General features: G+C 73.2%; 39 protein-coding genes, 1 tRNA gene and 1 pseudogene. 27 read left to right on the top strand and 14 right to left on the bottom strand.

Annotated features, from left to right (window positions below):
- Window positions 1-141 precede the first annotated feature (141 nt).
- The 9 genes and pseudogenes from cimA to ABD347_RS18705 all read left to right on the top strand — a co-directional run.
- Window positions 142-1764: a citramalate synthase gene (gene cimA / locus ABD347_RS18745; protein ID WP_344362701.1), complete on the top strand. Its 1623-nt coding sequence runs from the start codon at window positions 142-144 to the stop codon at window positions 1762-1764.
- 22 nt (window positions 1765-1786) lie between these two features.
- Entirely contained in the window at window positions 1787-2833 is a 1047-nt protein-coding gene (locus ABD347_RS18740) for a ketoacyl-ACP synthase III family protein (protein ID WP_344362700.1), read from the top strand.
- Between the two features lie 85 nt (window positions 2834-2918).
- Window positions 2919-3905 (top strand): aromatase/cyclase, encoded by a 987-nt coding sequence (locus ABD347_RS18735; protein ID WP_344362699.1) that lies wholly within the window; start codon window positions 2919-2921, stop codon window positions 3903-3905.
- Window positions 3892-4521, top strand: coding sequence for an antibiotic biosynthesis monooxygenase family protein (locus ABD347_RS18730; protein WP_344362697.1), 630 nt, complete (start codon window positions 3892-3894; stop codon window positions 4519-4521). The genes ABD347_RS18735 and ABD347_RS18730 overlap by 14 nt, the downstream gene beginning before the upstream one ends.
- Before the next feature lie 110 nt (window positions 4522-4631).
- A complete protein-coding gene (locus ABD347_RS18725) occupies window positions 4632-4823 on the top strand; it encodes an acyl-CoA carboxylase subunit epsilon (RefSeq protein ID WP_344362694.1) in 192 nt (63 codons plus the stop codon).
- 79 nt (window positions 4824-4902) lie between these two features.
- Window positions 4903-6600: a fatty acyl-AMP ligase gene (locus tag ABD347_RS18720; RefSeq protein WP_344362692.1), complete on the top strand. Its 1698-nt coding sequence runs from the start codon at window positions 4903-4905 to the stop codon at window positions 6598-6600.
- Between the two features lie 191 nt (window positions 6601-6791).
- On the top strand, window positions 6792-8642 hold the full coding sequence (locus ABD347_RS18715) for an acyl-CoA dehydrogenase family protein (protein ID WP_344362689.1): 1851 nt from the start codon (window positions 6792-6794) through the stop codon (window positions 8640-8642).
- A 20-nt stretch (window positions 8643-8662) separates the two neighbouring features.
- On the top strand, window positions 8663-9901 hold the full coding sequence (locus ABD347_RS18710; protein ID WP_344362686.1) for an acyltransferase domain-containing protein: 1239 nt from the start codon (window positions 8663-8665) through the stop codon (window positions 9899-9901).
- Between the two features lie 109 nt (window positions 9902-10010).
- Window positions 10011-10604, top strand: a pseudogene (locus ABD347_RS18705) (4'-phosphopantetheinyl transferase family protein); the annotation flags it as partial.
- A 114-nt stretch (window positions 10605-10718) separates the two neighbouring features.
- Here the strand turns inward: ABD347_RS18705 and ABD347_RS18700 are convergent.
- The 4 genes from ABD347_RS18700 to ABD347_RS18685 all read right to left on the bottom strand — a co-directional run bounded on the left by ABD347_RS18700 (window position 10719) and on the right by ABD347_RS18685 (window position 15345).
- On the bottom strand, window positions 10719-11333 hold the full coding sequence (locus ABD347_RS18700) for a response regulator transcription factor (protein WP_344362684.1): 615 nt from the start codon (window positions 11331-11333) through the stop codon (window positions 10719-10721).
- A gap of 27 nt (window positions 11334-11360) precedes the next feature.
- A complete protein-coding gene (locus tag ABD347_RS18695) occupies window positions 11361-12647 on the bottom strand; it encodes a sensor histidine kinase (protein ID WP_344362682.1) in 1287 nt (428 codons plus the stop codon).
- An 89-nt stretch (window positions 12648-12736) separates the two neighbouring features.
- Entirely contained in the window at window positions 12737-15013 is a 2277-nt protein-coding gene (locus ABD347_RS18690) for a TOMM precursor leader peptide-binding protein (protein ID WP_344362680.1), read from the bottom strand.
- Window positions 15010-15345, bottom strand: a complete 336-nt coding sequence (locus ABD347_RS18685; RefSeq protein WP_344362678.1) for a hypothetical protein — start codon at window positions 15343-15345, stop codon at window positions 15010-15012. Before ABD347_RS18685 ends, ABD347_RS18690 begins: the two co-directional genes overlap by 4 nt.
- A 254-nt stretch (window positions 15346-15599) precedes the next feature.
- Here ABD347_RS18685 and ABD347_RS18680 point away from each other — a divergent pair, with 254 nt between their 5' ends.
- From ABD347_RS18680 to ABD347_RS18640, 9 genes are all read left to right on the top strand, one after another.
- Window positions 15600-16394, top strand: a complete 795-nt coding sequence (locus ABD347_RS18680; protein WP_344362676.1) for an AfsR/SARP family transcriptional regulator — start codon at window positions 15600-15602, stop codon at window positions 16392-16394.
- Between the two features lie 45 nt (window positions 16395-16439).
- Window positions 16440-18029, top strand: coding sequence for an acyl-CoA carboxylase subunit beta (locus tag ABD347_RS18675; protein WP_344362673.1), 1590 nt, complete (start codon window positions 16440-16442; stop codon window positions 18027-18029).
- 297 nt (window positions 18030-18326) lie between these two features.
- The gene (locus ABD347_RS18670) at window positions 18327-19592 is read left to right on the top strand and encodes a beta-ketoacyl-[acyl-carrier-protein] synthase family protein (protein ID WP_344362670.1); all 1266 of its coding nucleotides are present in this window, start codon (window positions 18327-18329) and stop codon (window positions 19590-19592) included.
- Complete coding sequence (locus ABD347_RS18665) at window positions 19589-20809, top strand: ketosynthase chain-length factor (RefSeq protein WP_344362668.1); 1221 nt, start codon at window positions 19589-19591, stop codon at window positions 20807-20809. The genes ABD347_RS18670 and ABD347_RS18665 overlap by 4 nt, the downstream gene beginning before the upstream one ends.
- A 284-nt stretch (window positions 20810-21093) precedes the next feature.
- Window positions 21094-21363, top strand: a complete 270-nt coding sequence (locus ABD347_RS18660; protein WP_344362666.1) for an acyl carrier protein — start codon at window positions 21094-21096, stop codon at window positions 21361-21363.
- 107 nt (window positions 21364-21470) lie between these two features.
- A complete protein-coding gene (locus tag ABD347_RS18655) occupies window positions 21471-23264 on the top strand; it encodes an acyltransferase domain-containing protein (RefSeq protein ID WP_344362663.1) in 1794 nt (597 codons plus the stop codon).
- Window positions 23261-23479, top strand: a complete 219-nt coding sequence (locus ABD347_RS18650) for a DUF6059 family protein (RefSeq protein ID WP_344362661.1) — start codon at window positions 23261-23263, stop codon at window positions 23477-23479. The genes ABD347_RS18655 and ABD347_RS18650 overlap by 4 nt, the downstream gene beginning before the upstream one ends.
- 153 nt (window positions 23480-23632) lie before the next feature.
- Window positions 23633-24991, top strand: a complete 1359-nt coding sequence (locus tag ABD347_RS18645; RefSeq protein WP_344362659.1) for a trypsin-like serine protease — start codon at window positions 23633-23635, stop codon at window positions 24989-24991.
- A gap of 124 nt (window positions 24992-25115) precedes the next feature.
- Entirely contained in the window at window positions 25116-25484 is a 369-nt protein-coding gene (locus ABD347_RS18640; RefSeq protein WP_344362657.1) for a DUF488 domain-containing protein, read from the top strand.
- Here ABD347_RS18640 and ABD347_RS18635 read toward each other — a convergent pair.
- Window positions 25474-26349: a DMT family transporter gene (locus ABD347_RS18635; protein ID WP_344362655.1), complete on the bottom strand. Its 876-nt coding sequence runs from the start codon at window positions 26347-26349 to the stop codon at window positions 25474-25476. The two genes, ABD347_RS18640 and ABD347_RS18635, sit on opposite strands and share 11 nt — an antisense overlap.
- A complete protein-coding gene (locus tag ABD347_RS18630; RefSeq protein ID WP_344362653.1) occupies window positions 26346-27122 on the bottom strand; it encodes a phosphatase PAP2 family protein in 777 nt (258 codons plus the stop codon). Before ABD347_RS18630 ends, ABD347_RS18635 begins: the two co-directional genes overlap by 4 nt.
- 156 nt (window positions 27123-27278) lie before the next feature.
- On the opposite strand from ABD347_RS18630, the gene ABD347_RS18625 reads away from it, so the two are divergent.
- Window positions 27279-27899 (top strand): TetR/AcrR family transcriptional regulator, encoded by a 621-nt coding sequence (locus ABD347_RS18625; RefSeq protein WP_344362933.1) that lies wholly within the window; start codon window positions 27279-27281, stop codon window positions 27897-27899.
- Between the two features lie 396 nt (window positions 27900-28295).
- Here the strand turns inward: ABD347_RS18625 and ABD347_RS18620 are convergent, their stop codons facing one another.
- Window positions 28296-28775: a DUF309 domain-containing protein gene (locus ABD347_RS18620; protein WP_344362650.1), complete on the bottom strand. Its 480-nt coding sequence runs from the start codon at window positions 28773-28775 to the stop codon at window positions 28296-28298.
- Between the two features lie 124 nt (window positions 28776-28899).
- Between ABD347_RS18620 and ABD347_RS18615 the strand changes: the two genes are divergently transcribed.
- The 4 genes from ABD347_RS18615 to ABD347_RS18600 all read left to right on the top strand — a co-directional run bounded on the left by ABD347_RS18615 (window position 28900) and on the right by ABD347_RS18600 (window position 33868).
- On the top strand, window positions 28900-31566 hold the full coding sequence (locus tag ABD347_RS18615; RefSeq protein ID WP_344362648.1) for an ATP-binding protein: 2667 nt from the start codon (window positions 28900-28902) through the stop codon (window positions 31564-31566).
- 53 nt (window positions 31567-31619) lie between these two features.
- Window positions 31620-31693: transfer RNA gene (locus tag ABD347_RS18610), tRNA-Pro, on the top strand.
- A 505-nt stretch (window positions 31694-32198) separates the two neighbouring features.
- Window positions 32199-33731, top strand: coding sequence for a sodium-dependent transporter (locus ABD347_RS18605; protein WP_344362646.1), 1533 nt, complete (start codon window positions 32199-32201; stop codon window positions 33729-33731).
- Window positions 33731-33868 carry a methionine/alanine import family NSS transporter small subunit gene (locus ABD347_RS18600; protein ID WP_344362644.1) on the top strand — a complete coding sequence of 46 codons (138 nt, stop codon included), beginning with the start codon at window positions 33731-33733 and terminating at the stop codon, window positions 33866-33868. Before ABD347_RS18605 ends, ABD347_RS18600 begins: the two co-directional genes overlap by 1 nt.
- Window positions 33869-34073: 205 nt before the next feature.
- On the opposite strand, the gene ABD347_RS18595 is transcribed toward ABD347_RS18600, so the two are convergent.
- The 3 genes from ABD347_RS18595 to ABD347_RS18585 form a co-directional block, all read right to left on the bottom strand.
- A complete protein-coding gene (locus ABD347_RS18595) occupies window positions 34074-34463 on the bottom strand; it encodes a DUF1330 domain-containing protein (protein ID WP_344362641.1) in 390 nt (129 codons plus the stop codon).
- Window positions 34464-34723: 260 nt separating this feature from the next.
- The gene (locus tag ABD347_RS18590; protein ID WP_344362640.1) at window positions 34724-36103 is read right to left on the bottom strand and encodes a glycoside hydrolase family 10 protein; all 1380 of its coding nucleotides are present in this window, start codon (window positions 36101-36103) and stop codon (window positions 34724-34726) included.
- Between the two features lie 239 nt (window positions 36104-36342).
- Window positions 36343-37368 carry a LacI family DNA-binding transcriptional regulator gene (locus tag ABD347_RS18585; RefSeq protein WP_344362638.1) on the bottom strand — a complete coding sequence of 342 codons (1026 nt, stop codon included), beginning with the start codon at window positions 37366-37368 and terminating at the stop codon, window positions 36343-36345.
- 142 nt (window positions 37369-37510) lie between these two features.
- On the opposite strand from ABD347_RS18585, the gene ABD347_RS18580 reads away from it, so the two are divergent.
- The 4 genes from ABD347_RS18580 to ABD347_RS18565 are packed head-to-tail and all read left to right on the top strand — an operon-like array spanning window position 37511 to window position 43058.
- Window positions 37511-38824 (top strand): ABC transporter substrate-binding protein, encoded by a 1314-nt coding sequence (locus tag ABD347_RS18580; protein WP_344362636.1) that lies wholly within the window; start codon window positions 37511-37513, stop codon window positions 38822-38824.
- Window positions 38825-38842: 18 nt separating this feature from the next.
- Window positions 38843-39838, top strand: coding sequence for a carbohydrate ABC transporter permease (locus ABD347_RS18575; RefSeq protein ID WP_425575697.1), 996 nt, complete (start codon window positions 38843-38845; stop codon window positions 39836-39838).
- Window positions 39835-40653, top strand: coding sequence for a carbohydrate ABC transporter permease (locus tag ABD347_RS18570; RefSeq protein ID WP_344362632.1), 819 nt, complete (start codon window positions 39835-39837; stop codon window positions 40651-40653). The genes ABD347_RS18575 and ABD347_RS18570 overlap by 4 nt, the downstream gene beginning before the upstream one ends.
- An 8-nt stretch (window positions 40654-40661) precedes the next feature.
- The gene (locus ABD347_RS18565) at window positions 40662-43058 is read left to right on the top strand and encodes a beta-xylosidase/alpha-l-arabinosidase (RefSeq protein ID WP_344362629.1); all 2397 of its coding nucleotides are present in this window, start codon (window positions 40662-40664) and stop codon (window positions 43056-43058) included.
- 339 nt (window positions 43059-43397) lie between these two features.
- Here ABD347_RS18565 and ABD347_RS18560 read toward each other — a convergent pair whose 3' ends face one another.
- The 4 genes from ABD347_RS18560 to ABD347_RS18545 are packed head-to-tail and all read right to left on the bottom strand — an operon-like array spanning window position 43398 to window position 51925.
- Window positions 43398-45617 carry an NADP-dependent isocitrate dehydrogenase gene (locus tag ABD347_RS18560; RefSeq protein ID WP_344362627.1) on the bottom strand — a complete coding sequence of 740 codons (2220 nt, stop codon included), beginning with the start codon at window positions 45615-45617 and terminating at the stop codon, window positions 43398-43400.
- A 37-nt stretch (window positions 45618-45654) separates the two neighbouring features.
- Complete coding sequence (locus ABD347_RS18555) at window positions 45655-50043, bottom strand: non-ribosomal peptide synthetase (RefSeq protein ID WP_344362625.1); 4389 nt, start codon at window positions 50041-50043, stop codon at window positions 45655-45657.
- A complete protein-coding gene (locus ABD347_RS18550; RefSeq protein WP_344362622.1) occupies window positions 50040-51668 on the bottom strand; it encodes an amino acid adenylation domain-containing protein in 1629 nt (542 codons plus the stop codon). Before ABD347_RS18550 ends, ABD347_RS18555 begins: the two co-directional genes overlap by 4 nt.
- Complete coding sequence (locus ABD347_RS18545; RefSeq protein ID WP_344362620.1) at window positions 51665-51925, bottom strand: acyl carrier protein; 261 nt, start codon at window positions 51923-51925, stop codon at window positions 51665-51667. The genes ABD347_RS18550 and ABD347_RS18545 overlap by 4 nt, the downstream gene beginning before the upstream one ends.
- Window positions 51926-52417 lie beyond the last annotated feature (492 nt).

Below are 52417 nucleotides of genomic sequence, written 5' to 3'. Positions count from 1 at the left end.
CGCCGTCCGGTCCCGCCGCGCCGTCGCGCGTTCCCCCGGTCCAGCACCGCTCGAGCCGTTCTCCGGCCCGTCGCCCGACCGTGGGGAATCCAACCGGCGTGCCCAGACCGCCGGAACACACACCGGACAAGGGAGGGGCCGATGGCCGAGGAGAGCTTCCAGCTCTACGACACGACCCTGCGCGACGGCACCCAGCAGGAGGGCCTGGTGCTGACGGTGGAGGACAAGCTCGCCGTCGCGCGTCGGCTCGACGCCCTCGGCGTGGGCTTCATCGAGGGAGGCTGGCCCGGAGCGGTACCCAAGGACACGGAGTTCTTCCGCCGCGCCCGCGGCGAACTCGACCTGAAGAACGCCGTCCTGGCCGCCTTCGGCGCCACCCGCCGGCCCGGCATCCCGGTGTCCGTCGACGCGCAGGTGCGGGCCCTGCTGGCCGCCGAGACGCCCGTGGTGACCCTCGTGGCCAAGAGCCACACGGGCCATGTGCAGCACGCCCTGCGCACCACCCTCGCCGAGAACCTCGCCATGATCGGCAGCACGGTGCGGCACCTGGTACACGCCGGGCGGCGCGTCTTCCTCGACGCCGAGCACTACTTCGACGGCTACCACGTCAACCGCGAGTACGCCCTGGCGGTCGTCCGCACGGCCGCCGAGGCCGGCGCCGAGACCGTCGTCCTGTGCGACACCAACGGCGGCTCGCTCCCCGACGAGGTACGGGCCGTGGTGGCCGACACCATCGCCATGACGGGGGCCCCCATCGGCATCCACTGCCACGACGACACGGGCTGCGCGGTCGCCAACACCATGGCCGCGGTCGACGCCGGTGCCGTCCACGCCCAGGGCACCGCCCACGGCTACGGGGAACGGTGCGGCAACGCGAACCTCTTCACCGTCATGGCCAACCTCGTGCTCAAGCGCGGCCGGGAGGTCGTTCCGCTGGAGAAGTTGCGGGACCTGTCCCGGGCGGGCCGGGCGATCACCGAACTCACCGGCGTACGGAGCAATCCGGCGGCCCCGTACACGGGCCTGTCCGCCTTCACCCACAAGGCCGGCCTCCACGCCTCCGCCCTGCGCGTCGACCCCGACCTGTACCAGCACACCGACCCCGCCCGGGTCGGCAACCGGATGCGCACCCTCGTCTCCGACATGGGCGGGCGCTCCTCCATCGAGCTGAAGGCGCGCGAGCTGGGCTACGACGTCGCGGCCGGTTCCGAGGAGGTCGCCCGCGCCGCGGCCCGCGTCAAGGAACTGGAGAACCGCGGCTACAGCTTCGAGTCGGCCGACGCCTCCTTCGTCCTGCTGCTGCGGGAGGAACTCGCCGGCGGCCCGGCCACCCCGCCGTTCGAGGTCGACTCGTGGGCCGTGGGCGTCTCACGGCGCAGGGACGGCGAGGTCCGTACGGAGGCGTCCGTGCGGTTGCGCGTCGACGGCGAGAGCGTCACCGCCACCGGACACGGCAACGGACCGGTCAACGCCCTGGACACCGCCCTCCACTCGGCGCTCGACCCGTACTTCCCGGCACTGACGGGCCTCGAACTGGTGGACTACCAGGTGCGTGTCCTGACCGGCCAGGTCGGCAGCGGAGCGGCCGCCCGGGTACTGATCTCCTACCGGGACGGCGAGCGCCGGTGGGGCACCGTGGGCGTGGACGAGAACACGGTGGCGGCCAGCTGGGCCGCGCTGCTCGACGCGGTCCACTACGTCCTGCTCGACGGGCCCGCCGAGGCCCACGGCTCACCCACCCTGGCCGTGGCGGCCACGGGCTGAGCCTCGATCTCCGGGAGCCACTGTGCGTGTGGAAGACATCTATATACGGGGGACCTCCGTGCGGCTCCCCTCCGTCGTCACGGTCGCCGACGCCGTCGCCTCCGGGGCCTGCCCGCCCCGGGTGGCCTCGTCGACCGGCCTGGTGTCCGTGGCGTACTCACCCGACCAGTCGGCCGCCGAGATGGGCGCGGCGGCCGCCCGCACGGCCCTGCGCCGGGCCGGTGCCCAGGGCGGCGACGTCGACCTGCTGCTCCATGCCGACACCTACCACCAGGGCCAGGACCTGTGGCCGGTCGCCTCGTACATCCAGCGCGAGGCGCTCGGCAACACCTGCCAGGCCATCGAGATCCGGCAGATGTCCAACGGCGGTCTCGCCGCCCTCGACCTCGCCACCGCCTACCTCTCGGCCGGCCACGGGCGCGGCGACGCCCTGCTGACCACCGCCGACCGGTTCTGCGAACCCGGCATCGACCGCTGGCGGACCGACCCGGGCACCCCGTACGCCGACGGGGCGAGCGCGCTGGTGCTCTCCCGCCGCGGCGGCTTCGCCCGGCTCGTGTCCCTGGCGATGTACGCCGACCCCGAACTCGAGCCGCTGCACCGGGGGGACGAGCCGTTCGGCCCCGCCCCGTTCAGCCAGCGCATCCCGGTCGACTTCGAGGAGGCCAAACGCGCCTTCGTCGGCCGGGTCGGCATGTCGTACGCCATCACCCGCGCCCACAACGGCCAGCAGACGGTGCTGAAACAGGCCCTCGCCGACGCGGGGCTGGAACTGGCCGAGGCCGAATGGGTCGTCCTGCCCCACTTCGGGCGGCGCAGGCTCCAGTCCATCTACTTCCAGCCCTTCGGCATCGACCCCGAACGGACCACCTGGGACTTCAGCCGCACCGTCGGCCACCTCGGCGCCGGCGACCAGTTCGCCGGCCTCGACCACCTGCTCGTCTCGGGGAAGGCCCGCCCCGGCGACCGCTGCGTGCTCGTCAGCGTGGGCGCCGGCTACAGCTGGGGCTGCGCCGTCCTGGAGATCCTGCACCGCCCCGCCTGGGCCACCGAGCACCCGGCACCCTGACTCCACCCCGGCTCCACCCGCTCTTGAGCACCTCCATGCCAATCTGTACACCGCCGTTCCTCGCGGCTGTCGAAGGGAAGTTGCCGTGGCACCGACCGCTACGTCCGAGACCAGAGCTCCCCACGTCACGGAGCACTCCATCACCGTGGCGGCCTCGCCCGCCGCCATCTACGACCTCGTGGCGGACGTCTCCGCGTGGCCCCAGGTGTTCGGCCCGACGGTCCACGTCGAAGTCCTCGAAGAGGCGCCGGAGGCCGGCGGCGAGCAACTGCTGCGCATCTGGGCGGTCGCCAACGAGAAGGTCCGCACCTGGACCTCCCGGCGCACCCTCGACCCGGTGTCGCGCACCATCACCTTTCGCCAGGTGGTCTCCGCCGCGCCCGTCGCCTCGATGGGCGGCGAGTGGCGCGTCGAACCGCTGGAGGACGGCCGCACCCGCGTCGTGCTGCTGCACGACTACCGAGCCACCGACGACGACCCGGCCGCCGAGGAACTGATCGAGCAGGCCGTCGACCGCAACAGCCGCGCCGAGCTGGCGGCCCTCAAGAACGCCGCCGAACTGGGCGACGCCCGCGACGAACTCCACTTCACCTTCCACGATTCCGAGGTCGTCACCGGCGCGGCGGGCGACGTGTACGCCTTCCTCGACCGCGCCGACCTGTGGCCGCAACGGCTGCCCCACGTGGCGCGGCTGGACCTCACCGAGGACGAACCCGGCATCCAGCACATGGACATGGACACCCGCAGCCCCGACGGCTCCACCCACAACACCACCTCGGTACGGGTGTGCTTCGAGGACCGCAACATGATCGTCTACAAGCAGCTGCGCGTGCCGGTCGCCATGAGCGGGCACACCGGCAGATGGGTGATCGAGTCGCTGGGTGACGGTACAGTCAGAGCCACCTCGTGGCACACCGTCACGCTCGACCCCGAAGGGGTCCGCGCGGCACTCGGCCCCGAGGCGACCCTCGCCGAGGCCCGCGCACTGGTCCGCAAGGCGCTCGGCACCAACAGCTCCACCACCCTGCGCCATGCCAAGCAGTTCGCGGAGGAAGCGCGTGCCGGATCGTAGTCTGCACAAGCCCGTCGCGGTGATCAACCGCTTCGAGGTCAAGGGCGACGTAGCCACGTTCGAAAGGCTCTTCAGGGAACACTCCCAGTTCCTGCGCCGCCGCGACGACTTCGACTTCCTCGTCACCGTGCGACTCGTCGAACGGCCGGACGTGTACGCGCACATCGGCCACTGGCGCACTCTGCGGGGCTTCCTGGACACCGTCCACGACGAGACGTTCCAGCTTCACGTCAAGAAGCTCGGACCCCTCGTGGACACCGAGGCCGACCAGGCCGTCAGCGTCGCACGGTTGCTCAGGGAGAACGCCGTCGTCGGAGCGGAGAACGTGGTGCTCACCCGGGTCACGGTGCGCGAGGACCCGCACGCCTTCGAGCGGGGCTACGCCGAGATGAACGAGCACTTCGGCACCCTCGGCGGCTTCGGGGGCAGCGACCTGCTGCGCTCGACCCTCGTCCCCGGCAGGTACACCGGTCTGCAGTGGTGGCGGGAGACGGCGGACTGCGACCGCGCCCTGGGCAGCGCCGAGTACCGCGCCCTGCGGCACGCCCTCGGCCGGCGCGCGGACATCGCGGTGGACCGCACCCGGCACGTGGCGTACGAGCGCGTCATCGGCTGAGCGCGCAACCGGACGCCTCCACCGGCACAAGAGCCGAGGACCACAGGTCCTCGGCTCTTCCGCGTTTCGCGCACGAGCCCGCTTCGAGCGGACGGGCGCAGGCTGTCCCCATGGTGAAACCAACGCGCATCACCGTGCTCCGCGGCCGGCCGGACGAGGTCGAACTCGCGGCCGTGACCGCCGTGTTGCTGGCCCTGGCCCGCCGCGCGGGCGAGCCGGACGAAGCGGAGAAGGCCGCGTACGCGAAATGGACCGTCAAGGCGGGCGACTACCGGCCGCCGATGGCCCGGCCCGGTGCGTGAGCGCACCCACCACACGATCGCCAGGGACAGCCGCGGCCGCGCCGGGAGGTACGGCCGCACGACAAGCAAGGGGGAGGGCGTGACCGGTCACCGGACCTTCACCGAACTCATCCAGGCCCAGGCCGCGGAGTCGCCCGAACGGGAGGCCCTCATCATCCTGACCGAGAGGTCCGGAAGCCTGGAGCCCCGGACGATCTCCTACGGGGAGCTCGACCACGCGGCCCGCGCGCTCGCCGGCCGCCTGCGGCAGCACATCGCCCCCGGCGACCGGGTGCTGCTCACCCACAGCTCCCGGGCGCAGTTCGCCACCGGCTTCCTCGCCTGCCTGTACGCCGGCGCCGTCGCCGTTCCGGTGGCGCCGCCCGGGGGCCGCCCGCACCACGACGAACGCATCGCCGGGATCGTCAAGGACGCCTCGGCCTCCTGTGCGCTCACCTGCTCCGGCGAGGCCGCCGACGTGTCGCAGCTGCTGGCCCGCACCGGCTACGGCCATGTCACCTGCGTCCTCTCCGACGCCCCGCACGCCGCGGCCGGCACCGCGGCGCTGGAGCTCGCGCGGGCCCCCTCCGACCCGGACGCGGTCGCCTTCCTCCAGTACACCTCCGGCTCCACCCGGGACCCGCGCGGTGTGGTGGTCACCCACCGCAGCCTCCTCGCCAACCAGGAGGCCATCGCCAAGGCGCTGGGAACCCGGCGCGGAGCCAGGGTGGGCGGCTGGCTGCCGCTCCACCACGACATGGGCCTCGTCGGCCAGCTGCTGCACGCGCTGTGGCTGGGCGGCACCGCCGTGCTGCTGTCCCCGACCGCCTTCGTCAAGCGGCCCGCGCACTGGCTGGAGACCATCTCGCGGTACGGGCTGACCGCCAGCGGCGCGCCGGACTTCGCGTACGACCTGTGCGTGCGCCGGGTCAACGACGCGCAGATCGCCGGACTCGACCTGTCCGGCTGGGACGTCGCCGTCACCGGCGGCGAACCGATCGACCCGGCGACGCTGCGCGCCTTCGCGGAGCGGTTCGCCCCGGCCGGCCTGCGTCCCGAGGCGCTGGTCCCGTGCTACGGGCTGGCCGAGGCGACGCTGCTGGTGTCCGGCGCCGCCACCGCCCCGGCGGACCTCACCGGCGGCGGGGGGATCGCCCACTGCGGCCCGCCCGCCTCCGCCGACGTACGTGTCGTCGACCCGGAGACCCACGAGGAACTGCCGGACGGCCGGACGGGTGAGATCTGGGTCCGGGCGGCCGGGGTCGGCCCCGGCTACTGGGCACGCCCCGCGGAGACCGCGGCGGTCTTCGACGGCCGGATCGGCGACGGCACCGCGTCCTACCTGCGCACCGGGGACCTCGGCGTCCTCGTCGACGGCCTCCTGCACGTGAACGGGCGCCTCAAGGACACGATCGTGGTCGCCGGGCGGAACCTGTACCCGCAGGACCTCGAGCGCACCGCGCAGCGCGTGAGCGCGCTGTTCGGCCCGGCCACCGCGTTCGCCGTCCCCGGCGCGCGGGAACGCGTCGTGATCCTCCAGGAGCTGCGGGCGGGCAGCCGGTACGACACCGACCTCGCCGGGCTCGTCACCGCCGTCCAGCAGCAGTTGCGGGAGGAGTACGAGGTGACGACCGGGGGAGTGCTGCTCGTCCGCCCGGGAACGGTGCGCAGGACCACCAGCGGGAAGGTCGAGCGGGCGGCCATGCGCCGGCTCTTCCTCCGCGGCGAGGTGACCGCGCTGCACCAGCGCGTCGACCCCGAGGTCCAGCGGCTCGTGGCATCGGGGAGGCAGCGGTGAGCGGCGCGCGGAACCCCACCGGGGCGCTCGACAGCAGCGCGGCGCCTGGCGGCACGGGCGCGCTTGGCGGCGCCGGGGTATCTGGCGGCACGGGCGCGGTTGACGGCGGGGTGGCGCCTGACAGCGTCGCGGCGTCCGACGGCACCGGACTGCTTGACGGCAGGGCGGCGCTTGACGGCACGGGGGCGTTTGTGGGCAGTGCGGCGCCTGGCGGCACCGAGGTGTCCGACGGCACCGGACCACTTGACGGCAGCGCGGCGTCCGACGGCACCCGCGCGCGGAAGGGCGCCGGGGCGCGGGAACGCATCGACGCCCTGGAGCGCGCCTTCGGCCCGCTCGACGACCCCGCCAACCCGCTCGGCGGTGCCGCGCTGCTCGCCGCCGACGCGGCGGGCGAGGTCCTGCCCGAGGCCGAGCGGGTCCTCGACGCGTACGGGCTGAACGCCGAGTTCGTTCCCGCCCCCCTCGGGGGCAGGCTCGAGCGGATGGACGTCCTCGGCCGGCTGCTGCGGCCCGTCTTCCGCCGCGACGCCTCGCTCGGGTTCGGCTACGGGCTCAACTGCTTCTTCGCCGCCACCCCGGTGTGGACGGCCGGAGACTCCGATCAGCGGCGACTCGCGGCCAGGATCCTCCTGGAGGGCAGGCGGATGGCCGTCGCACGCCACGAGGTGGCCCACGGCAACGACTTCGTCAGCGACGAGTTCACCGTACGGCCCGGTGACGGCGGGCTGGTGCTCGACGGCAGCAAGTCGGCGATCGCCAACGCGTCCCGCGCCGACGGGCTGGTGATCTTCGCCCGGGCCGTGGGTGTCAGCGGCAGCCGGAGCCGCACCGTCCTGCTGCTGGACCGCGGGGAACTGCCCCCAGACCGGGTGGAGAACCTGGCACGGCGGACCACCACCGGAATGCGCAGCGCCGAGTTCGGCGGGCTGCGCGTCACGCAGTGCCCGGTCCCGGCGAGCGCCGTGCTCGGCGAACCGGGCGACGGGTACGAGCTGTCCCTGCGCTCCTCGCTCGTCATCCGCGGGCTCATCCCGTCCATCGTGCTGGCCGGCGCCGACACGGCGCTGCGCACCACCGCCCGCTTCGCCGCCCGGCGGCGCGACGACGGCCGCTCGTCGCTCGACGTGCAGCACGTGCGGGACGTCCTCACCGGGGCCTTCCTCGACCTGCTGCTGATCGACTGCCTCGCCCTCGTCTCCACCCGGGGGCTGCACCTGCTGCCCAAGCAGATGAGCGCCTACGCCGCCGCGGCGGCGTACCTGGCGCCCAAGCTCATCGCGGAGAGCATGGACGAGATGTCGGCGGTCCTCGGCGAGGCGACGTTCGCCGAGGACGGCATGTACGGCATGTTCCAGAAGCAGCTGCGCGACCTGCCGGTCACCTCGCTCGGCCACGCGGGCAGCGCCGGGCGGCAGGTCAGCCTCCTGCCGCAGCTGCCGTACTTCGCCCAGCACGCCTGGTTCGCGGACCCCGAGGCCCCGGCCGCGCTGTTCGCGCTGGAGGACGACCTGCCGCCGCTGGACCTGACCCGGCCCGCTCTGCTGGGCGACGGCGATCCGCTGGCCGCGACCCTGGTCGCCACCACCGACCTCCTCGAGGGCGCCGGGCCGCCGGACGGCCTGGCCCAGGAGAGCCGGGCCGTCCTGCGCTTCCTCGCCCGCTCGCTCACCACCGAGCTGGACGACCTGCGCAAGGCCTTCGCGGAAGTACCGCAGGGTGACCGCGCCGCACTGGCCAGTCCGCACAGCTTCGGTCTCGCCGACCGGTACACGCTGGTGCTGGCGGCGGCCGCGTGCCTCGGCGTGTGGCGCGGCCGCCGCACCGCCGACCGCACCGCCGACCGCACCGCCGACCGCGCTCCCGGTGCCTTCCTCGCCGACGCCGCCTGGCCCACGGCGGCCCTGTACCGGCTGTGCCGGCGGCTGGGCCTGCCGCTGCCGGACCGCCCCGGCGACTGTGAGCGGCGGGTGCTCGCCGAGGTCCTGTCCCGGCTGCACGGCCGCCGCAGCTACGACCTGTACGACTCACCTCTTGCCTGACCGCCGAGAAGGAGCACATCATGCGAGAACAGCAGCGGGACGACGACTTCGAAACGGCCTACCGTGAATGGCTGTTGGACCGGCTCGCCCACTATCTGGGCCGGCCGGTGCGGGAGACCGACTCCGTGCATGAGTACCTCGACTCGGTGGCGGGGCTGAGCCTGTACGGCGACATCGAAGAGGAGTTCGGGCCGCTGGTCGAGCCCGCCGACATCTGGGCGTACCCCACCGTGCGGGAGCTCGCCCGCCACATGGCCGAGCGGGGCGCGGGATCGGGCGGCAGCCGGATCCGGGCGGCCTTCGTCTTCACCGGTCAGGGCTCCCAGCATCCCGGCATGACGGCCGGGCTCTACCGGAACTCCACCGTCTACCGCCGCTTCCTCGACGAGGCCGGGGCGGTGCTCCAGCCCTACACCGGACTGTCGGTGGTGGAGATGATCCTGAACAAGGACCCGAGGATCCACCAGACGGCGTTCACCCAGCCCGCCCTGTTCGCGGTCGAGTACGCCCTGGCCAAGACCCTGGAGGAGGCCGGTGTCCGGCCGGTGTCCGTCCTGGGCCACGGGATCGGTGAGTTCGCGGCCGCCGCCGTCGCGGGAGCCCTCACCCTGCCCGACGCCGCCAAGCTGGTCGCCCTGCGCGGCGCCTTCATGCAGTACCTGCCCTCCGGGGGCGGGATGATGGCCGCCTGCATCACCCCCTACGAGGCGACGGAACTGATCGCCTGCGAGCCGGGCGTCGGGATCAGCGCCATCAACGCCGCCAAGTCGACCGTCCTGTCGGGTGACCGCGGCGGCCTCGAACGCATCGAGAGCAAGCTCGCCGAGCGGGGCGTGCGGTGCCGGCACCTGACGGTCACGCACGCCTTCCACTCCCCGCTGATGGCGCCCGTCGTCCCCAAGTTCGAGGCCGTGGTCCGCCGGGTTCCCGGTGGTGCCGCCTCGGTGCCGTTCTACTCCACGGTGTACGGCCGGCTGACCACCGAGCCGCTCTACGCCTCGTACTGGACCGAACAGCTGACCGCGCCCGTCAGATTCGCCGACGCCGCGCGCGCCCTGCTGGCCCAGCAGGCGCCGACCCATGTCGTGGAGATCGGCCCCCGGGCGGTGCTGACCCCGTACCTGCGACGGCTGGGCGGCGCCCGGGGCCCCGTCTGCCTGCCGGTGTGCCAGGGTCCGGAGAGCGACGCCGTGGACCTGGCCGGCGTCATCTCCGTACTCGACGCCGGACCGCTGGCCGCCGCACTGGCCGGGGCGTGAGGTGACGGTACGGATCGGGCGGCCCCTGCCCGTTCGGGGGCCAGAGGGCCCCTGGGGGCCGGTACGCGACGAACTCACCCACACGGGCACGGTCCTGGTGTACGGAACGATGACCGCGTGGCTGCCACCCGAAGGCTCCCTGGCCGAGCTGCCGCGCCTGCTCGGCCGCGACTGGCACCGCTACCAGACCTTCACGCAGCCCAGGCTGCGTGAGCGGTTCACCGCCTCCCGCCTGCTGCTGCGGCACGCCGCGGCGGCGATCCTGCGGACCGCGCCGCACCTGGTGGACCTGTCGTACCAGCCGGGTGGCCGCCCGTACGTGCGCGGCTGCGACCAGATCGACGTCAGCCTCAGCCACACCGAGGAGATGATGGTCGTCGGGATCACCCGCATGGGACGCGTAGGGGTCGACGTGGAGCGCGCCGACCGCCGGCTCGCGCACACCGGGTCCGAGACCCAGGCGTGCACCCCCTACGAGAAGCGTCAGCTCGACGCGGGCGGCGAGGAGACGCGCAACGACACGATGGTGCGGCTGTGGACCCTCAAGGAGGCCTACAGCAAGGCCCTCGGCCAGGGACTGCGGTTCCGGTTCACCGAGTTCGGCTTCGCCCTGGGCGAGGCGGGCGCCTGGCTGGTGCGGCCCGACGGCACACCGGCGGGTGACTCGTGGACGTTCGGTACCTTCCCGGCGGGAGGACGTTACGTGGTGAGCGCCGCGGTGTTCGACGCCGGGTTCGGCGAGCCGGTGGACGTCGCCGTGGACACCACCCTCGACGAGGGGCTGTTCGACGCGCTGCTGGCGGCGCCCCGCCCGGGGTCAGGGGATCCAGCCGGCCTCCTCGGCCAGCCGGATGGCGTCGATCCGGTTGCGGGCGCCCAGCTTGCTGACGATGGCGGTCAGGTAGTTGCGGACCGTTCCCTTGGAGAGGTAGAGGCACCCGGCGATCTCGGCGGCGTCGGCACCCCGGGCGGCGAGACGTAGCACCTCCAGCTCCCTCGGCGACAGCGGGTTCTCCGGCGAGTCCCAGGCGGCCAGGGCCAGTTGCGGGTCGACGACCCGCCGGCCGGCCGCCACGGACCGGACGGCGAGCGCGAGCTGCTCCGACGGGGAGTCCTTGAGGAGGAACCCGGAGACGTGCGCCGACAGGGCGCGCCGCAGGGTCCCCGGGCGGCCCAGGCTGGTGAGGATCAGGGTGCGGCAGCTGGGCAGTTGCTCGTGCAGTTCGGCTGCCGCCGTCAGTCCGTCGATCCCCGGGAGGTCGACGTCGATCACGGCCACGTCGGGCCGCGATCGCAGAGCGGCCTGCACGATGGTGTCGCCGCGGTCGACGGCCGCGACCACCTCCAGGTCCGGTTCGAGCTCCAGCAGCGCGATCAGCGCTCCCCGGACCATGTGTACGTCCTCGGCCAGGAGGATTTTCACGGACAGCATCAACAACCCCCGTCATCAGCGTCCGTTTCAGGCCGCGGCTCTCTCGCGGGCCGGGTCCGGCACTCCCGCTCCGGTGTTCCGCGGGCGGAGGGGTGCCCAGGCTTCGAGGTGGAACCGCCCGTCCTCCCGCACTCCGGCGCTCAGACCGCCTCCCACGGAGGCGAAGCGCGTACGGAGGTTCTCCAGGCCGCTCCCGCCGCGCCGGACGATCGACGAGACATGGTCGGGCTCCCCGTGCGGACGGTCGTTCACCAGGGTCAGCCGGACCGTTTCCTCTTCGACGCGTGCCCTGATGGTACATACCTGTACGTGACTGTGGCGGAGAACGTTCGTCACCCCCTCACGGAGCGCGGTCGCCAGCACCGTGTCGACGGCCGGGTGGAGGCGCCCGCACTCGACCTGGACCTCCGCGCGGACGTCGGCGGCCGCCAGCACCGCCACCGCCGATTCCGCCTCGTCGCACAGGGACATGTCGCGGTATCCGCTGGACACCAGCCGTACGTCGGCCAAGGCCTGGCGGGCCACCCGGAGCAGGTCGGCGGTCTCCTCGACGGCCTGTTCCGGCCGGACGGGCACCAGTCGCTGGATGAGCTCTCCCTTCAGGGCGATGGCCGAAAGGCTGTAGCCGAGCAGGTCGTGCAGGTCCCGTGCGAAGCGCAGACGTTCCTGGGTGACGGCCATCCTGGCCATCTGTTCCCGGGTGGCGTGCACCTCGTGGACGAGGTCGGCGAGCCGCGTCAGGCCGTAGATGACAAGACCGGACAGGATGCCGGCGAGGGTGAAGTACAGGATCAGGTCGACCGACGCGCCGACCAGCAGGTTGTAGACGGGGATGTAGGCGATGAGCAGTCCGTAGCAGGCCCAGCCGAACCTGGGCGGCAACAACAGGAGCAGCGAGGCGGCGAGCGGGCCCTCCATGCTGCCCCAGTTGTTGCCGAACCAGACGAGCGGCAGGAACGTCAGCAGGGCCTGAAGGGACAGGACGGTCATCTTCCTGCGCATCGGCCAACGCCGCGCTCCCGGAGAGGAGATGGCGAACTGGACCGAGAACACCGTGACCACCAGGCCCAGGCACAGCACGAGTTGGCTTGTTCCGGGCCTCATCCTGATGACATTGAGCACAGTGATCGTGCTGTAGCAGAGAAGAGCCGCGATGATGATCGCCCGTGCCAGCCGTGGTGCGGGAACGTGCGGTCCCAGGGCGGGCGGGGGCTGTTCCGTGCGGATCTCCTCCGGATGCCGGCCGTGCCCACTGGTGCGCCTTACGGCGCGCCATGACCAGGGCCGTTCCACGCCCTCGCTCCACTCCGGCATCGCCCCTCCTCGCCCCGGACTGTGATGGCGAGCCGCATGCTATGACTTTCGGTCGTCCCCCGGCCACTGCTAGCGACCCTCATCCGAAATCAGACGAACAGCGGGATGGGGTTGAGATCGGCGTACCGCGTGGGGCTGTTGAGCCGTCCGAGACTGACCGGTACGTCGAACAGCCGGCCGGGGGCGAATCTCGCCCAGAAGTGCCGCATCCCCGGAATGACTACTTTCACTACGGGAAGCCCCACGTCAGGACGGGTCTGATCCAGTACCAGCAACTCCATTCCCCGGCTGCGGACAAGCGCCTCGGCGGCCTCGACATCGTCCCGCAGATCGCTTCGCCGGAGATAGGTGTAATGTCCCGGCACTCGGGGCGTCTCGGCGTGATCCGGAGTCAGGTATGGCTGATTCTCGACGGTCGCCCTGAGCAGCCACGAGCGGGTGTCGCCGTCGAGCGCGTGGAAATTCCGCGTGTCCGGGGCGGGTGGAAGGAGCTGGGTCATCTCGGTGACCGCGCGGCGCAGGGCCAGCCGCGGGTCGAAGTGCGCGCCGAAACCGAGGGCGATGTGCTCGTCCGCCATGTCCTTACGGCGGGACACAGCGGCCATCACGGGGATCCCGAAGTCGGCGGTCAGATCGAGCACCCACATCTCCCGGTGCAGACGCCCGTACGCCGCCCGTGTCCCGGCGAGCCACGGTTCGTCGAAGGCGTCGAGGTCGACCTCCGGGTGCCGCGTCCGGTTGTACCACCACAGGGCCACGGCATCGCGCTCGACCAGCTCCAGGAAGCCCTGCACGACGGCGTCCTCGATGCTGCTGCCCGCCGCGTTGCCGTTGGAATCGGCGAACGGTCCGCCGGAGACGGCGTCCGTGCCCGCCCCGAAGTAGAGCATCGACGTCGGAAGGAACCGGTGCGTGCCCGCGCTGAGGGACCACACCGGGGTCCACTCGGTGGGCGCGAGCGGATCGAAGCGCGGCGGTACGTACTGGAAGGGCGAGTGGACCGCGTTCCACCGCTCCCGGTGCGTGAACTGCCGCTCGTCGAACAGCTGGCAGGCGTTGGGATGGAGGGCGCCGTCCCCCAGGCCGTCGAGCGTGTCCCACACCGTGGGCTCATCGCCCTGACGGGTCCCGCAGTAACGTTCCACCGCCTCGCACAGCGCACCCACCTCCGCCTCGAGCGGAGTCGTGCCCTTGCCCCCGCTCTGCCCGCGCAGCCCCCCGCGGAGCCCGGCCAGGGACCGTCCGCCGGTGAAGGCCAGGTTCCGTCCGGCCACATACCGGTTGAGCCCCTCCGGCGCGTCGGGCGCCGGCCGCACCTCGGCGACGACGCCGGTGACCGGATCGGCCAGGTGCCGGTAACGCGCCAGGACCGTCCGGGCGTCGTGCGCCCGGTCGTTGCCGCCCTCGGCCTCCGCCTTCGGCCGGGACACCGGAACGAGGGGGCGTCGCACCCGAGCGGCCACCAGACCGGGGTCGCCACAGGTGGGACACTGCGGTCGCCGGGCCACCGGGTGCCGGTGGGTGCGCAGCGTGCGCGTGTCCAGGGTGCAGACGGCGTTCTGTCCCTCGTACCGCATCCCCGCCGCCCACTTGGACGCCTCCAGCACGGCGGTGTGCAGGCCCAGCGCCCGCACGGTGGCCAGCGACGCCTCCGGCACCGGGACCGTGCCGGCGAGCCCGAGGGCGTGCAGGACCGGGGTGCGCGAGGCGCGGTGCCCGCGCAGCCGGTGGGCCAGGCACTCCCAGCAGGGCCCGTCGGCCGCCCCGCCGAACACCGGCCCCACCCAGGTCTCCGCGCCGCGGGGCTTGGCCAGCAGCCACGGCCGGCCGGTGTCCCGGTGGTGCGCGCCCACCCGGGCCAGCCGTGGGTCGAGGTAGTCGTCGCACAGGACGAGGGTGAGCGCCGCCGGCCCGCCGCGGCCGGGGTCGGCGACCCGCAGCCCGGCCGCGAGGCACTCGGCCCGAGCGGCGTCGGCGTCAACCCGCCCGAGGGCCAGCAGCTCGACGGGTGTGCGCTGGAGCGACGCCGAGGCATCGGGCCCGCTGAGGCCGGCGAACTCCCAGTAGGCGTCCGTCGACGCGTCCGCCGCGGGGTCGCGGTAGCCGATGAGGTCCGCCTTCACCAGTTCCGCGATCATGCGTGCCGCCTTGGCGGGGGCCAGCGCGGCCGACGCCTCGCGCATCACGTCCGGCAGGGTCCGGGTCCCGTCGAGCAGTTCCACCAGCGTCTGCACGCCCTGGCCCTGCAGGGCGGTCGTGCCGTGTTCGGACAGCAGGTAGACGGCGTCCCCGGCGATCGCCTCGACTCGCAGGTGCCTCTTGAATCCGACCGGCAACTCCGTGCCGGCAAGGCCCGGAGTCGTCATGCAGGCACCATCCCGGTCTCCCGCGCCAGCGGAACGTAGCAGCGGCAGCCGGCGAGGCCGTCCGACGCCCCCGGCCGGTCCAGGTCCTCGATCACCAGCTCCCGGACGAAGTCCCCGCCTCCGTACACGGGTTCCGCCGCGGGGCCGAACTCCGCGAGTACCGACGCCGGGTCCGTCGAGTACCGCTGAGCGGACTTCGGCTCCAGCCCCGCCAGGGCCGTGAGCAGCGCGAACCGGTGATCGGCCGGAAGCGCGCCGGTGGAGCCGGCCGGGACGGCCGCCGCGCCGGGTCTGTCCGCCTCCGTACGGGCGGTGGTCATGGTGGTGTTCACGAGAATCCCCCTCATGAGTCGGTCGAACGAACGTGGTGTGTTCGATGTGCCGAGGTCACGGATTCTGCTGCCCGGCGCGTCCGGCGGCACAGTGCGGGAGTCATCGAAGGGGCATGACATTTTCACGCCCGCCCACGTGACCCGCTCACTGGGACTCCAACACCGCTGATGCGAGGCTCGCTCCAGGCTCCAGAGCCGGCGGCCGACCCGCACGGGGCACGGCCGCGGAAACCCGGGAAGAGGAGGGCATACACATGGAGATCAAGGTCCTCGGACCGCTGGCAGCCCGTGAGAACGGGGTGTCCATCGTGCCGACCGCCGCCAAGCCGCGACAGATACTGTCCCTGCTCGCCCTGCAGGCCGACCGCGTCGTGACCGTGCCGACGCTGATGGCGGAGATCTGGGGCGAGGACATCCCCCGCAGCGCGGCCACCACCCTGCAGACGTACATCCTCCAGCTGCGCCGCAAACTCACCGCCGCGCTGGACGGCGACCCCACCCGCCAGGCCAAGGACGTCCTGGTCACCCAGCACGGCGGCTACCTCCTCCAGGTCCAGCCCGGTCAGGTCGACGTGCAGGAGTTCGGCCGGCTCGCCGCGTCGGGCCGCGCCGCGCACGAGGCGGGCGACCACTACGCCGCCTCGGAACTGCTCGGCGGCGCCCTGCGGATGTGGCAGGGACCGGCCCTCGTGGACGTCCGCGTCGGTACGGTCCTGGAGCTGGAGGTGCTGCGGCTGGAGGAGGACCGCATGGCCGCCCTCGAACGGCGGATCGACGCCGACCTGTGGCTCGGCCGGCACACCGAGATCGTGCCCGAGCTGCGTGTGCTCGTCGCCAAGCACCCCATGCACGAGAACTTCTGCGCCCAGCTGATGACCGCGCTGCACCGCGCCGGAGCGGCCTGGCGGGCCCTGGAGGCCTACCAGCGGCTGCGTGGCACGCTCATCGACGAGCTCGGACTGGAGCCCTCGCCCCGGCTGCAGCGGCTGCACCACTCGGTGCTCTCCGCCGACCCCGCCCTGGAGCTCCCCCTGTCGACCGCCGGCTGACAACTGCTCCAGTACGTCTCGAGCCGAGCTGCCTACGTTCGGCCGATGACGATCCTCGACGACCTCACGGTCACCCAGGCTGCCCCTGACCTGCGACGAGCCGCCGACGAGCTGCGCCGTCTCAAGGAGGAGGTGAGCCGCGGGCCCGACCCCGAGGCCACCAGGCGGCAGCACGCCAAGAACAAGCTCACCGCCCACGAACGCCTCGAGCTGCTCTTCGACCCGGACACGTTCACCGAGATCGAACCGCTCCGGCGGCACCGGGCCACCGGTTTCGGCCTGGAGGACAGGAAGCCGCACGGCGACGGTGTCGTGATCGGCTGGGGACTGGTCCACGGCCGCACCGTCTTCGCCTACGCGCACGACTTCCGCGTCTTCGCGGGAGCGCTCGGAGAGGCCCACGCCGCCAAGGTGCACAAGGTCATGGACCTGGCCGAGGCCGCCGGGGCACCGCTGGTCAGCCTCAACGACGGGGCCGGCGCCCGCATTCAGGAGGGCGTCACGGCGCTGGCCGGCTACGGCGGCATCTTCCGGCGCAACGTGGCGGCGTCCGGGGTCATCCCGCAGATCAGTGTGATGCTCGGGCCCTGCGCCGGTGGCGCCGCGTACTCCCCGGCCCTCACCGACTTCGTGTTCATGGTGCGGGAGACGGCCCAGATGTTCATCACCGGTCCCGACGTGGTGCAGGCGGTGACCGGCGAGAGGATCACCCACAACGGCCTGGGCGGCGCCGACGTCCACGCCACCGCGTCCGGCGTCTGCCACTTCGCCCACGACGACGAGGCCGAGTGCCTGGAGGACGTACGTTTCCTCCTGTCGCTGCTGCCCTCGAACAACCGCGAGATGCCGCCGTCCGTCCGGAGCGACGACTCACCGGACCGCCGGACCGACGCCCTCGCCGACCTGGTGCCGGCCGACCCCGGACGGAGCTACGACATCCGGGGCGTGATCGAGGAGGTCGTCGACGACGGCGAGTTCTTCGAGGTCCACGAGGGCTGGGCGCGCAACGTGGTGTGCGCGCTGGCCCGCCTCGACGGGCACCCGGTCGGCATCGTCGCCAACCAGCCGGCCTCCCTCGCGGGCGTCCTCGACATCCACGCCAGCGAGAAGGCGGCCCGCTTCGTGTCCACCTGCGACGCCTTCAACATCCCGCTGGTGACCCTCGTCGACGTCCCCGGCTTCCTGCCGGGCGTCGACCAGGAACACAACGGCATCATCCGGCACGGGGCCAAGCTGCTGTACGCCTACTGCAACGCCACCGTGCCCCGTATCTCCCTCGTGCTGCGCAAGGCCTACGGCGGCGCGTACATCGTCATGGACTCCCGCTCCATCGGCGCGGACCTGTCGTTCGCCTGGCCGACCAACGAGATCGCCGTGATGGGTGCCGAGGGCGCGGCGAACGTCATCTTCCGCCGGGAGATCGCCGCATCGGACGACCCCGAGGCACTGCGGGCCGAGCGCATCCAGGAGTACAGGTCCGAGCTGATGCACCCCTACTACGCCGCCGAACGCGGGCTCGTCGACGACGTCATCGAGCCGGGGGAGACCCGTCGCGTACTGATCCGCTCGCTCGCCATGCTGCGCGCGAAGAAGGCCGAAGTGCCTGCTCGCAAGCACGGCAACCTCCCCACGTGACCATCCGGCGGTGCTGGTCCATGGGGGCGCGAGTGCCGGTCGAGGGCACGGACGTTCCATGGCGTCACCGGAAACGGCGCACGCCACGAGCGGGCGCCGGTCCGGTCCGGCCGGCCGGGGCGTTCCCACCCCGAACAGCCCCGGCCGCCGCAGTGGCCGGCCTCACCGCCGGCACCGCTCCCGCACGAAGAACGGCTTCAGCAGTGACACGGACGAAGGGATCGACAGTGGCCCGCACAGTTCCATCCGGCAGGTGCCCGTGGGGGCATTCGGCCCCGTCGAAGGCGAGGTAGCGGCATGCGTAGAGTCGCCATCACCGGACTGGGCGTCGTGGCCCCCGGCGGGGTCGGCGTGAAGGAGTACTGGGACCTCCTCACGGCGGGGCGCACCGCCACCCGCCGGATCTCCTTCTACGACCCCTCCCCGTTCCGCTCGCAGGTCGCCGCCGAGTGCGACTTCGACCCGGCGGCCGCGGGGCTCACCCCCCAGGAGATCCGCAGGCTCGACCGGGCCGCGCAGTTCGCGGTCGTCTCCACCCGCGAGGCCCTCGCCGACAGCGGCCTCGACGTCGCCGCCCTCGACCCGGGGCGTGTCGGTACCTCGCTGGGCAGCGCGGTCGGCTGCACCACCAGCCTGGAGCGCGAGTACGTGGTGGTCAGCGACGGCGGCCGCAAGTGGAACGTCGACCACGAGTACGCCGTCCCCGAGCTGTACCGGCACTTCGTGCCCAGCTCGATGGCCGCTGAAGTGGGCCGCGCCGCGGGCGCCGAGGGTCCGGCCGCCGTGGTCTCGACCGGCTGCACCTCGGGCCTGGACTCGCTCGGTCACGCCGTGGACCTGATCCGGGAGGGCACCGCCGACGTGATGATCGCCGGCGCCACCGAGGCCCCGATCTCGCCGATCACCTCGGCCTGCTTCGACGCCATCCACGCCACCACCCCCCGCAACGACACCCCCGAGAGCGCCTGCCGGCCCTTCGACCGGACCCGCAGCGGCCTCGTCCTCGGCGAAGGCGCGGCGATCCTCGTCCTGGAGGAGCTGGAGAGCGCCCGCCGGCGCGGCGCCCACATCTACGCGGAGATCGCGGGATTCGCCTCCCGTTGCAACGCGTACCACATGACCGGCCTCAAGCCCGACGGCCGCGAGATGGCCGAGGCCATCGACGTCGCCCTCGGCGAGGCGGCCCTCGCCCCGGACTCGGTGGACTACATCAACGCCCACGGCTCCGGCACCAAGATGAACGACCGCCACGAGACCGGCGCCTTCAAGCGCAGCCTCGGCGCGCACGCGTACGAGACCCCGGTCAGCTCCATCAAGTCGATGATCGGGCACTCCCTCGGCGCGATCGGCTCGCTGGAGATCGCCGCCTGCGCCCTGGCCATGGAGCACGGTGTGCTGCCGCCCACCGCCAACCTCCACGAGCCCGACCCCGAGCTGGACCTCGACTACATCCCCCTGACCGCCCGCGAGAAGAAGACCGACGTGGTGCTCAGCGTGGGCAGCGGCTTCGGCGGTTTCCAGAGCGCCATGGTGCTGGCCCGCCCGGAGAGGAGAACCGCATGACCACGGCAACCGTGGTGACAGGCCTCGGCATCACCGCCCCCAACGGGCTGGGGACCGAGGACTTCTGGAAGGCCACCCTCGCCGGCGAGTCCGGCCTGGGCCCGGTCACCCGCTTCGACGCCGGCCAGTACCCCTCGCGCGTCGCGGGCGAGGTGTCCGACTACGTGGCCGAGGAGCACATCCCCAGCCGGCTGATGCCCCAGACCGACCACATGACCCGCCTCGCCCTGACGGCGGCGGACTGGGCCCTGGCCGACGCCGGCATCAACCCGGAGGAGATGCCCGAGTTCGGCATCGGCGTGGTGACCTCGGCGTCCGGAGGGGCCGTCGAGTTCGGCCAGCGGGAGCTGGAGAACCTGTGGAGCAAGGGCAAGGAGTACGTCAGCGCGTACCAGTCCTTCGCCTGGTTCTACGCCGTCAACACCGGGCAGATCTCCATCCGCCACAAGCTGCGCGGCCCGAGCGGCGTGCTGCTCACCGAGCAGGCCGGCGGCATCGACGCGATCGGGCAGGCGCGCCGCCACGTCCGCAAGGGGTTCCCGGCCGTCATCTCCGGCGGTGTCGACGCGGCCATCTGCCCCTGGGGCTGGGTCCCGCAGATCGCCTCCGGGCTGATGAGCACGGTGAACGACCCCGAGCGGGCCTACCTGCCCTTCGCGGCCGACGCCAGTGGATACGTGCCGGGCGAGGGCGGCGCGATCCTCATCGTCGAGGACGAGCGGTCCGCACGCGACCGGGGCGCCACCCAGGTGTACGGGGAGATCGTGGGGTACGCGGCGACCCTCGACCCGGCACCCGGCTCCGGCCGCCCGCCGGGGCTGCGCCGGGCCGCCGGGAACGCCCTGGCGGACGCGGGGCTCACCCCCGCCGACGTGGACGTCGTCTTCGCCGACGCCGCCGGTACGCCCGCGGCCGACCGGGCCGAGGCCGAGGCCCTCGCGGGGCTCTTCGGGCCGCACGGCGTACCCGTGACGGCGCCCAAGACGATGACGGGGCGGCTGCTCGCCGGAGGCGCCGCGCTGGACGTGGCGACGGCCCTGCTCGCGCTGCGGGACGGCGTGATCCCGCCGACCGCGCACGTGACGGAGGCCGCACCGGAGCACCGTATCGACCTCGTCACCGGCCAGGCCCGTGAGGCGAGGCTGCGCACCGCGCTCGTACTGGCCCGCGGGCACGGCGGCTTCAACGCGGCGCTCGTCGTACGGCACGCCTCCTGACGGCAGGACCACGCGCACGACGCCGGACGGTCCCGCCCGGCGCGTGCGCCCCGCCCGACGACCGGTGGAACACCGTCCCGGCAGGCCCCGCCGGGCGAGGGGCCCGGCGGCGGCCCGTCCCGGGACCGCACCGGACCCCTCCGCGAGACCCCACGAGACACCCCCACGAGACACCCCCACGAGGACCCCCCCACGGCTCAGCTCCCGCCGGAAGCACGTTTCAGGAACCGGCTGGGGTCCGACAGGCACCATCCGAGTAGTTCTACGAGAGGACGGCACCGACCATGAACACGACGACCACCACCGTCACCCTGGCCGACCTGACCCGCATGCTCCGCGAGAGCGCCGGCGAGGAGGAGGGCATCGACCTGGACGGCGACGTCATCGACACCCCCTTCATGGACCTCGGCTACGACTCCCTCGCGCTGCTCCAGGTCATAGGGCAGATCCAGCGCGAGTACGGCATCGCGATCCCGGACGACGCCGTCGTCGACGCCGAGACCCCCGGGGCGCTCCTCGCCCTCATCAACGCCGGTCAGGGCACCGCCGCCTGATCCGGCCCCCGCACGCGGCCGCCCCGCCGACATCCCCCGTAGCGGGGCGGCCGCTTCCCTCAAGCACTCCGTCAGCGGCCGGAGCCGCGGCCCCACGAGGAGGAAGCATGTCTCTCACGTCGTACAGCGCGGTCGTCCGGAGACTCGTCGTCAGCCCCGGCCCCGCGCATGAGCAGCGGGCCCAGTCCGTGGCCTCGGCCGCTGCCGTCTCGGCCGTGCTCCGCGCCTTCGGCCGGCCCCCCGGGGAACTCCCGGTGCGCACCGTCGTCCACATCGGAGCCGCCGCGCTCGACCCTAGCCTCGGGCCCGAGCACGAGGGGTTCACCGTCCGCACCGCGCTCACCCCCGGTCGCGCCCTGCGCCAGGCCCATCGCGAACTCCAGGACGGGGAGGCGGACTTCGCCATGGTCGCCGGGTTTGGCGAACCGGACCCGCACACCATCACCGTGTACGCGGTCAAGCGGGCCGCCGAGGCGGTCGCCGACGCCGACCGCGTGCTGGGCGTCCTGGACGTGACGGGAACCGACGAGGACGCCGTCCCACCCCTGCGCCCGCTGTACCACGGCCACCGCGCCACCGCCCCCGAACGCCACCGGCTGCTGCTCTGGTCGGGCCGGGACGCGGAGGACGAGGTCCGGGTCCGCGGTGAACTGCTGCCGCTGCTGAGCGGACTGCACAGCGAGGCGTTCCCCGCCCTGCCCACCGCCGTGCCCTGCGGCACCCCGCCGGGGCCCGTGCGAGGAGCGGCCGTCGCCGTCGCCGCGCTCGCCGCCGGTACGGTCCACAAGGCCAAGGCGGTACGCGCGGACCGGCCCCGCCCGGTCGCCCTGCTCTTCCCCGGCCAGGGGTCCCAGCACGCCGGCATGGCCCGCGGTCTGTACCGCCGTGAGCCCGTGTTCACCGCGGCCGTCGACGCGGCCCTCGCCCACATGGGCGACGAGGGCGAGCGGATCCGGGAGGACTGGCTCACGCCCGGCGAACCGCGCGTCCCGATCGACGACGTACGCCGCGCCCAGCCGCTGCTGTTCGCGATCGACTACGCGCTCGGCCGGATGCTCCTCGGCTGGGGAGTGCGCCCGGTGGCGCTCCTCGGGCACAGCGCGGGTGAGCTGGTCGCGGCGGTCGTCGCCGGTGTCGTGTCGCTGCCCGACGCGGTCGCCATGGTGATGACGCGGGTCCGGGAGGCGGTGAGGATCCCGGCGGGCGGCATGCTGGCCGTCGCCGCGAGCGAGACGCTGATGCGCCCGTACCTGAACGCGGACGTGGCCATCGCAGCCGTCAACGCCGCCCAGCAGGTCATGCTCGCTGGTTCCGCGGAGCCGCTGGCCGCCACCGAGGCACGGCTGCGGGCCGACGGCTTCACGGTGGTCACGGTGCCCGCGACGAGCCCCTTCCACTCCCCGGCGATGGCCCCCGCGTCCGACGCCGTGGAGGCCGACTACCGCCGCATTCCGTTCCGCGAGCCGGCCCTGCCGCTGTACTCCGGCTACACCGGGGCGCTGATGCGCCCGGAGGAGGCGCTCAGCCCGCGCTTCTGGGCCCGCCAGATCACCGACACCGTCCACTTCCGCGCGGCGCTGGAGGAACTCGTCGCGATCGAGGACGTCCTGCTCGTCGAGGCCGGGCCGCGCCAGACACTCACGGCGTTCGCCCGCAGGCACCGGGCGGTCCGCCTCGGCGCGAGCGCGGTCGCCCCGCTGCTGCCCGCCCGCCCCGGCACGGCGGAGGCCGACCGCCAGTCGGTGCTGGCCGCGGCGGCGCGGATCTGGACCGAGGGCCACGACCTCGACATGGACGCGGTGTCCCGGCTGTGGACGTGGAGCGGCGAGGAGGACGCCGCCCCGTCCGCGGGGGCCGGGGCGGCGGGGCGGCGGGAACCGGCACCCGCCCTGCGCTCATGAGGGTGGTGACACGGTTCCTGCGCGGCTGCTACGACGCCCTGGCAGCCGCCGGGTGGCTCTGGCTCGGCCTCCCGATGGCACCGCCGCCGGTGTCGCGGCCGGAGCTGCGTCCCCCGTCGCACGGTCACCCCGAGCGGCTGCGGCCGGACCTCCCGCCGAGCGACGCGGAGCTGGCGCTGTGGCGGCAGCTGATGGAGCCGGCGCGGAAGCGGTGACAACAGGGCGGGCGTTACGCCGCATGGCGGGCGCCCGTGTCTCCCATAAAGCCGAAGAAACGTTAATTCGACATCGTCGGACGTTCCTCAGGAAACACCTACGGTTCGGCACGTCTTCCCCGGAAGAGACCCCCCGAACAGAGGTGACACCCGATGCTCCGCAGACACGCCACAGCCGCGTGCGCCACCCTCACCGCCGTCGGCGCGCTCGTGCTGGCCGGTTCGCCCGGCGCGGTCGCCGGTGAGGCGCCCGCGCCTCCGTCGACCCCCGCGGCGACCGGCACCCCCGGCGTCGACAAGCCGTCCCCGGCCCTCCTCGACGCCATGCAGCGCGACCTCGGCCTGACCCGGGAACAGGCCGAGACCCGGCTGAGGAACGAGGCCGAGGCCGGCACCCGGGCGGGCCGCCTGCGCAACACCCTGGGCGACCGGTTCGCGGGGGCGTGGGTGAGCGGTCCGGTCTCCGCCACGCTCACCGTCGCCACCACCGACGCCGCCGACACCGCCGCCATCAAGGCGGGCGGGGCGGAGGCGAAGGTGGTCCGCCACGGGCTCAAGCGGCTGGAGGCCGCCAAGGCCAAGCTGGACAAGGGCTCCCTGCGGACGAAGACCGCCGACGCCCCCGTCTGGTACGTCGACCTCCGCACCAACAGCGTGACTCTCGAGGCCTCCGAGGCCTCCGCCGCCGACGTCTTCCTCACCGCCACCGGCGTCGAGCGCGACCTCGTACGCGTCAAGTCGACCACCGAGCGGCCGCGCCCGCTGGCGCACGACATCCGGGGCGGCGACGCCTACTACATCGGCACCAGCCGCTGCTCCGTGGGGTTCGCGGTGGTCTCCGGCACCCAGCAGGGCTTCGCCACCGCCGGGCACTGCGGCCCGGCCGGCGCCGCGACCCTGGGACACAACAAGGTGGCCCAGGGCGAGTTCAAGGCCTCGACCTTCCCCGGCAAGGACATGGCCTGGGTGGCCGCCAACGCCGACTGGACGGCGACCGCCCAGATCAAGGGGCAGGGCGACCAGAACGTTGAGGTCGCCGGCTCCACCGAGGCCCTCGTCGGCGCGTCGATCTGCCGGTCCGGCTCCACCACCGGCTGGCACTGCGGCACCGTCGAGCAGCACGACACCAGCGTGTCCTACCTCCAGGGGACCGTGAAGGGCCTGACCCGCACCACGGTCTGCGCCGAGCCGGGCGACTCGGGCGGCCCGTACATCTCCGGAACTCAGGCCCAGGGCGTCACCTCCGGCGGCTCCGGCAACTGCAAGGACGGCGGCACCACCTTCTACCAGCCGGTCAACCCGCTGCTCCAGGAGTACGGCCTGACCCTGAAGACGAACGCCCCCGACCCGGGCGAAACCGGCAAGGCGGGCGGCACCTGGGCCGCCGGCAAGGTCTATCAGGCGGGCGACCAGGTGACGTACGACGGAGTCTCCTACCGGTGCCTCCAGCCGCACCAGGCCCAGCCGGGCTTGCGCCCCTCGGAGACCGCCGGCCTGTGGCAGCGCGTCTGACCGGCGCGGCGGCGGGCAGGGGCGAGGCCCGCTCCGGCCGCCGGGCCGGGCTCCGCCCCGTCGCACTCCCGGGCGGTCCGCCGCCGGCGGGCGGGCGCCCGCGACCCCGCTCCGGCCCGCGAGCATGACGCGGGCCGCCTCCCGCCCGAGGATCCGCCGCGTCTACGACCCGCCCGGATCCGGTGACGGGGTACGGGTCCTCGTCGACCGCCTCTGGCCGCGCGGCCTGTCCAAGACGGACGCGCACGTCGACGAGTGGCCCAAGTCCCTGACCCCGTCCACCGGACTCAGGCGGTGGTACCACGCGGCGGAGGGCGACGCGTACGAGGAGTTCCGGCGGCGCTACGAGGCCGAACTCGCCCGGCCGGAGGCGGCCGAGGCGCTCGACCGGCTGCGCGACCTCGCCCGGAAGGGGCCGCTCACGCTGCTCACCGCCTCCAGGGAACCGGACCGCGGCCACGCGGCCGTGCTCGCGGAACTGCTCAAGGGGTGACCGGGCCGGCATCGCCCTCGGCGGTCCGGGGCGCGGGCACGGGCACGGGCACCGGGTGACCGGCCGTCAGCAGCAGCACCCCACGCGCCGCCACCGCACCCGAGACCGCCGCGACCAGCCACCCGGCGGGGCCCGCCCGGAACGTCTCGCCGAGCAGCGCGACGCCGATGACGGCCGCCACCGCCGGGTTCGCGAGGTTCACCACCGCGAGCGGCGCCGCCAGTCCGCCCCGGAACGCCGCCTGCGCCAGCAGCAGCCCGCCCATGGCGAACACCGACACCAGCACCGCCAGGAGCCCCGTCTGCCACCAGGTCACCGGCCCGCCGGGCAACTCCCGCGCCAGCGCCGCGGTGACCGTCTGCGTCAGCGCCGACGCCACGCCCGACGCCACCCCCGACGCCGTCGCCAGACCCAGACCGCGGCCCCCGCGGCGGACCAGCACGGCGATGGCCGCCGCCGTCACCGCGGCCACCGACAGGGCCTCCGGCAGCGACAGCGCGTCCCCCGGCGTCGCCGGTCCCACCACCGCGACCAGACCGACGAGACCGCCCAGGGTGCACAGCGCGCCGCGCCACTCCACCCGGGTCACCCGCCGCCGCTCGTAGTACGCCCCCACCGGCAGCGCGGCGACCAGCGTCAGCGCGCCGAGCGGCTGGACCAGGGTGAGCGGCCCGTGGTGCAGCGCCGCGACATGGGTGAGCGCGCCCGCCGCGTTCAGCCCGATCGCCCACCACCACAGCGGCCGGGCGAGCAGCGCCCTGGTGCCCGCGCCGCCCGCGGCCAGCCGGGACTGGGCGACAGCCGCCAGGGCGTACCCGGCGGCCGAGGCCAGCGACAGCAGCAGGGCGAACAGCGTGGCCCTCATCCCGCCACCGCCCGGATCCGCGGTGGCGCCGGCCACCGGGCGGCGACCGGCCGCCGTACCAGCGCGAGAGCGGCGCCGAGCAGTGCCGTGGCCACCACAGCGTCCAGCCAGTAGTGGTTGGCCGTGCCGACGATCACCAGCAGGGTGACGAGCGGGTGGAGCAGCCACAGGGCCCGCCACCGGCCGCGCGTGGCGGCGATCAGCCCGACGGCGACCATCAGCGCCCACCCGAAGTGCAGCGACGGCATCGCCGCGAACTGGTTGGCCATGCCGTCCGTCGCGGGCGTGGCGCCGTACACGGACGGCCCGTAGACCCGCGCGGTGTCGACGAGCCCCGCCTCGGCCAGCATGCGGGGCGGCGCGAGGGGCACCAGCAGGTGGAGCGCGAGGGCGGCGGCGGTCAACAGTGCCAGGGCGCGGCGCGCCCAGACGTAGTGGCCGGGGCGGCGCCAGTAGAGCCAGCCCAGGAAGGCGGCCGTGGCGGGGAAGTGGACCCAGGCGTAGTAGGCGTTCGCGGCGTGCACGAGGGCCGCGCCGTCCAGGACCAGGTGCTGCACCCGGCCCTCGCCCGGCAGGTGCAGGGCACGCTCCAGGTCCCACACCCGGTCCGCGTTGCCGAAGGCCAGGGCCTCATGGCCGTTCGCCACCGACCGGCCCAGCTTGTAGACGAGGAACAGGGCTGTCACCAGCACCAGTTCGCGTACCAGGGGCGGCCGTGGCGGATCGGTCGTCTCCGGCTCGGCATGACGTATCCCGGCGGTCCCGGCAGCCATTCTCCGGCCTCATTCACAGATCAAAACGGAAGCAAACGAGTGAAGCGTAGGTCCGTTTTTATCGAGACGCAAACGTATCGATACGGTTGCGTCTCGATTGAGCGGCCCTTAGTCTCGTACGTGCAGGACACCCCCGCCCCCTTCGTGGAGGAACCGATGCCGACGCAGGCCGCCACGGCCGCCAGGACCGGCGCCCGCCGCAGCAGGATCAGCCCCGAGCGCGAGCTGGAGCTGTACGGGGCCGTGCTCGACCTGCTGCGGGAGGGCGGCTACGACGCCGTGACCATGGAGGGTGTCGCCGCCCGCACGAAGTGCGGCAAAGCCACCCTCTACCGCCAGTGGAGGACCAAGGCCCAGTTGGTGACGGCCGCCCTCGGCAAGAGCCGGAGCGGCCTGTTCACCGGCATCGACACCGGGTCCCTGGCGGGCGACCTGCGCGCGGCCGCGCTCGCCGCGGCGGGACGCGGCGGCCGTGACACCGAACTGATGGAGGCCGTCGGCCAGGCCTATCTCCACCACCCGGATCTGCGCCGGGCGCTGCGCGAAACGGTCATCGACCCGGAGGTCGCCGCGCTCGACGCGATGCTCCGGCGCGGTGTCGAGCGCGGTGAGATCGCCGCCGACAACCCGGCCATCGCCTTCGTAGCCCCCGGGCTGCTCGGCGTCCTGCGTGTCGAGCGGCTCTTCGAGGACCGGTTCGGTCAGGAGGACGCCCTGCCGGCGTACGTGGAAGCGGTGATCCTCCCGGCCCTCGGGATCGCCCCCTCCGACACCTGACGGCCGCCTCGCCGCCCCGCGCCCACCGGTGGGCGCGGAGTCGACCACCCCGCCGCCCCCGTGGCCCGGCCGACGGTCACCACCCGACCTGCGCCCCGGATCCACCGGTACCGGCCTCCGCGTGCGCGCGGGTGGTCCACGGCCCGCGCCGGCGGCCGCAGCCGCGGCCCCGCGGTGTCGCCCGGACCAGCGACGGAGGCCACGCACAGCCCGCCGACCCCGCACTCCTCGGACGGGCCCGCCTCCGCCCCGAGGCCACCGCGCCCCGGCGGCCATGGTTCACCCCCTGTGCCCCCGGCCCGGGCGGCCGTTCGTACCTTCCTGCTGCCCCCGTCCCGGCGGCCGTCGTTCACCCCTGTGCCCCCGGCCCGGCTCCCCGTCCCGGGCGTCCGTCCTTCACCCCCGTAGCCTCGGCGCCTCCGCCACCGGGTCCACCGGGTCCACCGGTCCGTCCAGCCGGCCTGCCAGCGACCGCGCCCAGGTCGCCAGGGCGCCCACGTCGATCCCGTACGGACGACGGGTGAACGCCCCGATCCGGTCCGCTCCCCGGAGCAGCAACCGGGCCCCGCCGGCCGTGTTGCCCCGGGCGGCGTGGGTCAGCCCGACCGCCAGCTGTGCCAGCCCCCGCCACAGCTCCCGCTCCTCCTCCGGGCCGGACTTCCAGGCGTCCTCCAGGACCTCGTGGGCGTGGAACGGCATGCCGGAGTCCAGCAGCCGCTGCGCCTCCCGTACCGTCTCGTCCGGCGTGCGCACCACCCCTTCGGGCTGCCGCTCCACCCCCTCCTCCCCGTACGGCAGGGGGCGGCCCAGCCCGTCCCTCGGGCGGGCGTTGCGCGCCCGCCCCTCTTCGTCCCGGTCCCTTCGCGTCCTGTTCACGCCCCAATTGTCACCCGTACGGCGGGTACCGTCCCAACCATGTCCGCCGACCGGGGGACCGGACTACGCTCGGCTTGCCACGGAGTGTGGGGACTCGACGGGTACTCGTGGGGGAGGGAAGGCGATGCTGCCGTCCCGGCCGGAACACCGGCGCGCCGTGCCGCTGTTGGAGCGCGAGCCGGAGCTCGCCGCCGCGGCCCGCGCCGTGGCGGCGCTGTGCGGCCCGGCGGCCTGCGGCAGTCTGCTGGTCTACCGGGGCGAGGCCGGTATCGGCAAGACGGCCATGCTCGCGGCGGTCCGCCGGATCGCCGAGGACAGGTGCACCGTCAGCGGCGGGTGCGGCGGTGAAGCCGTCACCTCCGCCCCCTTCCACCTCGTACGGCAACTGCTGCGGCCCGTCCTCGCCGGGCTCACCGACGACCGGGTCCGACACCTCTTCGGCGACTGGTACGAGGTCGCCGCCCCCGCCCTCGGTCTCGTGGCCCCCGGCGGGCGGACCGCCGACCCCCAAGGCGTGCGCGACGGCCTGGACTGGTTCGCCGCGCGGCTCGTCGAGCGCCACCGGGCCCGGCCCCTCGTCCTGCTCGTCGACGACGCGCACCGGGCGGACACCGAGTCCCTGACCTGGCTCGCCTCGCTGGCCGTGAGCGTGCCCAGCCATCCGCTGCTCGTCGTCCTCGCCCACCGCGCCGACCCGCCGCCCGGCGCCGCCCGGCTGCTCGACCGGCTCGGCGGCGCCGCCCGGCTGCGGGTCACCCTGCACCCCTTCAGCCCCGGCGCGACCGCCGAACTGGTCCGTGCCGCCCTCGGTGACCGGGCGGACGACCCGTTCTGCCGCGAGGTGTGGACGGTGACCGGCGGCAATCCGTACGAAACGGTCGAACTGCTCGCCAAGGTCCGGGACCAACTGCTCGACCCCGTCGAACGGTCGGTGGGCCGGCTGCGCGACCTCGGCGCCTCCGCCCGCGGCAGCGGCCTCGTCGCCCGGCTGGAGCGCCTCGGCACCGGCCCCGCCCGGCTCGCCCGGGCCGCCGCCGTGCTCGGCACCGGCAGCCCGCGCGGACTGGCCGCCTCGCTCGCCGGGATGACCTCCGCCGAGGCCACCGGCTGCGCCGAACGGCTCCGGGAGGCCCGTATCGTCACCGGGTCCGACCCGTTGGAGTTCGTCCACCCGCTCATCGCGTCCGCCGTGTACCGCTCCATCCCGCCCGCCACCCGCACCGCCATGCACGGCCGGGCCGCCTGGGCCGTCGCCCGCGCCGGTCTCGGCGCCGCGGCAGCCTCCCGCCACCTGCTGGAGATCCACCCGGGCGACGACGAGGAAGTCGTCGTCCAGCTGCGCGAGGCCGCCCGCGAGCACCTCGCCGTCGGCGCCCCGGAGGCCGCCCGCCGCTGCCTGGAGCGCGCCCTCCTGGAACCCCCGCCGCCCCGGATGTACGCCCAGGTCCTCTACGAACTCGGCTGCGCCACCCTCCTCACCTCGCCCGCCGCCACCGTGCGCCACCTCCGCTCCGCCCTCGCCCTGCCCGGCCTCGACGGCGACCTGCGCACCGACGCCACCTGCCGCCTCGCCCAGGCCCTGGCCCACAACGACCAGCTCCGCGAGGCCGCCCACTCCGTCGCCGCCGAGGCCGCCCGCGCCCCCGCGGGCCCCGCCCGCATGCGCCTCCAGGCGGCCCACTTCATGTACGAGGCGTTCCGGGCCACCGAGGAGGACGGAGCCGGCCGCTCCCGCCGTCTCGCCGAACTCGCCGACCACCTGCCCGGGGCCGGCAACACCGAGCGTGCCCTGCTGTCCCTGCGGGCCTTCGACGCCATGCTGCGGGGCGAGGACGCCGAACACGTCCTCCATCTGTGCGACCGCGCCCTCGTCGACGGCCGCCCGGCGCGCGGCCTGAGCTGGACCGACACCGAGTGGGGCTTCGAGACCCCCGCCATGGTCGGCGTCGCCTACGCCTTCACCGACCGGCCCGACCGGGCCCTGGACCTGTTCGAGGAAGCCGTACGCGCCTATGAGATCTCCGGCTGGAGAGGCGCCCACCACGCCTTCGCGCACACCCTCCTCGGCCTCGCCCACCGCCGTCGCGGCGCGCTCGTCGAGGCCGAGGGCTTTCTGCGCGAGGGCCTCCGTCTCGCCGATCGCGTCGGCGCCGGACTGCCCGTCCAATGGGACGCCGCCTGCCTGCTCGTCGACACCCTGCTCGCCCGTGGCCGGGTGACCGAGGCACGCGACATCGCCACCCGCCACCGCTTCGGCCCACCATGGCCGAACGTCATGATCATGCCGGACGGCCCCTGCGTCCACGCCCGCCTGCTGCTGGCCGAAGGCCGTACGGAGGAGGCGGTCGCCGAGCTGGAGGCCGCCGGCCGCGCCTTCGAGGCCCGCGACCGCCACAACGGCCTCTGGGCCCCCTGGGCCTGCGACCTCGCCCGCGCGCTGGCCACCGACGACCCCACCCGCGCCGCCCGGCTCGCCACCCGCGCCCGCCTCCAGGCCGAGCGCTTCGGCACCGACACCGCCATCGGCGAAGCCCTCCGGTGCGCCGCCCTCTTCGCCCGCGCGGAGGAGGCGGTCCAGCTCCTCGCCCAGGCCGTCCACCACCTGAAGGCCTCCCCCTCCGCGTACGAACACGCGCAGGCCCGTCACGAGTACGCCCTGGCCATCCGCTGCCCGAAGGAACTCGCCCACGCCGCCGCCCTGGCCACCGCCTGCGGCGCCGACCACCTCGCCGCCCGCGCCCTCCGCGACCACGCCCACCTCACCCGCGACACGGACCCCGTCCCGGAGTGAGGTAATCTTTCTCCTGCGCGCTCACCCCGGCAGCAGCCGAGGAACCCGCGCATCGGGACGTGGCGCAGCTTGGTAGCGCACTTGACTGGGGGTCAAGGGGTCGCAGGTTCAAATCCTGTCGTCCCGACTTTTCGAAGTCGCAGGTCAGGGGCCGTTTCAGAGCAATCTGGAACGGCCCCTGATCGTTCTCGGGGAACAGTTGGGGGACCGGGCGGGGACCGACTCGCCTTCACCGCGTCAGCGGTCTCCGGCTGCCGAGCCGGGGATGCCGGTACCACCCACGCGATCAGGACCGTCCGGCGTCCCCGAGGAGATCCGCCCGCTCGCCGCGTGACGCGTCCTGCCGGCCGGACCCCATCCCGATGCCCACACGCGCACCGGACCTCGGGGCTGCCGCCCGCAGCAGCCCGACCGCGTCGTAGCGCCGCGGCATCCGGTCGGGCCCCCGGCCTGCCCGGCGAAGTCCCCGACGGGGAACCCGGTGTCTCCCGGTCCACGGCTTCCCACGGTGTCGGAGTCAGGCGGCGCGCGCGAGGGACCTGCGACGCTGTCGCCGGGATGTGCTTCGCAGGCTAACGTGCCAACTGGTCAGTTCTGGAGCACCTCCCCATCAGAAGACCCGAGGAACGCACATGACGCAGCAGCCACGTGAGCAGTGGGCCACGCGTGCCGGGTTCCTGATGGCCGCCATCGGTTCGGCCATCGGGCTCGGCAACATCTGGCGCTTTCCGGCCATCGCCTACGAGAACGGCGGCGGCGCCTTCTTGCTGCCGTACCTGATCGCCCTTCTCACCGCCGGCATCCCGTTGCTCATCCTGGAGTACACGATCGGCCGCAAGTACCGGATGTCACCGCCGGCCGCGCTGCGCCGGATGTCGAGGCCGGCGGAGGTCATCGGCTGGTGGCAGGTCGTCATCTCCTTCGTGATCGCCACCTACTACGCCGTCATCATCGCGTGGGCGATCCGCTACGTCGGCTTCTCCGTCGGGCAGCAGTGGGGTGACGATCCCGAGAGTTTCCTCTTCGGCGACTTCCTGGAGACCTCGGCGACTCCGGGCGTCATCTCCAGCTACGTGCCCGGCGTGCTCTGGCCGCTGATCGCCGTGTGGGTGGTCGTGCTGGCCATCCTGGCGTTCGGCGTCCGGCGAGGCATCGAACGCGCCAACAAGATCTTCATCCCGCTGCTCGTCGTCTTCTTCGTGGCCCTGGTGATCCGGGCCCTCACGCTGGACGGCGCGGCGAGCGGGCTGGACGCCCTGTTCTCACCCAATTGGTCGGAACTGACCAATGGAAGTGTCTGGGTCGCCGCGTACGGCCAGATCTTCTTCTCGCTGTCGATCGGCTTCGGCATCATGATCACGTACGCCTCGTACCTGGGCCGGCGTGCGGACCTCACCGGCTCCGCCATGGTGGCGGGCTTCGCCAACAGCTCCTTCGAGATCCTCGCGGGCATCGGCGTCTTCGCCACGCTCGGCTATCTGGCCACCGCTGCCGGGGTGCCGGTCGGCGAGGTCGCGAGCGCCGGCATCGGACTGGCGTTCGTCGCGTTCCCGGCGGTCATCTCGGAGATGCCCCTCGGTGGCCTTTTCGGCGTGCTCTTCTTCAGCTCGCTGGTGATCGCGGGGCTCTCGTCGCTGATCTCCATCGTGCAGGTGGTCGTCTCCGCGGTGCAGGACCGCACCGGTATGCGCCGGATGCCCGCGGTGCTCGGTGTCGGCGGCCTGGTGGCCCTGGTGTCCATCGTGCTGTTCCCGACCGACGACGGGCTGTTCCTGCTGGACGCCTCCGACCACTTCATCAACCAGTACGGCATCGCGCTCGCGGCCCTGGTCGCGCTGGTCGTCATCGCCTGGCTGTTGCGGAAGCTTCCGGCGCTCCAGCAGAACGCGGACGCCACCTCCGCCATCCGCCTCGGCCGCTGGTGGCGCGTCTGCCTCGGCGTCATCACCCCACTGGTCCTGGGGTGGATGATGGTCGACAGCCTGCGCACGGAGTTCGACGAGAACTACGAGGGCTACTCGACCGGCTTCCTGCTCACCGCGGGATGGGGTGTCGCCGTCGGCGCGCTCGTCATCGCGGTCATCCTCACGCTGCTGCCCTGGAAGGCCGGCGGTGAGGACATCGACCTCGACATGGAGTCACCCGCCGAGAAGGAGGAGCGCTGATGTCGACCGGCGCCATCATCATGATGATCATCGCCATCGCCGTCGTGTGGGGCGGTCTCGTCGCCGCCATCGTCCGGCTGCGGCGGCAGGCACCCGAGCCCGAGGAGCCGCCGCCGGGAGTCCGTCCCGCCGAGTGAGGTGCCTGCCCGGCGGACCGTCAGGCGCGGGCGTGGACCCCGCGGTGCGAACGGACGCTGCTGGTTGCTTCGGGCTTCGCCGTGACGCCGGTTCCCGGAACCTGGCCGTGGTCCTGGGAACCGGCGTCGTCGTGTGGGGAGGACATCGGCGTCGATGCGTCCGGAGGGGCCGGGCCCGAACCTCGTGCGGCGATCCGCCCGTGCGTCACGGTGCCGTGCGAGGCGTACGGTTCGCGGGCCAGGGCGTGGTCGGCTGGAGCACCGCTTCGCTCAGGGCGCGGGAGCGCAGACCGGTGATCTCCTGGTACTCCGGGTCGGCCACCATGCGGCCGAACGCCTCACGGTCGGGATAGCGGAAGACCAGGACCGCGTCCCAGGACTGCCCCTGCTCGGCGACGAGTGGCGTGCCGCCGTCGCCGGCGTAGAGCAGTTCGCCGCCGTACCGGGCCAGGAAGGCGCCCGCCCGTCGTGAGTACTCCGCGTACAAGGCGCGTCCGCCGGGGGCGAAGCGCAGGAGGTTGAGCATGACGACAGGAGCGCCGGGATCCTCCGTCGTGAACCGCTTGAGCTCGGCACCTTGGGGATCGACGGCCATGGCTTCTCCGTGAGGGTCGGACGGCGGCGGCTTCTCGGACGCGCCCGGGGGCGCGGTCAGGAGCATAGAGGAGAAGGCGCCCCCTTGCATACCGTCCAGTCGGTCCGTCGCGCGGGGCGTTCCCCGTCGCCTCGGTCCGTCTTCCACCGCCGCGGGCGTTCCACGGCTTCCGAGGTGCGGCTCTCGCGGCCGGTCCCTCCTGTCCGGGCGTGTGGCGCGGCGGTCGGCGGCTCGCCGCGCCACACGCGGTCACGGTGGAGTCAGGAGGCGGTGCAGGTGCCCAGGAGGGGGGCCGAGGTGTTGCCGTTGGTCATGACGGTGAACCCGAAGGTGGTGGACGCCCCGGCGGCCAGGTGGCCGTTGCCGCCGGGCCTCATGGTCATGACATTCCCGCTGCTGTCCCAGGTCGGGGTGCCGTTCCAGGTCGCGGAGACCTTCTGGGGTGGTGTCACGGTCACCGTGGTGGTCCAGCCGTTGATCGGCGCGCTCCCGGCCGTGACCGTCACCTGGCCGTTGAAGCCGCCGTTCCACTGCGCGGTCCTGGTGTACGACACGGAGCAGCCGCCGCTCCCTCCTCCGCCGCCCGAGCCGCCGAGTGCGGCCAGTACGGCGTCGTAGGCCGGTTTCTTGGTGTAGGCGCCGTCGAACAGCAGCGGGGTGCCGCCGCTGCGCCAGGAGTACTTGTCGGTCACGCCCCACACCGTGATGCCGGTGCAGCGGGAGACGGCCAGGCACGCGCTGACGGCGTTGCCGTAACTGGCGGCCTGGGCACTGCCCGAGCCCTCGATGTCCAGCTCGGTGACCTGGACGTCGACGCCGAGGTCGGCGAAGCGCTGCAGGTTCGCCCGGTAGTCGGAGGGCACCGGTGACGCGCTGTTGAAGTGGGACTGGAAGCCCACGCAGTCGATGGGTACGCCCCGGGCCTTGAAGTCCTTCACCATGGCGTAGACGGCGTTGCTCTTCGCGTTCACGCCGTCGGTGTTGTAGTCGTTGTAGCAGAGTTCGGCCGCCGGGTCGGCCGCGCGGGCCGTGCGGAACGCCTCCTCGATGAAGCCGTTGCCCAGCTTGTCCTGGAAGGGCGAGCTGCGACGCGCACCGCTACTGCCGTCCTGGAACGCCTCGTTGACCACGTCCCAGGCGAACACCTTCCCCTTGTAGTGCTGCATCACCTTGGTGATGTGGTTGTTCATCGCCGAGCGGAGGTCGGCGGCTCCCAGGCCGGCGACCCAGCCGGGGAGCTGGGAGTGCCAGACCAGTGTGTGGCCACGGACGGACATGCCCCTGCTCTGGGCATGGTTGACGATCCGGTCCGCCGGGCCGAAGGTGAAGGCGCCACGGGTCGCCTCGACGGCGTCCCACTTCATCTCGTTCTCCGGGGTGACCGAGCTGAACTCCCGGTCCAGGGTGGAGACGTAGCCGGACTCGCCCAAGTACTGCGCCGAGACGGCGGTGCCGAAGTAGCGTCCCTTGGCGGCGGCGGCCGATCCCAGGGTGCCGGCGGCCTCGGCCGTACCGGACTGGGCCGTGACGCCCACCGCGGCGAGCAGGCCCGCCGTGCCGAGGACGAGTGCGCGGCGTACCCGGGGACGCCGGGCCGGACGCAGGGGCCGCACCGGGCCCCGTGGAATGATCATGGCCATGTCAACCTCTTCGGATGGGGACGGGACGGCAGTCCGGTCCCGGACGGACGGGTGGACGCGCGTGGAGCGATGAGGTCGTTCGAAACTTTCGGAAATTTCTCCGAATGTGCGTGCAGACCATACGGCCGACCATCACGGCGGTCAACCGTCGGCGCACCAGGCCGTGGGCAGGAGGGGACGCGACCCGGGAGGGGCCGCAGTGGTGTGCCGCGCGGTGACCGGGGCGCCCGCCCTCGTGGTCAGGCGTCCCGGCGCGGCGGCGCGGTGCTCTGCCGGACCACCAGCTCGGTGGCGAGTTCCATACGCAGGGCGGCCTTGGCCGGGTCGCGCGGGCGCAGCAGCATCCGGGCGGCCTCCTCGGCCATCTGCCGCAGCGGCTGGTGGACCGTCGTCAGCGCCGGGCTGGACCATTGGGCGAGCGGGACGTCGTCGTACCCCACCACCGACAGGTCCCGCGGCACACCCAGGCCCTTCAGGCGGGCGGCCTCCAGGACGCCGAGCGCCTGAAGGTCGCTCCCGGCGAAGACCGCGGTGGGCCGGTCCGGGCCTTCGAGCAGCTCCATGGCGCGGGCGAACCCGCCCTGGACGTGGAAGTCCCCGAACCGCACATGGCGCGGATCGACCGTCAGGCCCGCCATGGTCATGGCGGAGCGGAAGCCGTCGAGCCGGGCCAGCGAGCACATCATGTCCTCGGGTCCGGTGATGATGCCGACGCGCTCGTGGCCGAGGTCGATCAGGTGCCTGGTGGCCGCCATGCCCCCGGCCCAGTTGGCGGACCCCACCGACGGGACGTCCGGCTCCGGATCGCCGGCCGGGTCGATGATGACGAACGGGATGGCCCGGGAGCGCAGTTGCTTCTTGACCTTGTCCGGCAGGGTGGAGAAGACGAGGACCACGCCGAGAGGGCGCCGCCGCAGCACCCCTTCGACCCAGTCGGGTCCGGGCGCGTGGCGGGTGCCGCTCTCGGTGAGGACGACGGCGGCGCCCTGCTCCTTCGCCACGTTCTCGACGCCCCGGATGAGCTCCATCGCCCAGACGCTCTCCAGCTCGTGGAAGACCAGCTCGATCAGGGGAGCCTGGGGTGCCCCCGTCGCGCGGCGCCGGTAGCCGTGCGCCTCCAGCAGCCGCTCCACCTTGGTGCGGGTGCGCGGCGAGACGTCGGAACGGCCGTTGAGGACTTTCGAAACCGTCGAGAGGGACACACCGGCCCGGGTGGCCACCTCGGCCAGGGTGACCCGGCCGTCCGCACCGTCGTCATCACGCATGCGACGAAGGATAGGACACGCCTCGTTGTAACGGTTCGGTCGCGCCGGTGCGCGCCCGTTGACCGTCGACGAGCGCTGCCCCTACCGTCCCGGACGCAGACACTTTCGTTGATTGTATCGAAACTTTCGAGAGGTGGTGCTTGTGGAAAGGCTCGGAAACATACGGGTGCGGTTCCCCCGCACGCTCGCGGGCGGCGTCATCCTGGCTCTGGCACTCGGCCTGACGGCCTGTGGGGGAGGCGGCCCGTCCTCGTCCGGGGCGGCGGAGTTCCGTGTGCTGGTCTACGGGGACGCCACCAACAAGGTCGAGAAACGGATCGTGGCGGAGTTCAACAGGACGTCGGAGGTGAAGGCGGTCCTCGACACCGTCCCCGGCGCCGACTACCAGCAGAAACTTCAGACGATCATCAATACCCCGCAGGCCCCCGACGTCTTCTTCAACTGGGGCGGCGGCAGCATCCGGCCGTATGTCGACGCCGGGTTGCTGCTGCCGCTCGACGGGTTCACCAAGAGCGACCCCAAGCTTGAGACCAGCTTCCTGCCGTCCGTCTACAACACCGCCGTCGTCGACGGCACGCCGTACGGCGTGCCGATGCGCGGCACGCAGCCGGTCCTGCTGTTCCACAACAAGAAGGTGCTGGCCGACGCCGGTGTCGAGCCGCCGCGGACCTGGGGCGAGCTGCTCGGCGCGGTCAAGGCCCTCAAAGCCAGGGGCGTCACGCCGATCGCCCTCGGCGGCGGTGACAAGTGGCCGACCCTGATGTGGTTCGAGTACCTCTACGACCGCGTCGCGGGGCCGGAACTCTTCGCGAAGGCGCTGGAGGGCGAGAAGAGCTCCTGGGAGAGCGCCGACAGCAGGAAGGCGCTCGGCATGATCGAGGAACTGGTCGACGCCGGCGCGTTCGGCGGCAACGTCGACTCGGTGAAGTTCACCGACGGAGGGTCCCCGGCGCTCCTGGCGAGCGGCAGGGCGGGCTTCGAACTGATGGGCTCGTGGGCGTACGCCACCCACCAGGAGGCCGACGGGGAGTTCGCCGAGAAGGACCTCGGCTACACCACCTTCCCGGCCGTCGAAGGCGGCAAGGGCGATCCGGCGAACCTCGTCGGCAACACCAACAACTTCTACTCCGTGCTGAAGAAGACCCGGCACCCCGAGGCGGTGGCGGAGTTCCTGAAGCTGATGTACTCCGACCGGTTCGTCAAGGAGCAGTTGTCCGTCGGCAACCTGCCGACCACCACGAACACCGAGAAGTTCCTCGACACCGCGGCCAACCCCGCCTACTCCCGGTACCAGTACGAACTGGTCGAGAAGGCCCCGTCGTTCCAGCTGTCGTGGGACCAGGCGTACCCGCCGTCCGCCATCACCCCCATCCACCAGGCCGTGCAGCAGTTCCTCAACGGCCGGATCGACACGGACGGCTTCATCGAGGCGATGCAAGCCCTCCCCACCGCCTAGGCCGGCATGTCCGCACACATGAAGACGCAGACGCCCGAACACCGACGGGGCCGGACCCCTCCCAGAGCGACCGGCGCCCGTCCCCCCGCCCGGACCGGCGGACATGGGGGATCAGGGCGGACACGAGAAAGGCCCGGCGCCCACGTGGGCCGGCCCGGATACGCCTGGGCGATCCCCGCCACGGTGTTCTTCGCCTTGTTCGCGATCGCCCCGCTGATCATGGTCGCCGCCCTGTCCTTCACGAGCTGGAGCGGCCTGGGACCGCCGCGGTTCGTCGGCGTGGACAACTGGACCAGGCTCTTCGCCGATCCCGTCATGATCCAAAGCGTCTGGCTGAGCCTCCTGGTCACCTTCCTGGGCGTGGCGATCCAGACCCCGCTCAGCGTCCTGCTCGGCGTCTGGGCCGCCGGGCAGCAGCGCAACCGCGCTGTGCTGTCGGCGATCTACTTCATCCCCCTGCTGCTGTCCACCACCGCCGTGTCGGTGCTCTGGCGCGCGGTTCTCGACCCGAACTTCGGAGTCCCCTCCCGGGCCACCTGGCTGTTCGGCGACGGCAACCTGTTCGGCAGCCAGGCCGGCGCCATCGGTGTCCTCGCCTTCGTCAGCACCTGGCAGTTCACCCCGTTCCACACCCTCATCCACCAGGGCGCCGCCCGCGCCGTCCCACGGGCCCTGTACGAGGCCGCGGAGATCGACGGAGCGGGACGGGTCCGGCAGTTCTTCCACATCACCCTGCCGCAACTGCGCACCTCGATCATCACCTCGGTGATCCTGATGGTCGTCGGCGGGCTCACCACCTTCGAGACGGTGCTCATCCTGACCCAGGGCGGCCCCGGCACCGACACCACGATCACCGCGTACTACATGTACCAAAAGGCCTTCAAGGGCTTCGACTTCGGCGCCGGAGCGGCCATCGCGCTCGTGCTCGTCGTCGCGGCGACGCTCGTCTCGCTGATCGTCGTGCGCGTCTCCGGCTACGACAGGATGCGCGGCGACAGGGAAGGCGTGTCATGAACCGACGACCCAACCACCTGGCCGGCGCCGGCTCGCTGGTCTGGCTCCTCCTGGTCGGCCTCCCCCTGTACGTGATGATCACGGCCAGCCTGCGGACACGCTCCGACTACGCCCGCCGGGGGCCACTGGCCTTCCCCGAGGGGATCACCCTCGACAACTACACGGGGGCCTTCTCCACCGGCTTCGGGCACTACTTCCTCAACACGCTCGTCGTCACCGCCTGCGTGGTCGGCCTGGTGCTGCTGCTGGTACCGCCGCTGGCGTACGCGATCGTGCGCAGCCGCTCGCGCTTCGCCTCATCCGCCTTCCGGCTCTTCCTGCTCGGCCTGGCCATTCCGGCCCAGGCCGTGATCGTCCCGATGTTCTACCTCATCAGCGAGGCGGGTCTGTACGACAACCTGCTCGGCGTCGTCCTGCCGACGGCGGCGTTCTGCCTGCCCATCTCCGCACTGGTCCTCAGCGGAGCCATGCGCGACATCGGCGGGGAGCTGTACGAGGCCATGGCCATGGACGGGGCGTCGCCGCGGCGGATGTTCTTCCAACTCGTCCTGCCGCTCTCCAAGGGCGGCCTGTCCACGATCGTCGTGTTCTCCGCGCTCCAGGCCTGGAACGGCTTCCTGTTCCCCCTCGTCCTCACCCAGTCCGACTCCACCAAGCTGATCACTCTGGGTCTCTACGACTTCCAAACGGAGCACGGGATCGACATCCCCGGACTGCTGGCCGCCGTGGTCCTGTCCATGGTGCCCGTCCTGCTCGTCTACCTGTTCGCCCGCCGCGCCCTGGTCCAGGGCCTGATGGGCGTAGGAGGAAAGTGACCGCCAACATGGCAGCCCACACCACCACTGTCGCCGCCACCACCGTCCCCACCGCCGCCGTCCCGGTCTGGGCCGACCCCGCCCATGACATCGACACCCGGGTCTCCGCCCTGATCGCCGAGATGACCGTCGAGGAGAAGATCGCCCAGCTCTTCGGCGTATGGGTCGGGGCTTCGGCCGAAGGCGCGGAAGTGGCGCCCCACCAGCACGACATGGAGGAGCCCGCCGACCTCGACGCGCTCCTGCCCGCCGGGCTCGGACAGCTGACGCGCCCGTTCGGCACGGCGCCGGTCGACCCCGCGCTCGGCGCGCTGTCCCTCGCACGCACACAACGGCGCATCATCGCCGCGAACCGTTTCGGCATCCCGGCCGTGGCCCACGAGGAGTGCCTCGCCGGCTTCGCCGCCTGGAAGGCCACCGCCTACCCCGTGCCCCTGTCCTGGGGGGCCACCTTCGATCCCGCCCTGATCCGCCGTATGGCCGGCGCCATCGGGACGGACATGCGCTCCGTCGGCGTACACCAGGGCCTCGCCCCCGTACTGGACGTGGTGCGCGACGCCCGCTGGGGCCGGGTCGAGGAGACCATCGGTGAGGACCCCTACCTCGTCGGCACCATCGCCACCGCCTACGTCCAGGGCCTCGAATCCGCCGGTGTCGTCGCCACCCTCAAGCACTTCGCCGGGTACGCCGCCTCCCGCGCCGGCCGCAACCTCGCCCCGGTCGCCATGGGACCGCGCGAACGTGCCGACACCGTGCTGCCGCCCTTCGAGATGGCCGTCCGCGAAGGCGGCGCGCGGTCGGTGATGCACGCCTACACCGACACCGACGGAGTGCCCTCCGCCGCCGACGAGGACCTGCTGACCGGGGTCCTGCGCGACACCTGGGGCTTCGGCGGAACGGTCGTCGCCGACTACTTCGGCATCGCCTTCCTCAAGACGCTGCACGGGGTCGCGGGCAGCTGGGCCGACGCCGCGGCCGCCGCCCTCCGCGCCGGCGTCGACGTCGAACTGCCCACCGTGAAGACCTTCGGCCCACCTCTCCTGCACGCCGTCACCACCGGCCGGGTGCCGGAGGAGCTCGTCGACCGCGCCGCCCGACGGGTGCTCCGCCAGAAGGCCGAACTCGGCCTGCTCGACGTGGGATGGAGCCCCGTACCACCGGCGCTGGAGGGGGCCGGAACCGACGACCCGGCGGCCCTGCGCGGCACGGTCGACCTCGACACACCGGCCAACCGGGAACTGGCCGCACAGATCGCCGACCGGGCGATGGTCATGCTCAGCAACGACGGCACCCTCCCGCTCACCGGGCCGCGCAGCATCGCGTTGGTGGGCCCCCACGCCGACCGGCCCACAGCCGTCCTGGGCTGTTACTCCTTCCCCGTCCACGTCGGCGCCCAGCACCCGGACACACCGGTCGGCATCAACCTGCCCACCCTCCGCGAAGCGCTTGAACGGGAGTTCCCCGGCGCGCGGATCGTCACGGTGCGCGGCGCGGACGTCGACGGCGGCGACACCTCCGGTTTCCCCGACGCCCTGCGCGCCGCGCGGGACGCCGATGTCGTCGTCGCGGCACTCGGCGACCGCGCCGGGCTCTTCGGCCGGGGCACCAGCGGCGAGGGGTGCGACGCCGGCTCCCTCGCCCTGCCCGGCGTGCAGCAGGATCTGCTCGACGCCCTGCTCGACACCGGTACGCCGGTGGTGACGACGCTCTTCGCCGGCCGGCCGTACGCACTGGGCCGCGCCGTCGACGAAGCGGCCGCGATCGTCCAGGCGTTCTTCCCCGGGGTGGCCGGCACGGCGGCCATGGCGGGCGTGCTCAGCGGCCGTACCAACCCGTCGGGCCGACTGCCCGTCAGCGTCCCGCGTACGCCCGGGGGGCAGCCCTCCACCTATCTGGCGGCCCGGCTGGGCCTGCGCACCGACGTCTCCAGCGTCGACCCGACCGCCGCCTTCGCCTTCGGCCACGGCCTGTCGTACACCGCCTTCGACTGGGGCGACCTCACGGTCGGGAACGACACCAGCGGCACCGACGGCGAGTTCCGCCTCGCCTTCCGGCTGCGCAACACGGGAGAGCGGGAGGGCACCGAGGTCGTCCAGGTCTACCTGCACGACCCGGTGGCATCGGTCGTCCAGCCCGTGCAGCGCCTCATCGGGTACGCGAGAGTGCCGCTGCGCCCGGGCGAGTCACGCCGCCTGGAGGTGACGGTCCCGGCCGACGTCGCCTCGTTCACCGGCCTCGACGGACGCCGCGTCGTCGAGCCTGGGGAGCTGGAACTGCGGCTGGCCGCCTCCAGCAGCGACCCCCGGCTGATCGCACGGGTCACCCTGACGGGGCCCGCCCGGTATGTGGACCACACCCGGCGGCTGCACGCCCGGATCGACCCGGCCGCCGCACCGCCGAGCTGAGGCCCGGGGCCGCCGGTGACGTACGGGCGCACGGTGGGGCACGGGCGCACGGTGACGTACGGGCGCACGGTGAGGCACGGGCCCGGTTTCGTACGAGTCGGGGTCCGCCCGGGCGGCGGGGCGCCGACCCCTTCGCGTAGTCCGCCTCCCGGACGCCCGGGCCCGCGGCGGGCCCGTGTGCGTTCGGGACCCGCGGACGCGCGGCGCGCCGCCGGGGGCGGCCGGCCGTGTGACCGCTCGGCACCCGTGGCCGCCCGGGTGCCGCGGGTACGACACGACCGCCCCGGCCGGGGGTACCGGCCGGGGCGGTCGTGTTCGCGCGGTGGTGCCGCCGTACCGTCAGGCCAGGGTCGCGAGGGCCTGGTTGAAGGTCTGCGACGGGCGCATGACGGCCGACGCCTTGGCCGGGTCGGGCTGGTAGTAGCCGCCGATGTCGGCCGGCCGGCCCTGGACCGCGATCAGCTCCTCGACGATCGTCTGCTCCTGGTCGCCCAGCGTCCGGGCGAGCGAAGCGAACGCCTTGGCGAGCTCGGCGTCGTCGGTCTGCCCGGCCAGCTCCTGGGCCCAGTACAGCGCCAGGTAGAAGTGGCTGCCGCGGTTGTCGATGCCGCCCAGGCGACGGCTCGGCGACTTGTCCTCGTTGAGGAACGTCGCCGTCGCGCGGTCCAGGGTGTCGGCCAGCACCTGGGCGCGGGCGTTGCCCGTGGTCTGGGCGAGGTGCTCGAAGCTGACCGCGAGGGCGAGGAACTCGCCCAGGCTGTCCCAGCGCAGGTAGTTCTCCTTGACCAGCTGCTGGACGTGCTTGGGCGCGGAGCCACCGGCACCGGTCTCGAACAGGCCGCCGCCGTTCATCAGCGGGACGACCGAGAGCATCTTCGCGCTGGTGCCCAGCTCGAGGATCGGGAACAGGTCGGTCAGGTAGTCACGCAGCACGTTGCCGGTGACGGAGATGGTGTTCTCGCCGCGGCGGATCCGCTCGACGGACAGCTTGGTCGCCTCCACCGGGGACATGATGCGGATGTCCAGGCCCTCGGTGTCGTGCTCGGGGAGGTACCGCTCGACCTTCTCGATGAGCACGGCGTCGTGCGCGCGGGTCCCGTCCAGCCAGAACACCGCCGGGTCGCCGGTCGCGCGGGCACGGGTGACGGCGAGCTTCACCCAGTCCTTGATCGGGGCGTCCTTGGTCTGGCAGGCGCGGAAGATGTCACCGGCGGAGACGGCCTGCTCCAGGACCACGTTGCCCGCCTGGTCGACGAGACGGACCGTGCCCGTGGTGGGCACCTCGAAGGTCTTGTCGTGGCTGCCGTACTCCTCGGCCTTCTGCGCCATCAGACCGACGTTGGGGACGGAACCCATCGTCGACGGGTCGTAGGCGCCGTTGGCCCGGCAGTCGTCGATGACGACCTGGTACACGCCGGAGTAGCTGCTGTCCGGCAGGACGGCGAGGGTGTCGGCCTCCTGGCCGTCCGGGCCCCACATGTGGCCGGAGGTGCGGATCATGGCCGGCATGGAGGCGTCGACGATGACGTCGGACGGGACGTGCAGGTTGGTGATGCCCTTGTCGGAGTCCACCATGGCGAGCTCGGGGCCCTCGGCGAGCTCCGCGTCGAACGAGGCCTTGATCTCGGCGCCCTCGGGCAGGCCCTCCAGGCCCTTGTAGATGCCGCCGAGGCCGTCGTTCGGGGTCAGGCCGGCCGCGGCGAGCGTCTCGCCGTACTTCGCGAACGTCTTGGGGAAGAAGGCGCGCACCACGTGACCGAAGACGATCGGGTCGGAGACCTTCATCATGGTCGCCTTGAGGTGTACGGAGAACAGCACGCCCTCCGCCTTGGCACGGGCGACCTGCGCGGTCAGGAACTCGCGCAGGGCGGCGACGCGCATGACGGAGGCGTCGACGACCTCGCCGGCCTGGACGGGTACGGACTCGCGCAGCACGGTGGTGGAGCCGTCGTCACCCGCCAGCTCGATACGGAGCGAACCGGCCTCGGTGATCACCACGGACTTCTCGGTGGAGCGGAAGTCGTTCTCACCCATGGTCGCGACGTTCGTCTTGGACTCGGGGGTCCACGCGCCCATGCGGTGCGGGTGGGTCCTGGCGTAGTTCTTCACCGAGGCGGGGGCACGCCGGTCGGAGTTGCCCTCGCGCAGGACCGGGTTCACGGCGCTGCCCTTGACCTTGTCGTACCGGGCGCGGATGTCCCGCTCCTCGTCGGTCTTCGGGTCGTCCGGGTAGTCCGGCAGCGCGTAGCCCTGCTGCTGCAGCTCGGCCACGGCCGCCTTCAGCTGGGGGATCGAGGCCGAGATGTTCGGCAGCTTGATGATGTTGGCCCCGGGCGTCTTGGCCAGCTCACCGAGCTCGGCGAGCGCGTCCTCGATGCGCTGCCCCTCCTCCAGGTACTCGGGGAAGCCGGCGATGATCCGGCCCGCCAGGGAGATGTCGCGGGTCTCCACGCTGACCCCGGCCGTCGAGGCGTACGCCTGTACCACGGGCAGGAACGAGTGCGTGGCCAGGGCCGGGGCCTCGTCAGTGTGTGTGTAGATGATGGTCGAGTCAGTCACCGGGTGCTCCGCTCCACGTCTGCAACATTGCTCGACATCAAGATATCTCGTGACCGACCCGGTCTCGACAGGGGCCCGGAACCTTCTTCGCCGGCGGTGCCGGGAGGAACCCGTCGCGGACGAAGGAGCGGACACAGCGGTCGAGGAGCGCGTCGGTCACCTCCGGCGGCACCACCCCGGAGCCGCGCAGCGCCCGGCGCGTGGCGGACGAGTCGAACAGCGGGGAAGCCGGCCGGTGGGAGGCCCCCGCCCCCTTCGGCGGAAGCAGGCCGAGGAGCGGGTACGCCGCGTTCCCGGGGTGCCGCTCCATATGACGGTGCCAGTCCTCCAGCGGTACGTCGGCGAGCCGGTGACCCAGCCCCCTCAGGCGGTCCACGATCTCGGTGAACGGGCGCAGCCGCTCGCTGGAGACGTGGAACGTCCGCCCGGCCGCCGCCGGGTCGGCGGCCAGGGCCGTGATCGCCCCGCTGACGTGGTCCACCGGCACCAGGTCGAAGTCCGAGACGTAGTCGCCCGGGGCGAGGCCCGCCTGGACGCAGCCCTTCACCAGCAGCCAGAGGAAGTCGGACGTCTGGCACGCACCGGTCACGCTGGAGCCGCCGATCCTCGTGGGGCGGTACACCGTGACGGGCAGGCCGCGCTCCCGGGCCCGGGCGACGAGGGTCTCGGCCACCCACTTCGACTCGGCGTACCCGTTGCGCAGCAGGGTGACGTCGCCCAGAGGGTGGCCGGGCAGGACCCGGCCCGTCGGCGGACCGGCCGGCGGGAAGACCCCGACGGTGGAGACGTGGTGCACGGGCACCGTGCGGTGGGCGGCCGCCAGGCGCAGGACCTCGGCGGTCCCGTCGACGTTGGCCGCCTTCAGCCGCTCGTAGCCGTACGCGAGGTTCACCTCGGCGCCGGAGTGGAACACCACGTCGACGGTGCGGGCCAGCTCGTCGAACCGGTCCTGTCCGAGCCCCAGCCGTGGCAGGGCCAGATCGCCGGGCACCGCCAGGACGCGGTGCGCCCGGGAGCCGTCCCACAGCCCGTACCGCTCCAGCGCGGCGCGGAGGCGCTCGCCGGCCGCGGCCGTCCCCCCGGCGCGTACGAGGCAGTGCACGACGGCACCGGTCCGCTCCAGCAGATCGCGGAGCAGGAACGCCCCGAGGAACCCGGTGGCGCCCGTCAGGAGGATGTGACGCGGGTCGTCGGCGACCCGCACCACCTCCGGGGCGGGCGCGATGTCAGGGGCGAGGGTCTGCGGCCCGATGACCGGCACGGCCCGCCCGCGTGAGGCGGCGAGCGCGGTCAGGGCACGGAGGGTGGGCGCCGCCACGATGTCGGCGGGCCGGATGTCCAGCCCCAGCTCGGTACGGAGGCGGACGGACAGTCGCACGGCCAGGAGGGAGTCGCCGCCCAGGGAGAAGAACGACCGGTCCGGGTCGGTGTCCCCGGTACGCAGCACGTCGCCCCAGACGGCGGCGAGAGCGGCGGGAGCAGCGAGGGTGGGAGCGGCGGGGGTGGCGCGGTCCGCGCGCCCGGCGGATCCGTACAGCCGGTGCACCGCCGCCCGGTCCGTCTTACCGCTCGCCGTGAGCGGCAGTTCGGGGACGCGGACGAGGGACGCGGGGACGAGATGGCCGGGCAGCCGCTCCAGGAGCGCCGCACGCACCTGCTCCGGTCCGGGGCCCCCGGCGGCGGTGGCGGTGAAGTACGCGACGAGCCGCCTGTCGCCCGCGTCCGACCCGTCCACGTGGACGACGGCGTCCGCCACCCCCGGCACCGCCTTCAGGGCGGCCTCGGCCTCAGCCGGCTCGATCCGGAACCCGCGGATCTTGACCTGGTCGTCGTCACGGCCCAGGAACCGGATCGTGCCGTCCGGCAGGAGACGTCCCCGGTCACCGGTGCGGTAGAGGAGACCACCGGGCCGCGCCGGACCGAAGGGGTCCGGCACGAACCGGCCGGCCCGCGCGGCCTCCTCCGAGAGGTAGCCGAGGGCGACGGAGTCACCGGCCACGCAGATCTCCCCGACCGTGCCGATCGGACACGGCCGGAGCCGGCCGTCCAGGACGTACACCCTGCTCCCCGGCACCGGCCGGCCGATCGGCGGGCGGTCCGGCCACGTGGCGGGCGGCCCCGTGAGGCGATGGGCGGTGACCACATGGGTCTCGGAGGGGCCGTACTGGTTCTCCAGGCGCGCACCGGGGCAGCCGGTGGTGAAGAAGCTCCGGATCGCCGGGGTCACGTACAGCTGCTCCCCGGCCGTGATCACCTCGCGGAGGGTCCCGGCGGAGCGGCCGCTGGCGTCGGCGTACTCGGCCAACTGCTGGAGGGCCACATAGGGGAGGAAGAGACGGTCGACGGCGTGCCGCTCCATCAGGTCGAGCAGGCGGTGCGGGTCCCGCCGCGTCCCGTCGTCCGCGAGGACGAGCGCCCCTCCGCACGCCCAGGTGGCGAACGTCTCCTGGAACGCCACGTCGAAGCCGAGCGGCGCGAACTGGAGCGTGCGCGAACCGGCGCCCGCCGCCGAACCGCGGCACTGCCAGTCCAGGAGGGCAGCCAGCGACCGGTGGGGCATGGCCACGCCCTTGGGGTGCCCGGTCGAGCCGGAGGTGTACACGACGTACGCCGGGTCGTCCGGCGACGTCCGGGGGAGCGCCTCGCCGGACGGCTCCCCGGGGAACTCCTCCAGGAACAGCACGGGTATGCCGGTGTCCGGCGCGGCCGGCGTCGAGCGGGTCGTCAGGATGGCGGCCATACGGCTGTCGCGGACCATGCAGGCGGTGCGCTCGTCCGGAAGGGCGGGGTCCAGCGGGACGCAGGCGGCGCCCGCGCGCAGGACTCCCAGGACGGCGACGAGGGCCCGCGCCGACCGCTCGACGCGGACACCTATCCGCTGCCGGGCGAGCCCCTGGGACACCAGCCGCCGGGCCACGCCGTAAGAGGCGGCCCAGAGCTCGGCGTACGTCATGGTCCGCTCGCCGTGCACCACGGCAGGGGCGTCCGGCGCCGACCGCACCGTCCGGGCGACGAGCTCATGGGCGTGCGGCGCCGGCCACGGGGCCCGGGGCCCGGGGCCCGCGCTCAGCACCTCCGTCACCAGACGCCGCTCCGCCCCGGGCATGACGGCCAGATCGTCCACGGCCGTGTCCGGGTTCCGGGTGGCGTCGGCGAGGAGGGCGAGGAAGCGCTCGGTGAGGCGCCCGGCGGTCGACGGGTCCAGGACACCGGTCGCGTACTCCAGCAGGGCGCGGTAACCGCCCCCTTCCCGTGGGACGAGTTCGAGGAACACGTCGAACTTGGCGGTGCCGTTGTGGCCGTGGAGGCGTTCGGCGGACACCCCCGGCAGCCGGAGCCCGGGCGCGTGGGCGTCGTCCACCGTGAACACCACCTGGAACAGCGGGAACCGCCCCGGCACCCGCTCGCCCGCCAGTTCCGAGACCAGTCGGCTGTGCGGCACGTGCCGGTGCGCCATGGCCCCGCGTACCAGCGTGGTGCTCCGCTCGACCAGTTCCCGGAACGTCAGCCCGGGCCGGACCCGCTGACGCAGCGGCATGACGTCGCTGAGACACGCGATCAACGGTTCCAGCTCCAGCCGGTCCCGCCGGGTGACCGGAGTGCCCAGCACGACGTCGTCCTGGCCGCCGAGCCGCGCCACCAGGGCGGTCAGGGCGGCGGTGAACAGGACGAAGGGTGTGGCACGGAGCCTGCGGCAGGTGGCGCGCACGGCATCGGCGAGCTCGGGGCCGATGGAGAACTCGATCATCCCGCCCCGGTGGTCCGGTACGGCCGGGCGGGGCCGGTCCAGCGGGAAGGTCGACTCGGCGGGTGCGCCGTCCAGGGCCTGGCGCCAGTAGTCCAGACCCTCGTCCGGGGCCGCTTCCGCCCGGCGGCGCTGAGCACGCGCGTACGCGCCGAACGTCGTGGTCAGGTCCGGCAGTCGCGGAGAGCGGCCCTCGACGGCGGCCCGGTAGCACTCGCTGAACTCCTCGTCGAGCAGGCGCAGCGACCACCCGTCGACGACCGCGTGGTGCAGCGCGACGGCCAGTACGGCGTCCCGCTCGCCGACGCGCAGCAGCGTCGCCCGCAGCAGCGGTGGCCGGTCCGTGGGCAGGGGCCCCGAGACGGCCGCCCGGATCGCGTCGGCCGGCGCGTCCGGTCCGGCCTCCCGGACGGCCAGCGGGACCGGCGCGGGCGGGAACACCCGCTGCACGGTCCGGCCGTCCTCCAGCACCAGGGCGGAGCGCAGCGGCTCGTGGCGCGCCACGACACCCGTCAGCGCGGCCCGCACGGCACGGACGTCGACGTCGCCGCGCAACCGGTGGATCCAGGACTCGACGTACCGTCCGGCCCCCGGCTGGAACTGGTCGTTGAGCCAGATGGACTCCTGCTCGGACGACATCGGGTGGCTGGTGTGGGCGCCTCCGGCCGCATACGGGGTCACGCGCCGGCCTCCGTGCCGCTGCCCAGCGGACCGAGCGAGCGCAGCAGCGCGGACCGGTCCAGCTTCCCGTTGGCGGTGAGCGGCAGCTCCGCCGGACCGCGCACCAGGTCCGGCACGAGGTGGCGGGGCAGCCTGGCGGCGAGCTCCCGGCGCACGGCCCGGGGCGGCGGCGGGGTGTCGGCGCGCGGCGACGCCGTGTAGAAGAGCGCCAGGCGCTCGTACCCCCCGCTCGGCCCGGGGACGGGGACGACCGCGCAGTCGGCCACGCCCGGCACGGTGCGCACGACGGCCTCCACCTCCTCCGGCTCGACCCGGTGACCGCGCACCTTGACCTGGCGGTCGGCGCGGCCGGTGAAGTGCACCATGCCGTCGGCGTCCTGGAACCCGAGGTCCCCGGTCCGGTACATCCGGGTGGGTACGCCGTCGACGGCGACGGTCGGGAAGACGCGGGCGGTCAGCTCCGGGTCGCCCAGGTAGCCGAGCGCGATGCCGTCACCCGAGACGCAGATCTCACCCGTGGTGCCCGGTGCGGCCGGCCGGCCGCCGGTCAGGATGTGCACCCGGCGGCCCGGTACCGGTGTGCCGACGGGGATCCCGGACGGGACGTCGCAGTCGGAGCGGCGCACCCGGCGGGCGGTGGTGAAGACGCAGGTCTCGACGGGCCCGTAACCGTTGGTCAGCCCGACGGCCGGGTGGCGGTCGAGGAAGGCGCGCACCCGCGACACGGAGAGCCGTTCACCGCCCGTCAGCACGTGGCGCGTTCCCTCGAAGCAGCCCGGGTCCTCGTCGACGAAGAGGTGGAACAGCGACGCGGTGAGCCACACCGTGTCCACGCCTTCCCGCTCGACGAGGGCGCGCAGCGTACCGGGCAGGAGGTAGCCGCCGTCGAGGAGCACACTCGTCCCCCCGTTCACCAGCGGGCCCCACACCTCCAGCGTGAAGCCGTCCCAGGACACCGGGGCCGCCTGGGGCATCACCGGCGGCCTCGGGCCGGTGGAGGTGAACGGCTCGAAGCAGCCGTCGAAGAGGCTGAGGGTGGCCCGGTGTCCCGACACCACCGCCTTGGGGCGGCCGGTGGTGCCCGACGTGAAGAAGACCGTGGCCGGGCGGGCCCCGTCCACCGGTGGCCGTGGTCCGCGCCACCCGGCTGGCCGGTGCGTGGCAGGCGCCCGGGACGACGCCCCGGGGAGCAGGCCGTGCGCGGCGGGGCCGCACCACGCGCCCTCCGCCCACGTCTCCCGCCCGTCCGCCGCGACCGTCACGCGGGGCGCGAGCATGCCCGCCACCGAGCGCAGCCGCCCGACGGGCCAGCCCGGGTCCAGGGCCGCGTAAGCGGCGCCCGTCTTCAGCACACCGAGGAGGGCCGCCACGAGCGTCGCCGAACGAGCCAGCACGACCGGCACGAAACCGCCCGGTCCGGCGCCCCGGACCAGCAGCTCGGCCGCCCACGCGTCGGCCGCCGCGTCCAGTTCCGCGTAGCTCACCCGCCGGTCGCCGTCCACCAGGGCGACGGCGTCCGGGTTCCGCGCGGCGTGCCGCGCCACCGCCTCGTGGATCAGGGACGGGCGGCTCCCGCCCGCCGTGGGGGCGGCGGTGACACCGGGGGCCACGGCGGGCCCGGTCACCGCGCGCCCCGGGCGGCGGCCACGGCCGAGGCGAACCCGGCGAGGTCCTCGCTGTCGAGCAGCGTCTCCGGAGGGACGTCCACGGCCAGTTCGCGTCCTATGCGCAGGCATATGCGAACCGCGTCCAGGGAGGTGCCGCCGAAGTCGTAGAAACTGTCCGTCAGCCGGTGGGGCCCGGCGCCCGTCACCTCGGCCACCACGGACAGGACGACATCGCCGACATCGCCCTGGGCGGGCCGGGCGCTCTCAGTGCTCACGTGGGGGGCTGACACCCTGGAAGTCCCTTCTCGTCACTCGGCTCGAATTCACCACCGCCGGACCGGTTTTGTCGAACAAGTCCGGCAAGCCTTCGCACATCCTGCCGTATGACTGGCTCGTTCGGAGCGGGGCGGTCACCCCGTGGACGGTGCCCCAAGTGGTCGTTTCCCCCGGCGGACGGTTTCCGGTGAAGGCGCGTACGGAAGGCCTCTCCTCGAAGGAACCGTGCCGGAAGAGGTGCCACCGCCCGCCGGATGCGCCATGACCGTCGCTGAGGCTGTTCTCCGTGTGCCGGACCGGCCGCCCGCCACTGGAAGAGAGCGGAGTCCCCGTGCGTCCCTCCCGCCAGGACGACCATCACCACCGTGCCCGGGAACCCCGTGCCCGGTACCGATCCGCGCGTGCGGCGGGACGGCGGCACGCGCCCGGCCGGGCCGGGCGGGGCCGGGGCGCGCCGACCGTGGCCGCCGGGGCGGCCGGCCCGGAGGGGG

Source organism: Streptomyces gobitricini (assembly GCF_039532985.1).
GTDB lineage: Bacteria > Actinomycetota > Actinomycetes > Streptomycetales > Streptomycetaceae > Streptomyces > Streptomyces gobitricini.
The sequence above is the reverse complement of the archived record's forward strand: the minus strand, read 5'-3'. Positions and strand labels throughout refer to the sequence as shown.

What these genes read in the sequence shown, in the direction of transcription:
- ABD347_RS18665 (WP_344362668.1), top strand. Translation starts at nt 19,589, where the DNA reads ATGACCACGGCAACCGTGGTGACAGGCCTCGGCATCACCGCCCCCAAC.
- ABD347_RS18600 (WP_344362644.1), top strand. Translation starts at nt 33,731, where the DNA reads ATGTCGACCGGCGCCATCATCATGATGATCATCGCCATCGCCGTCGTG.
- ABD347_RS18670 (WP_344362670.1), top strand. Translation starts at nt 18,327, where the DNA reads ATGCGTAGAGTCGCCATCACCGGACTGGGCGTCGTGGCCCCCGGCGGG.
- ABD347_RS18650 (WP_344362661.1), top strand. Translation starts at nt 23,261, where the DNA reads ATGAGGGTGGTGACACGGTTCCTGCGCGGCTGCTACGACGCCCTGGCA.
- ABD347_RS18595 (WP_344362641.1), bottom strand. Translation starts at nt 34,463, where the DNA reads ATGGCCGTCGATCCCCAAGGTGCCGAGCTCAAGCGGTTCACGACGGAG.
- ABD347_RS18570 (WP_344362632.1), top strand. Translation starts at nt 39,835, where the DNA reads ATGAACCGACGACCCAACCACCTGGCCGGCGCCGGCTCGCTGGTCTGG.
- ABD347_RS18625 (WP_344362933.1), top strand. Translation starts at nt 27,279, where the DNA reads ATGCCGACGCAGGCCGCCACGGCCGCCAGGACCGGCGCCCGCCGCAGC.
- ABD347_RS18640 (WP_344362657.1), top strand. Translation starts at nt 25,116, where the DNA reads ATGACGCGGGCCGCCTCCCGCCCGAGGATCCGCCGCGTCTACGACCCG.
- ABD347_RS18615 (WP_344362648.1), top strand. Translation starts at nt 28,900, where the DNA reads ATGCTGCCGTCCCGGCCGGAACACCGGCGCGCCGTGCCGCTGTTGGAG.
- cimA (WP_344362701.1), top strand. Translation starts at nt 142, where the DNA reads ATGGCCGAGGAGAGCTTCCAGCTCTACGACACGACCCTGCGCGACGGC.
- ABD347_RS18605 (WP_344362646.1), top strand. Translation starts at nt 32,199, where the DNA reads ATGACGCAGCAGCCACGTGAGCAGTGGGCCACGCGTGCCGGGTTCCTG.
- ABD347_RS18575 (WP_425575697.1), top strand. Translation starts at nt 38,843, where the DNA reads ATGAAGACGCAGACGCCCGAACACCGACGGGGCCGGACCCCTCCCAGA.
- ABD347_RS18695 (WP_344362682.1), bottom strand. Translation starts at nt 12,647, where the DNA reads ATGCCGGAGTGGAGCGAGGGCGTGGAACGGCCCTGGTCATGGCGCGCC.
- ABD347_RS18725 (WP_344362694.1), top strand. Translation starts at nt 4,632, where the DNA reads ATGGTGAAACCAACGCGCATCACCGTGCTCCGCGGCCGGCCGGACGAG.
- ABD347_RS18675 (WP_344362673.1), top strand. Translation starts at nt 16,440, where the DNA reads ATGACGATCCTCGACGACCTCACGGTCACCCAGGCTGCCCCTGACCTG.
- ABD347_RS18635 (WP_344362655.1), bottom strand. Translation starts at nt 26,349, where the DNA reads ATGAGGGCCACGCTGTTCGCCCTGCTGCTGTCGCTGGCCTCGGCCGCC.
- ABD347_RS18680 (WP_344362676.1), top strand. Translation starts at nt 15,600, where the DNA reads ATGGAGATCAAGGTCCTCGGACCGCTGGCAGCCCGTGAGAACGGGGTG.
- ABD347_RS18710 (WP_344362686.1), top strand. Translation starts at nt 8,663, where the DNA reads ATGCGAGAACAGCAGCGGGACGACGACTTCGAAACGGCCTACCGTGAA.
- ABD347_RS18655 (WP_344362663.1), top strand. Translation starts at nt 21,471, where the DNA reads ATGTCTCTCACGTCGTACAGCGCGGTCGTCCGGAGACTCGTCGTCAGC.
- ABD347_RS18565 (WP_344362629.1), top strand. Translation starts at nt 40,662, where the DNA reads ATGGCAGCCCACACCACCACTGTCGCCGCCACCACCGTCCCCACCGCC.
- ABD347_RS18590 (WP_344362640.1), bottom strand. Translation starts at nt 36,103, where the DNA reads ATGGCCATGATCATTCCACGGGGCCCGGTGCGGCCCCTGCGTCCGGCC.
- ABD347_RS18660 (WP_344362666.1), top strand. Translation starts at nt 21,094, where the DNA reads ATGAACACGACGACCACCACCGTCACCCTGGCCGACCTGACCCGCATG.
- ABD347_RS18690 (WP_344362680.1), bottom strand. Translation starts at nt 15,013, where the DNA reads ATGACGACTCCGGGCCTTGCCGGCACGGAGTTGCCGGTCGGATTCAAG.
- ABD347_RS18645 (WP_344362659.1), top strand. Translation starts at nt 23,633, where the DNA reads ATGCTCCGCAGACACGCCACAGCCGCGTGCGCCACCCTCACCGCCGTC.
- ABD347_RS18630 (WP_344362653.1), bottom strand. Translation starts at nt 27,122, where the DNA reads ATGGCTGCCGGGACCGCCGGGATACGTCATGCCGAGCCGGAGACGACC.
- ABD347_RS18700 (WP_344362684.1), bottom strand. Translation starts at nt 11,333, where the DNA reads ATGCTGTCCGTGAAAATCCTCCTGGCCGAGGACGTACACATGGTCCGG.
- ABD347_RS18585 (WP_344362638.1), bottom strand. Translation starts at nt 37,368, where the DNA reads ATGCGTGATGACGACGGTGCGGACGGCCGGGTCACCCTGGCCGAGGTG.